This window comes from Candidatus Fukatsuia symbiotica, from assembly GCF_003122425.1.
GTDB classification, from domain to species: Bacteria; Pseudomonadota; Gammaproteobacteria; order Enterobacterales; family Enterobacteriaceae; genus Fukatsuia; species Fukatsuia symbiotica.
Map to the genome: position 1 here is coordinate 1 of NZ_CP021661.1, position 53,199 is coordinate 53,199.

Annotated in this window: 76 protein-coding genes and 3 pseudogenes (1 of these 79 only partly in view); 17 read left to right on the plus strand and 62 right to left on the minus strand. The window is 45.2% G+C overall.

All coding sequences use genetic code 11. The annotated features are described in order from the left end of the window. From CCS41_RS14500 to repA (CCS41_RS14510), 5 genes are all read left to right on the plus strand, one after another. Window positions 1–1,046: hypothetical protein (locus CCS41_RS14500; RefSeq protein ID WP_119797894.1), on the plus strand; the 1,046-nt coding region annotated here is incomplete at its 5' end. 1 nt (window position 1,047) lies between these two features. Next, window positions 1,048–1,173, plus strand: coding sequence for a hypothetical protein (locus CCS41_RS17330; protein WP_275887700.1), 126 nt, complete (start codon window positions 1,048–1,050; stop codon window positions 1,171–1,173). Next, complete coding sequence (locus CCS41_RS15800; protein ID WP_162860125.1) at window positions 1,148–1,324, plus strand: hypothetical protein; 177 nt, start codon at window positions 1,148–1,150, stop codon at window positions 1,322–1,324. The genes CCS41_RS17330 and CCS41_RS15800 overlap by 26 nt, the downstream gene beginning before the upstream one ends. Before the next feature lie 44 nt (window positions 1,325–1,368). Then, a complete protein-coding gene (locus tag CCS41_RS14505; RefSeq protein WP_119797895.1) occupies window positions 1,369–1,602 on the plus strand; it encodes a RepB family protein in 234 nt (77 codons plus the stop codon). A gap of 257 nt (window positions 1,603–1,859) precedes the next feature. Continuing rightward, window positions 1,860–2,717, plus strand: coding sequence for a plasmid replication initiator RepA (repA, locus tag CCS41_RS14510; protein WP_119797896.1), 858 nt, complete (start codon window positions 1,860–1,862; stop codon window positions 2,715–2,717). A 348-nt stretch (window positions 2,718–3,065) separates the two neighbouring features. On the opposite strand, the gene CCS41_RS14515 is transcribed toward repA (CCS41_RS14510), so the two are convergent. The 4 genes from CCS41_RS14515 to CCS41_RS14530 all read right to left on the minus strand — a co-directional run bounded on the left by CCS41_RS14515 (window position 3,066) and on the right by CCS41_RS14530 (window position 5,446). Then, entirely contained in the window at window positions 3,066–4,169 is a 1,104-nt protein-coding gene (locus CCS41_RS14515; RefSeq protein WP_119797760.1) for an ISAs1 family transposase, read from the minus strand. A 116-nt stretch (window positions 4,170–4,285) separates the two neighbouring features. After that, on the minus strand, window positions 4,286–4,843 hold the full coding sequence (locus CCS41_RS14520; protein ID WP_119797897.1) for a recombinase family protein: 558 nt from the start codon (window positions 4,841–4,843) through the stop codon (window positions 4,286–4,288). Between the two features lies 1 nt (window position 4,844). Next, window positions 4,845–5,219: a DUF5615 family PIN-like protein gene (locus CCS41_RS14525; RefSeq protein ID WP_119797898.1), complete on the minus strand. Its 375-nt coding sequence runs from the start codon at window positions 5,217–5,219 to the stop codon at window positions 4,845–4,847. After that, window positions 5,216–5,446 (minus strand): DUF433 domain-containing protein, encoded by a 231-nt coding sequence (locus tag CCS41_RS14530; RefSeq protein WP_119797899.1) that lies wholly within the window; start codon window positions 5,444–5,446, stop codon window positions 5,216–5,218. Before CCS41_RS14530 ends, CCS41_RS14525 begins: the two co-directional genes overlap by 4 nt. Before the next feature lie 255 nt (window positions 5,447–5,701). Between CCS41_RS14530 and CCS41_RS14535 the strand changes: the two genes are divergently transcribed. Beyond that, window positions 5,702–6,805, plus strand: coding sequence for an ISAs1 family transposase (locus tag CCS41_RS14535; RefSeq protein WP_119797760.1), 1,104 nt, complete (start codon window positions 5,702–5,704; stop codon window positions 6,803–6,805). 348 nt (window positions 6,806–7,153) lie between these two features. Here the strand turns inward: CCS41_RS14535 and repA (CCS41_RS14540) are convergent, their stop codons facing one another. From repA (CCS41_RS14540) to CCS41_RS14555, 6 genes are all read right to left on the minus strand, one after another. After that, window positions 7,154–8,011, minus strand: a complete 858-nt coding sequence (gene repA, locus CCS41_RS14540; RefSeq protein WP_119797896.1) for a plasmid replication initiator RepA — start codon at window positions 8,009–8,011, stop codon at window positions 7,154–7,156. Window positions 8,012–8,268: 257 nt separating this feature from the next. Next, entirely contained in the window at window positions 8,269–8,502 is a 234-nt protein-coding gene (locus CCS41_RS14545; RefSeq protein WP_119797895.1) for a RepB family protein, read from the minus strand. A gap of 44 nt (window positions 8,503–8,546) precedes the next feature. After that, the gene (locus CCS41_RS15805; protein ID WP_162860125.1) at window positions 8,547–8,723 is read right to left on the minus strand and encodes a hypothetical protein; all 177 of its coding nucleotides are present in this window, start codon (window positions 8,721–8,723) and stop codon (window positions 8,547–8,549) included. Further along, on the minus strand, window positions 8,698–8,823 hold the full coding sequence (locus tag CCS41_RS17335; RefSeq protein ID WP_275887700.1) for a hypothetical protein: 126 nt from the start codon (window positions 8,821–8,823) through the stop codon (window positions 8,698–8,700). The genes CCS41_RS15805 and CCS41_RS17335 overlap by 26 nt, the downstream gene beginning before the upstream one ends. 1 nt (window position 8,824) lies before the next feature. Further along, window positions 8,825–10,183 carry a hypothetical protein gene (locus tag CCS41_RS14550; protein ID WP_119797900.1) on the minus strand — a complete coding sequence of 453 codons (1,359 nt, stop codon included), beginning with the start codon at window positions 10,181–10,183 and terminating at the stop codon, window positions 8,825–8,827. A gap of 48 nt (window positions 10,184–10,231) precedes the next feature. Continuing rightward, on the minus strand, window positions 10,232–10,504 hold the full coding sequence (locus tag CCS41_RS14555; RefSeq protein WP_119797975.1) for an arylsulfatase regulator: 273 nt from the start codon (window positions 10,502–10,504) through the stop codon (window positions 10,232–10,234). A 266-nt stretch (window positions 10,505–10,770) separates the two neighbouring features. Between CCS41_RS14555 and CCS41_RS14560 the strand changes: the two genes are divergently transcribed. Then, complete coding sequence (locus CCS41_RS14560; RefSeq protein WP_119797901.1) at window positions 10,771–11,793, plus strand: IS630 family transposase; 1,023 nt, start codon at window positions 10,771–10,773, stop codon at window positions 11,791–11,793. Between the two features lie 2 nt (window positions 11,794–11,795). On the opposite strand, the gene CCS41_RS14565 is transcribed toward CCS41_RS14560, so the two are convergent. The 4 genes from CCS41_RS14565 to CCS41_RS14580 all read right to left on the minus strand — a co-directional run bounded on the left by CCS41_RS14565 (window position 11,796) and on the right by CCS41_RS14580 (window position 15,415). Next, on the minus strand, window positions 11,796–11,960 hold the full coding sequence (locus CCS41_RS14565; protein ID WP_323586515.1) for a hypothetical protein: 165 nt from the start codon (window positions 11,958–11,960) through the stop codon (window positions 11,796–11,798). Next, window positions 11,960–12,160: a DUF5397 family protein gene (locus CCS41_RS14570; RefSeq protein WP_119797902.1), complete on the minus strand. Its 201-nt coding sequence runs from the start codon at window positions 12,158–12,160 to the stop codon at window positions 11,960–11,962. Before CCS41_RS14570 ends, CCS41_RS14565 begins: the two co-directional genes overlap by 1 nt. A gap of 98 nt (window positions 12,161–12,258) precedes the next feature. Then, entirely contained in the window at window positions 12,259–15,075 is a 2,817-nt protein-coding gene (locus CCS41_RS17860) for an LPD7 domain-containing protein (RefSeq protein ID WP_162860126.1), read from the minus strand. Continuing rightward, window positions 15,065–15,415, minus strand: coding sequence for a plasmid mobilization protein (locus CCS41_RS14580; RefSeq protein WP_119797903.1), 351 nt, complete (start codon window positions 15,413–15,415; stop codon window positions 15,065–15,067). The genes CCS41_RS17860 and CCS41_RS14580 overlap by 11 nt, the downstream gene beginning before the upstream one ends. Window positions 15,416–15,720: 305 nt before the next feature. Here CCS41_RS14580 and CCS41_RS14585 point away from each other — a divergent pair, with 305 nt between their 5' ends. The 3 genes from CCS41_RS14585 to CCS41_RS14595 are packed head-to-tail and all read left to right on the plus strand — an operon-like array spanning window position 15,721 to window position 17,449. After that, a complete protein-coding gene (locus CCS41_RS14585) occupies window positions 15,721–16,134 on the plus strand; it encodes a hypothetical protein (protein WP_119797904.1) in 414 nt (137 codons plus the stop codon). Window position 16,135: 1 nt separating this feature from the next. Then, entirely contained in the window at window positions 16,136–16,843 is a 708-nt protein-coding gene (stbB, locus tag CCS41_RS14590; RefSeq protein WP_119797905.1) for a StbB family protein, read from the plus strand. Window positions 16,844–16,852: 9 nt separating this feature from the next. Next, window positions 16,853–17,449: a hypothetical protein gene (locus CCS41_RS14595; RefSeq protein ID WP_119797906.1), complete on the plus strand. Its 597-nt coding sequence runs from the start codon at window positions 16,853–16,855 to the stop codon at window positions 17,447–17,449. Window positions 17,450–17,540: 91 nt separating this feature from the next. Here CCS41_RS14595 and CCS41_RS14600 read toward each other — a convergent pair whose 3' ends face one another. The 4 genes from CCS41_RS14600 to CCS41_RS14615 all read right to left on the minus strand — a co-directional run bounded on the left by CCS41_RS14600 (window position 17,541) and on the right by CCS41_RS14615 (window position 21,021). Beyond that, window positions 17,541–17,846, minus strand: a complete 306-nt coding sequence (locus CCS41_RS14600) for a hypothetical protein (RefSeq protein ID WP_119797907.1) — start codon at window positions 17,844–17,846, stop codon at window positions 17,541–17,543. A gap of 45 nt (window positions 17,847–17,891) precedes the next feature. Continuing rightward, entirely contained in the window at window positions 17,892–18,557 is a 666-nt protein-coding gene (locus tag CCS41_RS14605) for a division plane positioning ATPase MipZ (protein WP_240313941.1), read from the minus strand. A 117-nt stretch (window positions 18,558–18,674) separates the two neighbouring features. Then, on the minus strand, window positions 18,675–18,920 hold the full coding sequence (locus tag CCS41_RS14610; protein WP_119797909.1) for a hypothetical protein: 246 nt from the start codon (window positions 18,918–18,920) through the stop codon (window positions 18,675–18,677). After that, window positions 18,886–21,021 (minus strand): type IA DNA topoisomerase, encoded by a 2,136-nt coding sequence (locus CCS41_RS14615; protein ID WP_119797910.1) that lies wholly within the window; start codon window positions 21,019–21,021, stop codon window positions 18,886–18,888. Before CCS41_RS14615 ends, CCS41_RS14610 begins: the two co-directional genes overlap by 35 nt. 57 nt (window positions 21,022–21,078) lie before the next feature. On the opposite strand from CCS41_RS14615, the gene CCS41_RS14620 reads away from it, so the two are divergent. Beyond that, complete coding sequence (locus CCS41_RS14620; protein WP_119797911.1) at window positions 21,079–21,459, plus strand: type II toxin-antitoxin system RelE/ParE family toxin; 381 nt, start codon at window positions 21,079–21,081, stop codon at window positions 21,457–21,459. Beyond that, on the plus strand, window positions 21,440–21,775 hold the full coding sequence (locus tag CCS41_RS14625; protein ID WP_119797912.1) for a helix-turn-helix domain-containing protein: 336 nt from the start codon (window positions 21,440–21,442) through the stop codon (window positions 21,773–21,775). The genes CCS41_RS14620 and CCS41_RS14625 overlap by 20 nt, the downstream gene beginning before the upstream one ends. Window positions 21,776–21,826: 51 nt before the next feature. Here CCS41_RS14625 and CCS41_RS14630 read toward each other — a convergent pair whose 3' ends face one another. From CCS41_RS14630 to CCS41_RS14685, 13 genes and pseudogenes are all read right to left on the minus strand, one after another. Then, entirely contained in the window at window positions 21,827–22,333 is a 507-nt protein-coding gene (locus tag CCS41_RS14630) for a lytic transglycosylase domain-containing protein (RefSeq protein ID WP_119797913.1), read from the minus strand. 15 nt (window positions 22,334–22,348) lie between these two features. Further along, on the minus strand, window positions 22,349–22,975 hold the full coding sequence (locus CCS41_RS14635) for a prepilin peptidase (RefSeq protein WP_119797914.1): 627 nt from the start codon (window positions 22,973–22,975) through the stop codon (window positions 22,349–22,351). Beyond that, on the minus strand, window positions 22,972–23,403 hold the full coding sequence (gene pilM / locus CCS41_RS14640) for a type IV pilus biogenesis protein PilM (protein WP_119797915.1): 432 nt from the start codon (window positions 23,401–23,403) through the stop codon (window positions 22,972–22,974). Before pilM ends, CCS41_RS14635 begins: the two co-directional genes overlap by 4 nt. A gap of 39 nt (window positions 23,404–23,442) precedes the next feature. Then, window positions 23,443–24,714, minus strand: a complete 1,272-nt coding sequence (gene pilV / locus CCS41_RS14645; protein WP_119797916.1) for a shufflon system plasmid conjugative transfer pilus tip adhesin PilV — start codon at window positions 24,712–24,714, stop codon at window positions 23,443–23,445. 15 nt (window positions 24,715–24,729) lie between these two features. Beyond that, a complete protein-coding gene (locus CCS41_RS14650) occupies window positions 24,730–25,689 on the minus strand; it encodes an ATPase, T2SS/T4P/T4SS family (protein ID WP_119797917.1) in 960 nt (319 codons plus the stop codon). Window positions 25,690–25,698: 9 nt separating this feature from the next. Then, window positions 25,699–26,211 (minus strand): type 4 pilus major pilin, encoded by a 513-nt coding sequence (locus CCS41_RS14655; RefSeq protein ID WP_119797976.1) that lies wholly within the window; start codon window positions 26,209–26,211, stop codon window positions 25,699–25,701. Window positions 26,212–26,249: 38 nt separating this feature from the next. After that, window positions 26,250–26,759: a type 4 pilus major pilin gene (locus CCS41_RS14660; RefSeq protein ID WP_119797918.1), complete on the minus strand. Its 510-nt coding sequence runs from the start codon at window positions 26,757–26,759 to the stop codon at window positions 26,250–26,252. Between the two features lie 12 nt (window positions 26,760–26,771). Continuing rightward, window positions 26,772–27,110 carry a hypothetical protein gene (locus CCS41_RS16910; protein WP_338025036.1) on the minus strand — a complete coding sequence of 113 codons (339 nt, stop codon included), beginning with the start codon at window positions 27,108–27,110 and terminating at the stop codon, window positions 26,772–26,774. A 17-nt stretch (window positions 27,111–27,127) separates the two neighbouring features. Beyond that, window positions 27,128–27,835 carry a type II secretion system F family protein gene (locus tag CCS41_RS14665; protein WP_240313943.1) on the minus strand — a complete coding sequence of 236 codons (708 nt, stop codon included), beginning with the start codon at window positions 27,833–27,835 and terminating at the stop codon, window positions 27,128–27,130. Further along, window positions 27,828–29,369, minus strand: coding sequence for a GspE/PulE family protein (locus CCS41_RS14670; RefSeq protein ID WP_119797919.1), 1,542 nt, complete (start codon window positions 29,367–29,369; stop codon window positions 27,828–27,830). The genes CCS41_RS14665 and CCS41_RS14670 overlap by 8 nt, the downstream gene beginning before the upstream one ends. Further along, a complete protein-coding gene (pilP, locus tag CCS41_RS14675) occupies window positions 29,366–29,809 on the minus strand; it encodes a type IV pilus biogenesis protein PilP (protein WP_119797920.1) in 444 nt (147 codons plus the stop codon). The genes CCS41_RS14670 and pilP overlap by 4 nt, the downstream gene beginning before the upstream one ends. Next, window positions 29,796–31,114 (minus strand): annotated as a pseudogene (gene pilO2 / locus CCS41_RS14680) (type 4b pilus protein PilO2). Before pilO2 ends, pilP begins: the two are co-directional and overlap by 14 nt. Continuing rightward, complete coding sequence (locus tag CCS41_RS14685) at window positions 31,104–31,319, minus strand: Arc family DNA-binding protein (protein ID WP_240313946.1); 216 nt, start codon at window positions 31,317–31,319, stop codon at window positions 31,104–31,106. The pseudogene pilO2 and the gene CCS41_RS14685 overlap by 11 nt, the downstream one beginning before the upstream one ends. 59 nt (window positions 31,320–31,378) lie before the next feature. Here CCS41_RS14685 and CCS41_RS14690 point away from each other — a divergent pair, with 59 nt between their 5' ends. Further along, on the plus strand, window positions 31,379–31,657 hold the full coding sequence (locus CCS41_RS14690) for a BrnT family toxin (protein ID WP_119797921.1): 279 nt from the start codon (window positions 31,379–31,381) through the stop codon (window positions 31,655–31,657). Beyond that, window positions 31,632–31,919 (plus strand): BrnA antitoxin family protein, encoded by a 288-nt coding sequence (locus CCS41_RS14695; RefSeq protein ID WP_119797922.1) that lies wholly within the window; start codon window positions 31,632–31,634, stop codon window positions 31,917–31,919. Before CCS41_RS14690 ends, CCS41_RS14695 begins: the two co-directional genes overlap by 26 nt. Before the next feature lie 9 nt (window positions 31,920–31,928). Here CCS41_RS14695 and CCS41_RS14700 read toward each other — a convergent pair whose 3' ends face one another. Continuing rightward, on the minus strand, window positions 31,929–32,147 hold the full coding sequence (locus tag CCS41_RS14700) for a hypothetical protein (RefSeq protein ID WP_119797923.1): 219 nt from the start codon (window positions 32,145–32,147) through the stop codon (window positions 31,929–31,931). A 188-nt stretch (window positions 32,148–32,335) separates the two neighbouring features. Between CCS41_RS14700 and CCS41_RS14705 the strand changes: the two genes are divergently transcribed. Beyond that, the gene (locus CCS41_RS14705) at window positions 32,336–32,623 is read left to right on the plus strand and encodes a CopG family ribbon-helix-helix protein (protein WP_119797924.1); all 288 of its coding nucleotides are present in this window, start codon (window positions 32,336–32,338) and stop codon (window positions 32,621–32,623) included. Beyond that, window positions 32,624–32,923 carry a type II toxin-antitoxin system RelE/ParE family toxin gene (locus CCS41_RS14710; protein WP_119797925.1) on the plus strand — a complete coding sequence of 100 codons (300 nt, stop codon included), beginning with the start codon at window positions 32,624–32,626 and terminating at the stop codon, window positions 32,921–32,923. On the opposite strand, the gene CCS41_RS16920 is transcribed toward CCS41_RS14710, so the two are convergent. From CCS41_RS16920 to CCS41_RS14745, 8 genes and pseudogenes are all read right to left on the minus strand, one after another. Next, on the minus strand, window positions 32,920–33,840 hold the full coding sequence (locus CCS41_RS16920; protein ID WP_240313947.1) for a hypothetical protein: 921 nt from the start codon (window positions 33,838–33,840) through the stop codon (window positions 32,920–32,922). The two genes, CCS41_RS14710 and CCS41_RS16920, sit on opposite strands and share 4 nt — an antisense overlap. After that, window positions 33,789–34,619 (minus strand): hypothetical protein, encoded by an 831-nt coding sequence (locus CCS41_RS16925; protein ID WP_240313948.1) that lies wholly within the window; start codon window positions 34,617–34,619, stop codon window positions 33,789–33,791. The genes CCS41_RS16920 and CCS41_RS16925 overlap by 52 nt, the downstream gene beginning before the upstream one ends. 1 nt (window position 34,620) lies before the next feature. Beyond that, window positions 34,621–35,325 (minus strand): toxin co-regulated pilus biosynthesis Q family protein, encoded by a 705-nt coding sequence (locus CCS41_RS14720; RefSeq protein WP_119797926.1) that lies wholly within the window; start codon window positions 35,323–35,325, stop codon window positions 34,621–34,623. Between the two features lie 89 nt (window positions 35,326–35,414). After that, a complete protein-coding gene (locus CCS41_RS14725; protein WP_119797927.1) occupies window positions 35,415–35,729 on the minus strand; it encodes a TrbM/KikA/MpfK family conjugal transfer protein in 315 nt (104 codons plus the stop codon). A 23-nt stretch (window positions 35,730–35,752) separates the two neighbouring features. Next, window positions 35,753–37,360 carry a type IV secretory system conjugative DNA transfer family protein gene (locus CCS41_RS14730; RefSeq protein ID WP_323586511.1) on the minus strand — a complete coding sequence of 536 codons (1,608 nt, stop codon included), beginning with the start codon at window positions 37,358–37,360 and terminating at the stop codon, window positions 35,753–35,755. Next, window positions 37,357–37,695: a hypothetical protein gene (locus tag CCS41_RS14735; protein WP_240313949.1), complete on the minus strand. Its 339-nt coding sequence runs from the start codon at window positions 37,693–37,695 to the stop codon at window positions 37,357–37,359. The genes CCS41_RS14730 and CCS41_RS14735 overlap by 4 nt, the downstream gene beginning before the upstream one ends. Then, window positions 37,685–38,736 (minus strand): annotated as a pseudogene (gene virB11, locus CCS41_RS14740) (P-type DNA transfer ATPase VirB11). Before virB11 ends, CCS41_RS14735 begins: the two are co-directional and overlap by 11 nt. 4 nt (window positions 38,737–38,740) lie before the next feature. After that, window positions 38,741–39,373 (minus strand): annotated as a pseudogene (locus CCS41_RS14745) (TrbI/VirB10 family protein); the annotation flags it as partial. 227 nt (window positions 39,374–39,600) lie between these two features. Between CCS41_RS14745 and CCS41_RS15810 the strand changes: the two are divergent. Then, complete coding sequence (locus CCS41_RS15810; RefSeq protein WP_162860127.1) at window positions 39,601–39,885, plus strand: hypothetical protein; 285 nt, start codon at window positions 39,601–39,603, stop codon at window positions 39,883–39,885. Window positions 39,886–39,980: 95 nt separating this feature from the next. Here the strand turns inward: CCS41_RS15810 and CCS41_RS14760 are convergent, their stop codons facing one another. From CCS41_RS14760 to CCS41_RS14860, 22 genes are all read right to left on the minus strand, one after another. Continuing rightward, window positions 39,981–40,784 (minus strand): TrbG/VirB9 family P-type conjugative transfer protein, encoded by an 804-nt coding sequence (locus CCS41_RS14760; RefSeq protein ID WP_119797931.1) that lies wholly within the window; start codon window positions 40,782–40,784, stop codon window positions 39,981–39,983. A gap of 4 nt (window positions 40,785–40,788) precedes the next feature. Next, window positions 40,789–41,589, minus strand: a complete 801-nt coding sequence (locus CCS41_RS14765) for a VirB8 family type IV secretion system protein (RefSeq protein ID WP_119797932.1) — start codon at window positions 41,587–41,589, stop codon at window positions 40,789–40,791. A 212-nt stretch (window positions 41,590–41,801) separates the two neighbouring features. Then, window positions 41,802–42,752 carry a TrbL/VirB6 family protein gene (locus tag CCS41_RS14770; RefSeq protein ID WP_119797933.1) on the minus strand — a complete coding sequence of 317 codons (951 nt, stop codon included), beginning with the start codon at window positions 42,750–42,752 and terminating at the stop codon, window positions 41,802–41,804. A gap of 23 nt (window positions 42,753–42,775) precedes the next feature. Then, on the minus strand, window positions 42,776–43,174 hold the full coding sequence (locus CCS41_RS14775) for a hypothetical protein (RefSeq protein ID WP_006705275.1): 399 nt from the start codon (window positions 43,172–43,174) through the stop codon (window positions 42,776–42,778). Then, a complete protein-coding gene (locus CCS41_RS14780) occupies window positions 43,158–43,535 on the minus strand; it encodes a helix-turn-helix domain-containing protein (protein ID WP_119797934.1) in 378 nt (125 codons plus the stop codon). The genes CCS41_RS14775 and CCS41_RS14780 overlap by 17 nt, the downstream gene beginning before the upstream one ends. Further along, window positions 43,529–43,924: a type II toxin-antitoxin system VapC family toxin gene (locus CCS41_RS14785; protein ID WP_119797935.1), complete on the minus strand. Its 396-nt coding sequence runs from the start codon at window positions 43,922–43,924 to the stop codon at window positions 43,529–43,531. The genes CCS41_RS14780 and CCS41_RS14785 overlap by 7 nt, the downstream gene beginning before the upstream one ends. Continuing rightward, window positions 43,921–44,157 carry a type II toxin-antitoxin system Phd/YefM family antitoxin gene (locus CCS41_RS14790; RefSeq protein WP_006705272.1) on the minus strand — a complete coding sequence of 79 codons (237 nt, stop codon included), beginning with the start codon at window positions 44,155–44,157 and terminating at the stop codon, window positions 43,921–43,923. Before CCS41_RS14790 ends, CCS41_RS14785 begins: the two co-directional genes overlap by 4 nt. 81 nt (window positions 44,158–44,238) lie before the next feature. Next, window positions 44,239–44,496 (minus strand): hypothetical protein, encoded by a 258-nt coding sequence (locus CCS41_RS14795; protein ID WP_119797936.1) that lies wholly within the window; start codon window positions 44,494–44,496, stop codon window positions 44,239–44,241. Between the two features lie 40 nt (window positions 44,497–44,536). Then, entirely contained in the window at window positions 44,537–44,947 is a 411-nt protein-coding gene (locus tag CCS41_RS14800; protein WP_119797937.1) for a helix-turn-helix domain-containing protein, read from the minus strand. Next, on the minus strand, window positions 44,944–45,255 hold the full coding sequence (locus tag CCS41_RS14805; RefSeq protein ID WP_119797938.1) for a type II toxin-antitoxin system HigB family toxin: 312 nt from the start codon (window positions 45,253–45,255) through the stop codon (window positions 44,944–44,946). The genes CCS41_RS14800 and CCS41_RS14805 overlap by 4 nt, the downstream gene beginning before the upstream one ends. 77 nt (window positions 45,256–45,332) lie before the next feature. Then, window positions 45,333–45,566, minus strand: coding sequence for a type II toxin-antitoxin system VapB family antitoxin (vapB, locus tag CCS41_RS14810; RefSeq protein ID WP_119797939.1), 234 nt, complete (start codon window positions 45,564–45,566; stop codon window positions 45,333–45,335). A 64-nt stretch (window positions 45,567–45,630) separates the two neighbouring features. Further along, complete coding sequence (locus CCS41_RS14815) at window positions 45,631–46,323, minus strand: type IV secretion system protein (RefSeq protein ID WP_119797940.1); 693 nt, start codon at window positions 46,321–46,323, stop codon at window positions 45,631–45,633. Then, a complete protein-coding gene (locus tag CCS41_RS14820; protein WP_119797941.1) occupies window positions 46,320–48,716 on the minus strand; it encodes a VirB4 family type IV secretion system protein in 2,397 nt (798 codons plus the stop codon). Before CCS41_RS14820 ends, CCS41_RS14815 begins: the two co-directional genes overlap by 4 nt. Then, the gene (locus CCS41_RS14825) at window positions 48,673–48,972 is read right to left on the minus strand and encodes a type IV secretion protein (protein WP_240313951.1); all 300 of its coding nucleotides are present in this window, start codon (window positions 48,970–48,972) and stop codon (window positions 48,673–48,675) included. The genes CCS41_RS14820 and CCS41_RS14825 overlap by 44 nt, the downstream gene beginning before the upstream one ends. Before the next feature lie 67 nt (window positions 48,973–49,039). Then, window positions 49,040–49,384 carry a hypothetical protein gene (locus CCS41_RS14830; protein WP_119797942.1) on the minus strand — a complete coding sequence of 115 codons (345 nt, stop codon included), beginning with the start codon at window positions 49,382–49,384 and terminating at the stop codon, window positions 49,040–49,042. Continuing rightward, window positions 49,338–50,030 (minus strand): lytic transglycosylase domain-containing protein, encoded by a 693-nt coding sequence (locus CCS41_RS14835; RefSeq protein ID WP_205411523.1) that lies wholly within the window; start codon window positions 50,028–50,030, stop codon window positions 49,338–49,340. Before CCS41_RS14835 ends, CCS41_RS14830 begins: the two co-directional genes overlap by 47 nt. A gap of 43 nt (window positions 50,031–50,073) precedes the next feature. Further along, window positions 50,074–50,298, minus strand: a complete 225-nt coding sequence (locus CCS41_RS14840) for a hypothetical protein (RefSeq protein WP_119797943.1) — start codon at window positions 50,296–50,298, stop codon at window positions 50,074–50,076. A 47-nt stretch (window positions 50,299–50,345) separates the two neighbouring features. Further along, window positions 50,346–50,645, minus strand: a complete 300-nt coding sequence (locus CCS41_RS14845; protein WP_119797944.1) for a hypothetical protein — start codon at window positions 50,643–50,645, stop codon at window positions 50,346–50,348. Window positions 50,646–50,976: 331 nt separating this feature from the next. Beyond that, window positions 50,977–51,234 carry a hypothetical protein gene (locus CCS41_RS16195; protein ID WP_205411524.1) on the minus strand — a complete coding sequence of 86 codons (258 nt, stop codon included), beginning with the start codon at window positions 51,232–51,234 and terminating at the stop codon, window positions 50,977–50,979. 199 nt (window positions 51,235–51,433) lie between these two features. Further along, complete coding sequence (repA, locus tag CCS41_RS14850; RefSeq protein WP_119797945.1) at window positions 51,434–52,291, minus strand: plasmid replication initiator RepA; 858 nt, start codon at window positions 52,289–52,291, stop codon at window positions 51,434–51,436. A 517-nt stretch (window positions 52,292–52,808) separates the two neighbouring features. After that, window positions 52,809–53,102: a helix-turn-helix transcriptional regulator gene (locus CCS41_RS14855; protein ID WP_205411525.1), complete on the minus strand. Its 294-nt coding sequence runs from the start codon at window positions 53,100–53,102 to the stop codon at window positions 52,809–52,811. Between the two features lie 45 nt (window positions 53,103–53,147). Further along, window positions 53,148–53,199: the final stretch of a helix-turn-helix transcriptional regulator gene (locus CCS41_RS14860; RefSeq protein ID WP_119797947.1), read on the minus strand. Its footprint extends 587 nt past the window's final position; 52 of the gene's 639 nt are visible here — the last part of the coding sequence; its start codon lies beyond the right edge, outside the window; its stop codon occupies window positions 53,148–53,150.

Consider the following 53,199-nt stretch of genomic DNA (forward strand, 5'->3'; position numbering starts at 1 on the left):
ATGCTTTAGCAAAAAGTGAAGTTAGACTATGGGAAGTGGTTACTGTCAATGTGGGGCAGTGGGCTGAAGTACGCCCTTTTGGCACAACCTCTACAGTGCTCCGTGTCTATGAGCGTTCCGGTACTCAAAACTTAAAGCGCTGGGATTGTATTGCAACTAGCGTCATTTTATTGGATGGAAAACCCACTTTCGGTGGCGGTATTTTGCCCTTTTCTCAAGAGCAAGCACAAGACTTTCCGGTTTTTCTAGAGTATGCACATCGTCGGGTAATTGAAGAACTTAAAGAAATTCGCGCTGATGATCAACAATGCTCATGGTCAGACGAAGAGATTAATCTTATGGCTTCCTCTGAGGAGAGTGACCCACTTTCCGAGTTACTCTTTTCGTTCTGGATTTGCGAAACTTATTTAGCACTGACAAAACCCATGCCAACGTTGGTTAATCGTGATGGTCATCTTTTGCAATGGAGCAAAGTTAGGTTTCCGGTTGCACCTGAAAATCAAGATGAGATTGAAAGACGGTTGCATACGGCTCCTCATCTTGATTTTGATAGCAACACGAAAGAATGGCTCTGGTTCGATGGTGAAAAAGATAAAGTTAGGGATTTTGGGACAACCATATTGGGCCAGTTGTCTCTCGTCGACGATTCTTTGATCGCCACTGTCAACTCGGTAGAGCGAGCCGAAACGGTAAAAGCGTATCTCAATGATTTGCTGGGTAAGTTAATTGGTAACCCCCTCTCTGTGCACGAAAATGTTCAATCCATGATGGAAAATTATTCGACAAAAAATTTACCGCCTGCTGAGCCTCTCGATGTTCCTGAATTGATAACCGCGTCATTGGATCAACATTACCGTAAAATACTGGACGAACCGATTCCTGCACTCAATAATCTGACGCCAAGGGAATGTGTTCAAAAGAGTGACCAACAGGTCAACCTGATTCAATGGCTCAAGAGCCTAGAAAATAATACCGCTCGAGCACCCCATATGGCGCATTATGATTTTACATGGATGTGGCAAGAACTGGGCATAGAGGAGGTCTGAGGTGAGTAGACCCCATTTAGCAAAAGTAGGTAACACGTTTAATACCGCCGCTTTTATCCGTCAACTGGCACAGCAGGCACCACCACATTTATCGGGAGGGGATGATGACTATTGCAGAACAGCTTGAAGCAAAAGGGTTTCAGAAAGGCCGCCAGGAAGGTATATTGAAGGGAGAAAAAAAGGCTTCTTTCAAGATTGCTCAACACATGCTGAGCAGTGGTATAGCACGAGATGCTGTAAAGCAATTTACCGGGCTATCCGATGCGATGCGGATTTAAATGAATTATCTTACTTAATACACTGATTTTTCTGGATTCATGTAATGACAGAGCCAAATGAAAAAAAGAAGCGTGAATACAGGTTAGGGAATCCGCTAACTCAGTCGGAGTATAATAAAAGATTTGAAGAAAGAAAAACTAAAGAAAATAAGTCGATAAGGATGTTTGTTCCTTATGAGCTGGCTGAAGATTTTAAGCGATATTGCAAAGGGAATGGACTTACTATGCAAGACACTGTTACCGAATTACTTCGTGAGTTTATGTCTGACAAGAAATGACTTACATTAGGATCTTGACACGTTTGTAACCAAGTGCTAGATTCTTACTCAATATTGGTCGGGTGCTGCCGAAAAGCACCACAGGAAGGGTGAAAACCCAAAAGAAAACCCCGAAATCTGTTTCAACTTTAGCGGGTTAGACACAGAATATCGGGGCGTCAACTAGAACTGCTGGATGAGCTTTTGTTCTAGCAGGGAGTATAGAATGATGTTCAAAAATATTCAACCCCTTGTGCCCGCCATAAGTGTAGGGTGGGGTGACTAGAACAGGTTACATTTCCAATCTCTACCCGGTTTTCACACCGCCTCCGAGTGATAAGCAGCGTCCGGCCTTCATCCGTTATTGTATGCAACGTGCGGCTGAAAAGGATGTGGCGCGCAGCGAACTGCTATACATCGTACAGCCTACTGATCCCAAAACAGGAGACCTCCGGCCTCGTTTCCGTCGTCTTAATGAACATCGAGCGCGTGCCCTGCGGGCGATGGTTCTTGCCATGCTTCATCATTTTAATATTGCTTCCGGCTTAGTGATGGCTTCGGTCGAACAACTGGCGGACGAATGTGGGCTGTCTACCCTGTCGGAAGCGGGTAATAAATCAATTACCCGTGCCTCACGTTTGATCACCGACTTTATGGAGCCGATGGGCTTGGTGATGTGCGAAAAGGTGTGGGATAAACTGATGGCCAGTTATATCCCGAAACTGATTACGCTCACCCCATTGTTCTTTATGTTATTTGAGGTGTCGGCAGAAAAGCTAGCCAGTGCTCAAAATCAGCAAATGGGTTGGATTAACAAAGGGCTGCTAGAGAAAGGGGAGCCTTCTATCACGCTAACGGAAGCCAGCCGGCGGGCGAAAGAGCAGCACATTAAACGGGCGTTTGAGCACCGAAAATCCCGGTACGCTATCAATAAACAGCGCAAGCTTGCCAAAAGTCTGGCTAAACTGGACGAGCAGACGGCCAAACAGGACATTCTTCATAAGCTTGTTAAGCGTTATTCCCTGCTTGAACTCACCGGTATGGGACAAGAAGGTTTGAAAAAGCAAGTCGACATTGAGTATTACCGACTGCGTAAGATTGCCAGTACGCCTCCACCGGACATCCCTGTGCACTAAAGCACGCTTGTCTCCTCAAAAAAATTGCTTACGCCCCTCGCGTAGGTTTCCTCACGTTCCTATCCTGCCATTTCCTTTGATCATCCTTGTTTATGACTGTTCATCCTGTGTGAAAGTGGCGTCATAACCCCATCAAAAGATAAAAAATCGTCGGTGTCCTATCGAAAATGAAGATTATCCACATATAAATGCAAGTCAATTTTGAGATAGATGCTTCTTATGCGATAGATGCAAAATTACTTTTAACTTCTTTAAAAAAAAAAGAAATTAAACGTTAAAAAAACAGTGGATAACATTAACTTCAAAGTAAACACCTTAACCCCAGGGCTTACGCATCAAAATCACCCTCTATTTTTTATCGTTCCTGAATAACAAATGCTCCATATATTCATCATCCCAGCCAGCGCATTTACGTCGTCCACGTAAGCTGGCTTTGTTGGCAGTATCCTTTCGCACGATGTTTAATGCCATTTTGCGCAATAATGCAAAGGTTCGGGTGGCCACTTTGTCACGAACCCGTGAATCATCCTCTCTAAAGGTGACATCAAGCACCCAATGCAGGCTGTTTTCAATGGCCCAGTGTTTTCTAATTGCCGCGATTTGTATTTCTGCTGCATCATTACAGCTACTCAGATAGTAATGCAGCTCGCACGTTGTTTTATGACGGTGATTGATAGAGCGAATATTTTCAATCAGAATAATATTCCGCAGCTCAGGCCAAGCCTGCAATTCCGCCAGCTTATCCACACAGGGTAAAACCCAACCTCGCCGACGAACCCGCCGCCCGTGACTGTCATCAAAGGCATCATAATCAGGTTTGATGGCTGCTGGAACCGCTATACAGGTTGTGTGACAATAATCTACCACCGCTTTATGGCACTTTTTTTGATTACCTTTCAGCGCCAGAATATAGTCGGCCTGTTGAGCAATAATCTTCTGCGCTATGACCCGCTGACAACCCATAGCGTCTAGAGTCACAATGTTCCCTTTAACTGACAGGCTATCTAATAAAACGGGAAGGGCCGCGATTTCATTGGATTTATTTTCCACCGCCCGCTGACCCAGGCTGATACCTTGCTCTGTAGCAAATGCACTGACCATATGAAGGGGTCCTTGCTGTGCTGCTCTATCAAACGAACCGCGGACGGTTTTACCATCGATGGCCACGACTTCTCTATCAATCGGTAAAAAACAATCCTTAACCCACAGAGAAAAGCGTTGTTCGAAGAGGACTGGGTCAATGATACTAAATACTCTGCGGAAAGTATCATGCGAAGGAAGCCCTCCTTCCAAGGTAAGAAATGTGCTCAGCCAGTCTTTTTTCGAGCGACCGTAAAGGGCTATATCAATCCAGGTTTCTGCTCCAGCTATAACAGCACAAACTGCAATAACCAGTACATCAATAAAACGATGCGCTGTCCGTCCTGCGCAACGCGGATCTGGAAATTCCATGAACGATTCAAATAGCTTATTTAACACAATATTATCCAACAAAGGCAATCAATGGATAAATATCAACTAAAACATATTAATTCGCTAGCTTAACTTTTGATGCGTAAGCCCTGGACTTAAGGGTGAGTTGATGCAGGGAGCCAGCGATAAAGCGTGGGAACCGACACGCCAAGATTCTTAGCCACGTCACGAGGGGGTATGCCATTAGCCAGCAATTTTTTTGCAGATTCGATTTTGCTATCAGTCATCTGGCGCTTTCTCCCCCCTTTGCGTCCTAACTGCCTAGCGACTTCCAGTCCTGCGCGAGTTCGCTCAACGGTCAGCTCTCGCTCCATCTCTGCTAAACTGGCCATAACGTGAAAAAAGAACCGACCAGAAGCTGTTCCTGTATCGATGGCATCAGTAAGGCTTTTAAACTGGATGTTTTGTTTATGCAATTCACCCACTAAATCAACCAAATTTTTAACACTACGACCCAGCCTATCCAGTTTCCATACAACGAGCGTGTCACCTTCACGTAGTATTTCTAGTGCTTTGACAAGACCAGGCCGCTCAGCTCGGCTACCACTAATCTTATCGTCGAAGATTTTTTTGCAACCTGCTTTGGTTAACGCTTCAATCTGAAGAGCAAGATTTTGATCTTGGGTTGATACGCGAGCGTAGCCAACTAACATATTAGTGTTTTTGTTGCAATGGCAGTACACGCAAGCGTGTCCGGTTTGTGTCTACAGTGAGCAATGCGCCTGCTTCCAATTCTGAGGCCATCTGGTTTAGAGCAGCGACAATCTGCTTACCAATTACATCAGGGCTGATATCAAAGGTACGGATTTGGACAACGCTAGGTTTTTCACCGTGGGTCGCTGCAAGGATGGCACTAAAATCCAAATCGTGGGTGAGTACTATGTAATCATTCGTTCCGGCGTAGGCCATGATTTCTAAATCCGATGCATTATTCTCCCCTAGCGTTGACCAGTGAACAGCTTCAATACCTGCAGCGGCCAACACGTTGCTCCAGCGTGGAGATAAGTTCATATCTATCAGTAATTTCATGCGTTTGCTAACATCACTTCACGTTCTTCAGACAACCATGCTGCATAGCGAAGCGCCTGCATAATGTCTTCACGTTCGAGATAAGGGTAATCGGCGAGAATTTCATCAATATTGTGTCCAGCACCAATTTGCCCCACGACCATACCTACCGTCACACGCATGCCACGAATACAGGCTTTGCCACCCATTACATTAGGCTCCTGGGTAATGCGATTGAGTTGTCCCACGCTCTTCTCCTTATTATCGAAACTCATTGTCATGGTAGGTATTTAAGAATACTATTTCAAGAACTATTTATGAGAACGGTAACGTATTGATTTTACATACCACGCGAGTGATGTGATAAGACTTATCAAAAACCTCCGTTTGCAGGGCTTACGCATCAAAAGTTAAGCTAGCGAATTAATATGTTTTAGTTGATATTTATCCATTGATTGCCTTTGTTGGATAATATTGTGTTAAATAAGCTATTTGAATCGTTCATGGAATTTCCAGATCCGCGTTGCGCAGGACGGACAGCGCATCGTTTTATTGATGTACTGGTTATTGCAGTTTGTGCTGTTATAGCTGGAGCAGAAACCTGGATTGATATAGCCCTTTACGGTCGCTCGAAAAAAGACTGGCTGAGCACATTTCTTACCTTGGAAGGAGGGCTTCCTTCGCATGATACTTTCCGCAGAGTATTTAGTATCATTGACCCAGTCCTCTTCGAACAACGCTTTTCTCTGTGGGTTAAGGATTGTTTTTTACCGATTGATAGAGAAGTCGTGGCCATCGATGGTAAAACCGTCCGCGGTTCGTTTGATAGAGCAGCACAGCAAGGACCCCTTCATATGGTCAGTGCATTTGCTACAGAGCAAGGTATCAGCCTGGGTCAGCGGGCGGTGGAAAATAAATCCAATGAAATCGCGGCCCTTCCCGTTTTATTAGATAGCCTGTCAGTTAAAGGGAACATTGTGACTCTAGACGCTATGGGTTGTCAGCGGGTCATAGCGCAGAAGATTATTGCTCAACAGGCCGACTATATTCTGGCGCTGAAAGGTAATCAAAAAAAGTGCCATAAAGCGGTGGTAGATTATTGTCACACAACCTGTATAGCGGTTCCAGCAGCCATCAAACCTGATTATGATGCCTTTGATGACAGTCACGGGCGGCGGGTTCGTCGGCGAGGTTGGGTTTTACCCTGTGTGGATAAGCTGGCGGAATTGCAGGCTTGGCCTGAGCTGCGGAATATTATTCTGATTGAAAATATTCGCTCTATCAATCACCGTCATAAAACAACGTGCGAGCTGCATTACTATCTGAGTAGCTGTAATGATGCAGCAGAAATACAAATCGCGGCAATTAGAAAACACTGGGCCATTGAAAACAGCCTGCATTGGGTGCTTGATGTCACCTTTAGAGAGGATGATTCACGGGTTCGTGACAAAGTGGCCACCCGAACCTTTGCATTATTGCGCAAAATGGCATTAAACATCGTGCGAAAGGATACTGCCAACAAAGCCAGCTTACGTGGACGACGTAAATGCGCTGGCTGGGATGATGAATATATGGAGCATTTGTTATTCAGGAACGATAAAAAATAGAGGGTGATTTTGATGCGTAAGCCCTGGGGTTAAGGTGTTTACTTTGAAGTTAATGTTATCCACTGTTTTTTTAACGTTTAATTTCTTTTTTTTTTAAAGAAGTTAAAAGTAATTTTGCATCTATCGCATAAGAAGCATCTATCTCAAAATTGACTTGCATTTATATGTGGATAATCTTCATTTTCGATAGGACACCGACGATTTTTTATCTTTTGATGGGGTTATGACGCCACTTTCACACAGGATGAACAGTCATAAACAAGGATGATCAAAGGAAATGGCAGGATAGGAACGTGAGGAAACCTACGCGAGGGGCGTAAGCAATTTTTTTGAGGAGACAAGCGTGCTTTAGTGCACAGGGATGTCCGGTGGAGGCGTACTGGCAATCTTACGCAGTCGGTAATACTCAATGTCGACTTGCTTTTTCAAACCTTCTTGTCCCATACCGGTGAGTTCAAGCAGGGAATAACGCTTAACAAGCTTATGAAGAATGTCCTGTTTGGCCGTCTGCTCGTCCAGTTTAGCCAGACTTTTGGCAAGCTTGCGCTGTTTATTGATAGCGTACCGGGATTTTCGGTGCTCAAACGCCCGTTTAATGTGCTGCTCTTTCGCCCGCCGGCTGGCTTCCGTTAGCGTGATAGAAGGCTCCCCTTTCTCTAGCAGCCCTTTGTTAATCCAACCCATTTGCTGATTTTGAGCACTGGCTAGCTTTTCTGCCGACACCTCAAATAACATAAAGAACAATGGGGTGAGCGTAATCAGTTTCGGGATATAACTGGCCATCAGTTTATCCCACACCTTTTCGCACATCACCAAGCCCATCGGCTCCATAAAGTCGGTGATCAAACGTGAGGCACGGGTAATTGATTTATTACCCGCTTCCGACAGGGTAGACAGCCCACATTCGTCCGCCAGTTGTTCGACCGAAGCCATCACTAAGCCGGAAGCAATATTAAAATGATGAAGCATGGCAAGAACCATCGCCCGCAGGGCACGCGCTCGATGTTCATTAAGACGACGGAAACGAGGCCGGAGGTCTCCTGTTTTGGGATCAGTAGGCTGTACGATGTATAGCAGTTCGCTGCGCGCCACATCCTTTTCAGCCGCACGTTGCATACAATAACGGATGAAGGCCGGACGCTGCTTATCACTCGGAGGCGGTGTGAAAACCGGGTAGAGATTGGAAATGTAACCTGTTCTAGTCACCCCACCCTACACTTATGGCGGGCACAAGGGGTTGAATATTTTTGAACATCATTCTATACTCCCTGCTAGAACAAAAGCTCATCCAGCAGTTCTAGTTGACGCCCCGATATTCTGTGTCTAACCCGCTAAAGTTGAAACAGATTTCGGGGTTTTCTTTTGGGTTTTCACCCTTCCTGTGGTGCTTTTCGGCAGCACCCGACCAATATTGAGTAAGAATCTAGCACTTGGTTACAAACGTGTCAAGATCCTAATGTAAGTCATTTCTTGTCAGACATAAACTCACGAAGTAATTCGGTAACAGTGTCTTGCATAGTAAGTCCATTCCCTTTGCAATATCGCTTAAAATCTTCAGCCAGCTCATAAGGAACAAACATCCTTATCGACTTATTTTCTTTAGTTTTTCTTTCTTCAAATCTTTTATTATACTCCGACTGAGTTAGCGGATTCCCTAACCTGTATTCACGCTTCTTTTTTTCATTTGGCTCTGTCATTACATGAATCCAGAAAAATCAGTGTATTAAGTAAGATAATTCATTTAAATCCGCATCGCATCGGATAGCCCGGTAAATTGCTTTACAGCATCTCGTGCTATACCACTGCTCAGCATGTGTTGAGCAATCTTGAAAGAAGCCTTTTTTTCTCCCTTCAATATACCTTCCTGGCGGCCTTTCTGAAACCCTTTTGCTTCAAGCTGTTCTGCAATAGTCATCATCCCCTCCCGATAAATGTGGTGGTGCCTGCTGTGCCAGTTGACGGATAAAAGCGGCGGTATTAAACGTGTTACCTACTTTTGCTAAATGGGGTCTACTCACCTCAGACCTCCTCTATGCCCAGTTCTTGCCACATCCATGTAAAATCATAATGCGCCATATGGGGTGCTCGAGCGGTATTATTTTCTAGGCTCTTGAGCCATTGAATCAGGTTGACCTGTTGGTCACTCTTTTGAACACATTCCCTTGGCGTCAGATTATTGAGTGCAGGAATCGGTTCGTCCAGTATTTTACGGTAATGTTGATCCAATGACGCGGTTATCAATTCAGGAACATCGAGAGGCTCAGCAGGCGGTAAATTTTTTGTCGAATAATTTTCCATCATGGATTGAACATTTTCGTGCACAGAGAGGGGGTTACCAATTAACTTACCCAGCAAATCATTGAGATACGCTTTTACCGTTTCGGCTCGCTCTACCGAGTTGACAGTGGCGATCAAAGAATCGTCGACGAGAGACAACTGGCCCAATATGGTTGTCCCAAAATCCCTAACTTTATCTTTTTCACCATCGAACCAGAGCCATTCTTTCGTGTTGCTATCAAAATCAAGATGAGGAGCCGTATGCAACCGTCTTTCAATCTCATCTTGATTTTCAGGTGCAACCGGAAACCTAACTTTGCTCCATTGCAAAAGATGACCATCACGATTAACCAACGTTGGCATGGGTTTTGTCAGTGCTAAATAAGTTTCGCAAATCCAGAACGAAAAGAGTAACTCGGAAAGTGGGTCACTCTCCTCAGAGGAAGCCATAAGATTAATCTCTTCGTCTGACCATGAGCATTGTTGATCATCAGCGCGAATTTCTTTAAGTTCTTCAATTACCCGACGATGTGCATACTCTAGAAAAACCGGAAAGTCTTGTGCTTGCTCTTGAGAAAAGGGCAAAATACCGCCACCGAAAGTGGGTTTTCCATCCAATAAAATGACGCTAGTTGCAATACAATCCCAGCGCTTTAAGTTTTGAGTACCGGAACGCTCATAGACACGGAGCACTGTAGAGGTTGTGCCAAAAGGGCGTACTTCAGCCCACTGCCCCACATTGACAGTAACCACTTCCCATAGTCTAACTTCACTTTTTGCTAAAGCATTGAGATAACGCGTTGCGTAAGGTGTTTCTCTCCAGCCACGACGTTTGACATAGTCCTCTATCATGCAGAACTTTTCATTATTCCAACAACTCGTTGCAAACAACTCGAAGAGATAACTAAAGGCCATCCCCAAATAGCCCTCTCCTAATGTTTCAATCAATTCACTGACAGAAATATCAACACCGTTAGCTGCATCCATCAATATATCATCAAAAAATTGTTTTTTTCTCTCTGACCACAGTGCTTCTTCAGCGTATTTCATCAAGTGAACGATGGCTTTATCGAGCTCTTTTTGTTGTTTACGTGTACTCATATGAAAATAGAATTACCTGTATCTATTACTAAGGAGGGCATTTTGGTTTTAGTGATCTTTGGGAACCTCAATCACCTCATCAGCAAGGCCTTGAGCTAACATCTCCATCAATTTGGCAAATCGATAAAACCCATCGTATTGCTGGCATATATAATCCATTTGTCGTTTTGACGTGCTGTCTAGAATACGCTTGAAGGCACCCATATAGTCATAGCAGGTACTTAGTAGTTGCTCATCACCCACTTCCGATAGAGGAAACTTCGCAGCATAATCGTCGATAAGCTTAATCATGTGTCGTTGTTCTGCACTTAAATCTATCACTGACATTTTTTCACTATTATTTTATTATTGAGCGCACTCAGAGGCAGGTGCCAACAGTTATAGAGTTAGGAAGAAAAAACCATTAAGTCCAGCTCGTGGGCATTCTACTAAAAGTTTTAGTGGAAACGCGGACAGAACCAACCTGCATTATGACTCCTTAACTAAAGAAGTGAAATCTGACCATTGTTCAACGCGGAATGAACGTATATACCCGTGATCAATGAAGATGCTTGATTTTGAAGTCGATAAGGATCATGCTCATAGCCATGAAAATAGAGCTGACTGCTGACCAGAAAATTACCCTCGAAGCCCAACATCGTCAAAGCCATGACCGCCGTGTCTGTGACAGGATCCGGTGTGTTTTGTTGTCCGCAGACGGCTGGACTCCCCCTATGATTGCTCACTCACAGCTCATTAATGAAACCACGGTGCGGCGCCACCTTACAGACTATCATAAACTCAACAAGCTCAAGCCTGAAAATGGCGGCTCCGATGGCTATCTCAATGCGGAACAGACCACGTCGCTGGTTGAACATCTCACCCAGCAGCTCTACCACCACAATCACCAAATTGTGGCCTATATCGCTGGACGCTGGAACATCACCTTTACCGTATCAGGTCTGTATAAAGGGTTGAAGCAACATGGCTTTAGCTATAAAAAGCCGAAAGGTGTTCCGCATAAATTTGACGTTGAGAAACAGCAGCAATTTATAAAGACCTACAGCGAATTGAAAGACGCCGCGGGTAATGACCCCATACTGTTTATTGATGCCGTTCATCCGACACAAGCCACCCAAATAAGCTACGGCTGGATACGAAAAGGCCAGGATAAAACGATAGAGACCACCGGGAGCAGAACGCGGTTGAATATCATGGGAGCCTTGAACATCCAGAATGTGGCTAACCTCATAATCCGTGATGATGAGACGATTAACAGCGAAAATGTGGTTCACTTCCTGTCTGCCATTCGCGCGCATTATCCCATCACGACAACGGCACATGTGATCCTCGATGGTGCAGGCTATCACCGTTCACAGCTTGTGCAAGACGCCGCGCTTACGTTGAATATCCAGCTTCATTACCTTCCGCCGTATAGCCCGAATCTAAACCCGATAGAGCGATTGTGGAAGGTGATGAATGAGCAAACACGAAACAATAGATATTACCCATCTAAACAGAGTTTTAAGAACGATATCTTAAACTTCTTTGAGGTGAAGCTACCACAAATGGCAAGTTCTCTGGTATCTCGCTTAACCGATAATTTCCAGGCGCTAAATCCTGCATCTTGATTTCACTTGGGTATATCCCGTACCGAGGGAGGAAACCAAGCCAGTTTTTTCAATGCGTCAATGGTTCGAAACAGATTAGCCATGTCTTCATTATCAGTCACGTACAAGCTACCTTGAACACGGTTAAACCCGTAAATGTGAAGAAGGGCACCGATGATAGCAAACATCAGTGCACCACCGGATCTTGTTCGGCACGAGAAAAACGGTACTCGACCTTTTCACCCGTTTCCGCAATTTGAATAAGTAGCAACCAGTCATTGTCGCCGACAGGACGAAGGGGGATCACAATCTTATAAGCAGGCCCCAGTTGACCAAATTGACGGTATTGACCGAGCATTTCAGGTAACGGAAAAGGTTCTGTGCGCATAGTGCCTCCGGGAAATTATAACAACTCACGATACAGTAAGTAATTGATAATTTAATTTCAAGAAATGTTTTTCAATTATATACTGAGCATCAGCTCCTTTAAGCCACATCTGGGCCATCATAATGGTAATCGTCGGTGGGGTGTTGTGGTGCAACAGGCTTTCCCGGATGTTGTTCACGCTCCCCGTCAAGTGATGAGCCTTCCCAAATGCGGCGCTGAGTGGATTTCTCTACGGTAGAGCCCTCTTTCAACATTTCTGTCCATCGCACCTCCTCAACACCCTTATCCTCGAATTTTACCCGCTCGCCCTGTTTTAGACCGCTAACCGCATCTTGCAGACCAACACCCCACAGAGTGCGGATTTTGCCATCTTCTGTCTTGAGCTTCACAAAGTAGCTGTCATCCCGCTCATCTGCCGGCTTGTTCATATCAGGCTTGAATTTATACGGGGCAGAACCATACTCAAGCAATACACCTTCATGCACTTTAGCCATAAAGGTAAACGGTTTGGATTCAGCCTGGCGGGTTAGCGCCGGTGTCGATTTATCCTTTGCTTCACTACCTTTCTCATCAGGATGGATATCTGGCAATTTGTCAGGGGTGGCTGATGCCGGCATACCTGACTGTTCAATGCGCTGCCCTTCCTGCGCTATCGCCAGTTCTGCCTTGCGTTCCTCAAACTGCTGGTTCAGCATCTTATCGGTAAAGTGCACGTCTAGGTTATTCCTAACCGCCACCTCAATCACCTGTTTCCTGAATTCATCACTACCTTTGATTGTGAGTGTACTGCCAAATTTCTCTTTCGCCAGTGCTAGGGCAACGGCCACCGCAGAATCGGTCATCCCCCCTTTGCGCACCGCAATGGCATTACCGGTATCAACAAACAACGTACGGTCTGTCTTTTTATCCAAGTAATGCACATTTTTGCTGAGTTTAGCACGCTTGGTATAAAGATCACGGGTTGAAATGATCCGCTGACGATCACGGATACGCTTTTCAGCTAAGTGTTCGCTCAAGTTTTTAATCAGTCGTGCGAAACGCTCCCTGGCCGGGGGAATCGCTTTTTCTTCTGGCGACGCATTACTGATGGAGTTATTAGGGATCCGCTTTTCTTTCATCAGCTGGCGAATATCAGCACTGCCCATGGCTGGACTCTCCTGTTTAAAGGGAATAGCAGGCTGTTTGATAGCGTGGTGTGCTTTCAAACGCTCGAACGTTAATATGGATATATATTGCGTCTTTTCATGACGGGTTAATCGGTCGTCACCTAGGATAGCGCGACGGGCAATAAAGAACTGCGTGTCAACGGTGCGTATCTCTCGCCGGTGTTCAGGTAATAGCTGATGCTGCTCATGCTGACGCAGAAAATAAGCCGCCACGAAAGAGGCGTTTTTATCCCGCTTTGGCATCACGCGATGAAGGGGATTCACCGTATTGGATTTTAAGGGTCTATCAGAGGAGCCAAAAAGTCGCTGCCCTCGCTGCTGTATCTGTTCCAGCGTAGCTACCCGTTGTGGATTACGGGCATAAGGCGGAAGGTTCAACGTTCCGGCGTATCCTTCTCCCATTCCATCCCTGATTCGGTAACCGCGTCGTCGGATGACGTCTTCGACAGTTGGGACGCCAGGAAGGGCGGTAAACCGGTCGAAGTGGTGTTTCCCAGGGTTTCCTCTTCTTTCTCCGGCTGGTAAATGATGTCGCAATCCAGCACTTCTTCCTGATTCTGGCTGTCCCAGGTGAAAATATGCATCACCCGGCAAAAACACCGTATTTTGGGCGTGTTCACTGCTCCGGTCAGTTGCCACATCGCAGCCGGACACACTTTGCACGCCATCGGTAATCTCGGTAATTCCTCTTCTTTCAGTTTCAACAGCACTTCGCTGATTATCTCTTTGCCATTCGGCAGGGTGTAACTCATAGCGCCCCCTGTATTTGTCATAAAAGTCCGCCTGGCGTTGCGCCAGTAAGTTTATTTTTTCATCCTGTGTTGCTGACTTATAAAGAGTCCTGAAGCTTTTCCCTGCTTTGCTCACATACTTAATTTCTTTAGCTCGCTGAGGCCACTGACTAAGACGCTCCCGAATAAGATTTTTATCCAGCGGTAGTTTCTTAATTTCACGGCGAACAACAAATTCGTCCTGAAATATTGTTTCTTTCAGGTTTGTAAACTTCGCATCACCAGGGAGTTTAACCGCAATATATTCATTTTCTTTACCTTCATTACGAATTCGACTTTCACCAAACGTCGCTACATGTGAATAAAATCCCTCGCGAGTATAAATACCCTTATCAATCACATCTGCAACCAGCTGTTTTTTGAACTCTCTATTCTTGCTACGGAAGTCATCACCTTTATAACGAGAAAGGACATCAGCAACATTAGTCGGGTCAACCCGAATATGTTCTCTGGGGGATTCAAGTTTATACTTCTGATTAATGTACTCCTGGAACGCTTCAAAGTATTTTACGTTTGAGTCATACATCCCGCGTGGATTCATTTCCCTATCAGACAACAAGTTTTTTCGTGGAATGAAAACATGAATATGTGGCTTCCTTGCCATCATTACACCTGTCTTTTTATCCTTTATTTCTTTTAACTTCGTAAGGTGAGCTTCCGCATAGAAATTATATTCATCATCTTTATAGGCATACATCAAAAATTGCTTAAATTCTTTTGTTATTGAGAATAAATCATCATTAGACACTTCATCTTCTCTAAAAGAGATGACAAAAGTAGTATAACGCTCCTGCCCTTTATCTGGTATCTGCTGATAAATCATCTGAGTTAAGTCAAGGTCACCGTCAATAATAACTCTCTCGTCTAACTCTTCACGCGTATAAGCACGGCTGTTTTTCTGTCCTTCCTCCAGATACTCTTTACCACCATCATTATAGCCATCCGGCCTAATCAGCATCTTTTACCCCCGAAAGCAAAAGCTCTCTGATATCGATCAGCGCATTAGCGACGGATTTATAAAGTCGCTCCGAAACTTTTTCAGATAAATGAGCACTATTTAATTGGTATGCAATCTGGTTAATGTTATTACTGGATTTGTTATAATAGAATATTAGCTGCTTCAAGTTTTTGGTAGGAGAGGATTTTACGGTTAAATTAACATTTGAGTTTAAAAAAATCTCGCGGAAGAATTCCGACCTTTTCATATTTGAAGAGGCTAGTTTCTCTTCAAACTGCGCAAAGTCTTCTTGGGAAAGACGAAAGGCAACAACTTTATCCTTATTCTTTTTTTCTGTCATATGACACCTCCAATGACAACCAACTACGACACCGCTAGGTCACGCCGAGCGCCAGTGGGGTTTCAAAGGGGGCACCCCTTTGGCACGGACGATTTTACAAGCGGCTACGCCCCTTGTAAAATCGTCCGTGCCTAATAAAAATAATTACTAATTTTATCATCACACATTAATCATACAAAAATCACCATAAAATAGTAAAAAAATACATATTTCATACACTTTATATACATATATAAGATTTTAAACTTGACAATCATACATTTTTCAGACATTATTCATACAAACACCATAGAAAGAAGCTAGGAATGAATGATTCGATAAAAAACCAGATAAAAGAGCTAATATCTCTGCTTAATGATCCTCATATAAAAAGCAAACAAGCTGCATTCAATGCCTGCTTTGAGCAGCTTACGCGAGCTAAGGAATTGGCTTCATGGGAAACTATCGCAGCGATAATAAATACCGAGACAGGAATTGTATTTGATGCAAAAACCGCATCAAATATGTATGGACGCACAAAGAAAAAATATTCAAATGAAAAAGTATCCATAAAATCCAAAATTGTTAACCTTATAAATAAAAATAACGATTTTGAATCTACTAAAATAGACAACAACGAAACGTATCAAAATCAAAAAAGACAGGTTTCAAACCCTGATGAGCTACGAAAAATTCGATCACGCACTATTGATTTAGATGAATTAAAAAACGGAGATTAATATGAAAATTGCAGTCTTAAATTATACCGGTACTGTAGGAAAAACAACCATTGCGGCTCATTTGTTGTCACCACGTATGAATAATTCACCCATCTTTGCTATTGAGTCAATTAATGAAACAGCAGAAGGATTAGGCGTCGATGTTGAAAAAATGAAAGGTAACAAATTTAGAGATCTATTTAAAAAAATAATGTTAGAAGACAATGCCATCATTGATATTGGCGCTTCAAATATTGAAGATTTTATGAATAACATGATTAAGTTTGATAACTCACATGAAGAAATTGACTTTTTCGTTGTGCCAGTAACTGGCGGAACAAAAGAACAAAAAGAGTCTATATCCATGTTAGATTCTTTAGCAGCAATAGGTATACCTCCTAATAAAATTAGAGTTATTTTCAACCGTGTTGATAGCGATGTTATTGAAGAGTTTCCTTTTATAATGGGTTTCTACAAAAAAGAAAAATCATTCATTGCTGATCCTAAGTGTGCAATTTGGGAAAACGAGCTATTCGATGCATTATCTGTGAAAGGACTTACTGTTGATGCTTTAATGAAAGATCAAACTGACTATAAATCGTTATTAAAATCAAAAAAAGAAGCGTCAGAAAAAGATCGTAACCATTGGGCTGATATGTTTGGGCTAAAAGCATTGTCAAAAAGCGTCAAACGAAATCTTGATGATGTGTATTTAGAATTATTCAAATAAGGTTAAGTTATGAATAAAGAAAGTATCTCTCCAAGAACCGCTCGTGATGCGCTTATTATTGAGCTTTTGGGCGATGTAGGTAGTATCCATGACGAAATCAAAGAACTACCAAATGTACTTAAAGCGTCTCTTTCCGAATCATTAAAAATAATAGCTACTGCCGTAGAAGATGCTGAGAAAACTGCTGAAAAACTGAAAGAAGAAACAAAAACAGCCTTAGCCTCCTTATCCCGGTCTGAGTTAAATCAAGCACAGGAGAAGATTGGCGATCTGGTTAAAAGTAGTGTGGATGAAGCGGTAAAAAAATCATTATCAGGCGCTCAAGCAGAAATTCAGATGCTTGAAGAAAGCGTTCACTCTGTCACAGTCAGCACCAGAAAACATAATCCTGCAATTATGAACTACGTTTTAGCCATGGTAATGACGGTAATGATTGTGACTATGCTTTTTTCGACTATTTATCTGTGGGGCGAGGTGCAGGAAGCCAGAAATGTAGCAAGACACACCGAGCGTACTTTAGATATGGCTGGTAGCGCTATGGATAAACTACCTGAAAAATACAAACAGCAAATCAGAGATGAAATAGAAAAAATCAGATCTAAATAAAACACAGACAGTGAAACCGCATTTCCCACCCCACCACAAGCCAACCGTGGTGATGTGATTAATTAATATTAGTGTATAACATTACACATTGTTATTTTTTAACTGAGGGACGTCCCGGTTTGGGACTGGCGATCTCTGCTTGCCGTATCAGCTGATTTCTGCTGTCTTCATCCAACCTTTCAAGAGCTGCAAGACTGGCACGGAGAACACTCACGCGCCGGGAACTTGCCTCATCTGAGAACCGGTCAAAAAGCGCGATATCATCATCGGTGAGTGGAAAATTTACCCTTGTGATAATCGTGCCAGATACTGGCCTCATGCTGGCTTCGCTAACAAAAGATTTTAGCGTTTTGCTAGTATTAATATTGTTCAGCTTAGGGCTTTTCTTCAGTTTCATTTTAACCCCAAAAATAGTATATAACATTACACACTATATGTTTATTTATATAATACCCAGCTCTGCAAGCAACAAATCCAGCTCACCACGGGCTTTATTACTCAGCTTGTCGTTGTATTCATAAACTGACAGCGCGTTATTGTAAGCCCGCTTGTGTGCCGTTCTCTGGTAGATCCGTTGGTGGGCTACCCGCAGCCAGTCCTTGTCGTCATTCATCATCTTATAGAAGGTGCTAGCATCCCGGTCGCGAGGATCGGTTGGGCATCGATTCATGACAATGAATGCTTTCAGCCCTAAATTGATAGACGATTGAACCCATTTTACATCAACAACCATTTCACCAAGAGTGTTAACTTCAATTTGTGCGGTAGGGTCTACCAGTGAAATAAACAGGTCGGCTACAGACAGACACTTTCGAAATTCAGGTGATTTACGCCCTGGGGCATCTATTAGCACGATATTATTTTTTTTTGCCAGTCGCAGGGCTGTTTCCCGAATGTTGGTGTAGCACTCGTGATAATCGAAATCCGGCGGTATCTTTTTTTCCCGTCGTTCATCGATCCACATCTTTATACTGCGCTGATCATCGCACTCAAGCAATACAACCTTCTTGCCTTTCAGCAATAAACACATCAGCACATTGATGAATTGTGTTGATTTCCCTACACCACCTTTATGACTGCCAATCAGAATAATCATGACGCCCAACATTAATATATAATATTACACACTGTATTTTAATATAGTGAATTCTGCACATTTCTTCCTACAAAAATAACCTCATATAAAATAAAAAAAACAGAAAAAAATAAAATATAGTATGTAATATTATACACTATTAATAAGTGTTAACCAATTTACGTATTCCTGAAGAATAAGCGTCGGTATTGGATTTTCTGTTTTTGGATAAATATCAACATTAATGACCGCTAACGCGCCTTCGGCTTGTTGAATGCCTGTTTTTTTCTGAACAAGTTCAGAAAAAAACAGGCATTTCCGTTTCTTTTGATGAAAATGATGAGTTTTATTTTCTCCATTGTCACTTAAAAGAAAATTCCACTTTTCCTTCACCATTCAACCGTAGCAGGGCATCAAAGGATTTACCCGCTTTGCTCCTAAAGCCTTTAATAACACCCGTTTTCCCCTTCATCAACAGGGCTTCAATCTGTGTCGCCGTTAGCGTCTTTCCGGCTATCTTCGGAAAAAGACGGAATGGACAGGCTTTACAACCCATAACCTTGGATGAGGTGAACAAAGGCTTTCCGCACATCGGACAATATGCTTTTGTATCTGTATTATCGGCAGAGACTGACTGAACGGTGCCAAGATCAACGTTATTGACTTGAGCCGCGATAAAATGCTCTAACTCGTTCAGGAATGCATCAACGGTTAACTCACCGGACTCGATCATCTTTTGCTGCTCATGCCACAACGCAGTCATATCCGGCGTGGAAGCAATCGATGGTAGCGCCGCAATCAATCCCAGTCCCAACGGAGTAGGCATAAGCTTTTTCTTTTCCACGGTGTAGAAACCCCGTTTTTGCAACGTTGCTAGCATCGAAGCGCGAGTGGCCGGTGTACCGATACCCCCATGCTCTCCTGCCTTTCCCTCATCTCGTGCCAAGAGCAGTTGCTTGATACGCGGATCGCTGACATATTTAGCCACCCTTTGCAGATCCTTCAGCAAGGTGGCTTCACTATAAAGCGGCAGCGGTTTGGTTTTTTCTTTGCTAATATTAACTGCCTCACACCGGCCAGTATCACCGACATGTAATGTCGCCAAGATAGAAAAAGTGCCACCCACCTCTTCTGTGTTATCTCCGTCATTGTCCTGACTGGCCGAAATTAATGTTGTCCAACCCGCTAGGGTGAGTTTTGTAGCGCGTGCGATAAACCCCCTGCCCTCAACATCAAACATCACTTGAGCTGCCTGATAGCATTTTTCTGGTAGGAATTGCGCCAGATATTGCTTCACAATTGCCAGATACACCACTCTCTCATCAGCGGTCATGCTGTTAACATCAACCCGTTCTGCGGTGGGAATGATGGCTGTGTGGGCGGAAACCTTGCTGTCGTCGAATGCCCGGCTTTTGCGTTGGGTATCAGACTGACCGAATGCATCAGCTAGCTCCGGCAGTAATGAAGAAAGAGCCGCCAGTGTCTCCGACGCTTCAGCATATTGCTCACTGGACAAATAGTTGCAATCAGAACGATTGTAGGTGATCGCCTTGTGTTTTTCACGCAAGGATTGTGTGACCGCCAGCGCTTTTTCGGCATCAATACCGTGCTGCCGGCTCATTTGCACCTGTAAATCCAACAGAGAGAAGGGCAGGGGAGCAGGAGTTTGTTTATCTTCAACGCTCGCCTGCGTTACCGTGGCAACCTTTCCCTGACAAGCATTCGCCACATTGAGCGACCATTGCTCATCGATGATCCGACCTTTGTTATCAACCGGTGCATCCTCCGGCACAACCAGTTTTGCCAAAACCGTACCGGCATCTAGCATCATCTGCGCGGAAACATTGAAGTAGCTAGCGGCAGCGTGGTTTTTGAATGCCAGATAGCGGTTGACAATCAGCCCCAGAATCGGGGTTTGCACGCGCCCTACAGACAACACGCTTTTCAGTCCTTTATTTTGGCTGGCCAACGTGTAAGCACGGGTCATGTTAAAACCATAGAGTTGATCGCCAATGCTTCTCGCCAACGCCTTTTGTGACAAGCCGTAGAATTCCTGGTTATCACGCAGATTTGCCAATGCTTTGCGGGCGGCATTGACATTAAGATCGTTAATCAGCACCCGTTTCACTGGGCATGTATTGTTGAAGAACCACAACACTTCATCGACTAATAATTGACCTTCGTCATCCGGATCACCCGCATGAACAATTTCATCAGCCTGCTTGATGAGTTCGCCTATCGTATCGAGTTGATCTTGGGTAGCAGGCTTCGCCACATACTGCGGCGGGCGAAGTTTCAGCGGCAAATCTGTGGCTGTCCATTTGGCATAGCGGGGGTGGTGTGCCTCTGGTGGGGCAAGTTCCAGCAGATGCCCAACACACCAGGTCACGATGTTCTGTCCGCATTCTATATAGCCGTTTTTACGGCGCGGGTGTCCCAAGGCATCGGCAATAACCTGGCCGAGTTGCGGTTTTTCGGCGATATAAAGTGTTTTCAATTTTGCTCATCCTTATAAAATTTTTGCTAGTTATACCATTTCAGATATAATTGATTCATGATTACACAAGAAAAACAGCTCATCTGGATTGGAAGCAGCAAAAAAGACTTGATGGCGCTCCCTACCAACGTGCGAAAATTCTTCGGTCATGCCCTGGATTTCGCCCAACGCGGCGATCAGCACGACACGGCGAAAGTAATGAAAGGGTTCGGTGGGGCAGGTGTTTTAGAAATCATTGAAAAGGATCTCGGTGGCACTTATCGCGCTGTCTACACTGTGAAGTTTGAAGAAGCGGTGTTCGTTCTGCATTGCTTCCAAAAAAAGAGCAAAAGTGGGATTGCTACGCCAAAAGAGGACATGAATATCATTCACGCCCGCCTTAAGGTAGCAGCAGCGTTTGCAAAGAGGTTACTAAATAATGACAAAACAAATAATTGAAGGCATTGAGGTCGAAATCTGTTCCAGCAACATTTTTGCCGATATGGGTTTGCCAAATGCGAGCAAGTTAAAGATCAAGTCTGGTCTGGTAGTTGAAATCACCAAAGCTATACGTAAGCTGGATCTTACTCAACAGGAGGCAGCGAGCCGTATGGGTATTACGCAGTCAAAAGTTTCCGGCATGTTGAGGGGAGATTTCTCCAACCTCTCTGAGCGCAAGCTAATGAACTGCTTGAATCGGCTTGGTTACGATATTGAAATAAAAGTGAAACCGGCGGCAGCATCTCTTGGGCATGTAATCCTTGCTGTCGCTTAATGCGTGTCTCCCGTACATACCGCAAGACAAAGGGGGGACATTCCCTTATTTTTATATACACTCACCTCGGCTTGCCCTTTCAATAATTACCTCTCTATTACCACTTAACAAATCACGGTATTTGCGATACACCTTTTTGGCGTACTTCAGTCTGTTTTTTTCATTTCCCTGTTTAAAACCAGCGTTATAAGCGCCGACAGACGTCCAGTTAACGCCATGACGGGAGAGGTTTTTTGCGAGAATATAGGCACCGACATACAAATTTTGGCAGGCGTTGTTGAGCAGTGTTTTTCTTGTGATACCAAAAGAGTGGCTTAATTGGGGCAACCAAGAAGAATTAATTTGCATCAGGCCAATATCTTCTGTTTTTACCACGCCGTTCTTTTTGTTAAGTCCGATAGCCTTGGGATTCATGCTACTTTCTACCTCCGCTATCGCTATCAGTAATAGCGGATCGATTTGATACATTTTTCCTGCTGCTAAAAAACAAAAAGCTTTGCCGCTAAAGGGAGTAAATAAAATCATAATTAGCAATAAAAGAGAGAAGGGGAGTTTCATGTGCTTACCAAAGAATTAAATCACGCCGCAGATTAAGAATGAAAAAAGCATAAAGGGAATAAAGGGTAAATTTTTTTTACCCAAGACTGACCCATACAATAATGCCAGTAAAATGGAAGCGCCTGCGACCACGACAACGGAGGCGTTATCCAACCATAACCCCATTGATAGCGCGATATAGATATCACCGGCGGCAAAGACAAAAACGCCACATTTTATCCAACTGGCACCGTTAATTAATATAAAGGGAATAACAAAAAATAACGCTGAAATGATCGCATCCTCTGGCGATTCTCCCAGCCGCCCTGATGCGGCACAATAGACGCTGTACCCACTTAACAAAAAAAGTAAACTGTCCGGTACCCAACGCCGGACGATATCGATATAGCTGGCTATCGCCAGCAAAAAAATAAAAAGGGATAACTCAATTTCTTCTGAGTGAAAAAAATAAAACAACGGGGCAACATTAAGCAACAGGATTGCAGCCCTAAAATTAACCGGGGTGGTTGTTTCTGCTGCTGTTTTGATTTCTTTATGTTGTGCCAGGATATTTCGTTCAACCCGAGCGACAATGTTTGGCAGATAAACCGCCATCATCAAGGCGCTTAGCGACGACAATAAAAATAACAGGAAAATATTCATCTTAAATACACGATGTAATCTTTGGGAATAAATGACGGTTTACTGATTGCCTCCGTCGGCGTGATTAACTGGCGGGCATTGGTCACTCCCAGTCGGGACGAGTTTTCCGTTGCCATCATTAACGATTGATAGAGACTGGGTTTGCTGGGCATATAAACATAACCGATTCCATGATGGATAGACGTCTTTATCTCAGGATTTTTCGCTAACCAACGGGGTAAGGGCAGTTGAGTCGTTACTGCGCCAGTATACAAGGGATGATTTTTTTTGAATGTCGCCAAACTGTCTGCGTAAAGTATAAAGGTCGTGGTTAACAGATTGTCCGCTACCTGTGATGTCACCTCAGCGTCTTTTTCCTTTATAACATTCAATAAATGCGACCCCAGAAAAATAAAAAAAACCACTAACACGCTATTGAGATTAAGCACAATATTTCCCCATTATCCAACAAGGTCTCGAATAACACGTTAATTACACGCGGTGGCAGACCAGGTTTGCGAGTAAACCATGTGGCATTTCTCCCAATTCACACAGCTCTCGCAGGAAGGGTGAGTGACCCCCGCCCAGCCCGTCTGTAAGTGACAATAGTTACCATGATTACTACCGCCTGCCTGAGTCCAGTAGCGTGCTATCGGGATTTTATTTGCCGGACAAGCGGGGTTGGTGCCATGAACAATGTCCATTTTTCCACTCGCGCCCCATACACCGGATTGACAAGACAAGGCGGCTCCCGTTTTATCCCGGCTCAGTAAACCATTCTCGTTACATTTGGCTCCCGCCACCGAGATGTTATCGAGTTTCACATAGCCGCCCCGCACAATGCCCTCGGTGTAAATCGATTTGCCATTAAAGGCTTTGATCCAGATTTTATCGTTCATATGCCAGCCCCCTTCCCCTTTTTCAGAATACCAGCCTTTATCCCCCTTGGTGATTAACCAGCCGTCCGTTGTGATATCGCCTTTAGCTAAAAGGGTTTTGGCGGTGGTGATAGCACCGTCAGCATGGAGGTTGCCATTAATGTGAGCCGCCCTGGTGGCATGCAATGTTTTGGTTTTTACTGTGTTGGCATTGAGGGCATTAACTTCATCAACGTTATTCCTGCCCATATTGAGTGCTGTTCTCATGGTATTTAATTCGCCTTGACCCGGCACCGCGTGGCGATACAAATAATCGTTTTTTCCTGCGCCCTGTGAAAAAAAACCGGCAATCACCACCTTGCCATCACCGGGGTTATAGCCGCCGAAGGTGGAAAGATTTTCCGTCCAGCCGCCCATCACGCCTTTTGCGACGGTGCCTTCAACGTAACCGCCGCTGCCACCAATCCGGGTCGCTATTTTTCGAGCTGCACTGAGACTGAGCGGGGCACCATCGGCCAGAAAAATCATATGATGAAATTTCAAGGCGCTAGGTTGATAAATTCGCGTGTGATAACGACTGGAAAAATTATTGGCCGCGGAAAAACCCGCTGGTAAATAACCCGCCTTAATCAGCATCGGCACATCGAGGATATAGGGGGAGGTCGCGGTAGCATGTTTTCCGATCATCAAAGCGTTGTCAGTAATGTATTTGTTAGTGGCTTTTTCTACTCGCCGGGCATGGCTGGCCGCGGTGCTGTATTGCTGATCTTTGTTAAACGCATACACCAGGGGTGCCACGATAAGCGCAAAGCAAAGCAGTCCGACACCCAAGCCGGTGGAAGCATCGGAGATGTGCCAGATGCCTTTTTTTAAATATTTCATTATGTTGTCTCTATTTTATCGTGCCGGTTGTCTCAATCTCTGCTGATCAATGCTGTTAAAATCATCAATGAGTGAACCAAAGTTGCCGTCTTTAATTTTTGCCTTAATGGCTGCCACAGATTGAATGTGATAGCCCTCCAGGCTGACATGATGCGCGACTACCTGGCCGTCTCGATTGACGGCTTTTAGCCGCTGATGGGTCACCATAAACAGCGATTTGGCAATAATCGGATTGGCATGCTGATGCATTTCATTGCAGAGCATGGAATAGCGCTCGATGGCATCCATTACTGAAGCTGCGTGTAAGGTAGCCACGACAAAGGCGCCATTCAATGAGGCTTTCAACGCTTCATGGGCAGTAATCGCATCGCGAATTTCACCGATAAACAGGATGTTGGCACCCATCCTCATTGATCGTTTCAACGCCAACGAATAGTCCTCATTTTCCGAGACCTCAAGCTGAATACAGCGTCCCGTGCCATGTAGGCCACAGAGCAGGGTTTCAATCGGATCTTCGATAGCCACGCCCAATAATCCACTCTTTTTAATTTTTTCACTGACGATGGCAGCAGCCGTCGTCGTTTTTCCTGTACCCATTGCGCCTGATACCAATATCAAACCAGTTTTCTTTTCCTCACTGATCAGCGTAATTAGCTCCGACGTTAACCCCACTTCATTGATAGCGCGGATGCGATCAGGCGTTTGCCGAATAACAAAGGCCAGCTGTTTATACGCATCGCGGGTGACGGTGACACGGTATAATCGCTCATCAAATAGGAGTGAAAATTCATTTCTGTTTTCAGCTTGATGACAGTGCAGGCAGGCGGATTTCAAGCGGGCAATATCATCAGCGAGGCAGGCAGGGGCGGGGGCAAGGCGACTGCTTTCCCCTATCATGCCTTTGATATCGCAGTAATCATGACCGAGATACAAATCGACAAATCCCGCGTCTTTAAGGCGCGATTCAGTAGCCATTGTGCCGCCTTAACTATCAAGGGTGAAAGTGACAGTGTTACTTTTTCCGACAACACAGGCAGCAGACGCCTGATCCAGTGAGATTTTGCCCACCATCGCCGCCGCACTGTTGATGCGAGTGGAGCCACTATTGACATTGTCCGCTATCATGGCGAGTCGCCAACAATATTTCTGATCAATGCCGGTAGTCGAGACAATAAAACCCGTGTCATTGCCCGTTACGGTGATAGCACCGCCCGTAGCGTTAAAAAAAAGGGTGTTGTCGACAACGGAGAGGTCTTTAGGCAAGGCACCTGAGCGAATTAACGCCGGGACTAAATCACCCGTACCGTAACCGGTTGCTGTACGCAGCGATTGGGTTTGATTAAACAACTGCTTCAAGGTGGTGGTCATCGCGGAGGTGGAGCACATGCTGACATACACGGCCACACTCATCGCTATCATTGCCAGCCCAACAAAGGCCATGCTCCAAACAGTGCTGGCATCAATGAGGTTTAAAAAACCTTTTTTAAACGATTTCATTTTTTTATCCCCATTTTTATAAAAAGGTGACAATGTCATTACATATTGGTGGTGAACGTAACGGTGTTGTTTTTTCCAGCAACACAGGCGGCAGACGCCTGAGCCGGTGAGATTTCACCCACCATCGCCGCCGCACTGTTAATGCGAGTGGAGGCAATATCGCCGTTTCCTAAGGTGGTGACGAGTTTCATGCAATCTTTTTCATTAATGCCGGCGGTCGAGACAACAAATCCTATGCCACGGCCGGTGACGGTGATGGCACCCCCCGCCGAATTAAAAAGTGTATCGCCTATTATTGAGATGCCTTTGGGCACAGCGCCTGAGCGAATTAACGCGGGCACTAAATTAGCGGTGCCATAACCGGTTGACATCCGCAATGATTTAGTCTCATTGAGCAAGGTGTTAATGGAGGTCAGCGCAGAGGTGGAATTGACTTTGATATATAATCCGACGCCTGCCGCTACCACTATCGCTAGACCCACCAAGGTCATGCCCCACCCCGTGCTGACATCAGTAATACTAAAAATACCTTTTTTTAATGATTTCATATTCTTTATCCTTTAAAAGTTGATGGCGATTTCAATTAAGCTGTACATAATGCCAACGATACCGACGGTGGCCGCCGCACCGCTAAACATACTGACGACTTTAATCACATTGCCTTGTCGTTCGACATTGAGTAAGGTTTTTTCTAACAGACGATCACCAAAGCGTTCTAATGACCCTTCCTGATTCGTGGTTTCGAATAAACTTTGCATTTTGATAATGGCGTCTTCACTCGGGAACTCATACCCCGCGGTATCTAACGCCGATCCCAGATTTTCTTCCCCGTCGGCTAAGCGCGCTAACGCCCCGTTAATTTTTTCGATTAACCAAGCAGATTGAGACATCTCGCGCATTTTAATCAGCGCATTTTTTAACGGAATATTCGATGACAGTAAGGCATCAATACTGGTAATAAAGGTGGCGCCTTGCCGTTGTTTGTAAAAGGAATAAGGGGGAATTGATCGGCATAAAATCGTTTTTTCCCGACCCAACGCGGCATTGTATAGGCGATGATGGAACAAAAAATAATGAAGCCGATAATTAACAGCCAGCCATAAGAAACGATAAAAATATAAAAATAGTACACGCCTTTTTGCGCTAAGCTCCATCTGACCAAAGGCACCGATTCCAGCAAAAACGGCACCAACATCACACAGGCCATCGCCAAGATAATAAAAGACAATGAAAAAAGATAAGCACTGGTTAACATCGCCCCCCGGATGGCTTTTTTCAATCGGTCGGTTGATGTGGCGATTTTCATCGCCTTTTTAAAGCCGTCCCAAGGCCGCCCCGCGATATTACAGGCATCAATTACGCTGAGCTCTTGTTCAGGAAACCAGTCTTTTAATGCTTCGCCCAGCGAATGGCCTTCTTTAAGATGGGCAGCGCATTCGGTTAATATCTGGGCGATTTCATTGTTGGGTTTCTTGCCACGGCGGGTGTAATTGACAATCATCTTGTCAAAGGTTTTTTCCAGACTCTGACCATCCAATAAATAGTGGCGAAAATTGTCATAAATAGCTTCGCGATCATCTGAGTTCAAGGTGAGTTTACAGAGCCAACGCTGGAATTTATTCATGGCGGCTTTCCCGGTGTCGTTTTGCGGTTTCTCTGACCACATCAGTAAAAACAAGACAGTCTCTATCCAGATTACAGATATTTTTATGGCTGGAGACCGGATCAATGATGCCCGCATTAATTAAGCGCAAGGTGTTTTCACATAAGGTGGAACCGCCGTTTTCGTACCAGTAGTTATAGGCGCTGGTTTTGCCGCAGGTGTGATACAGGTGCATAAATTGCGCATCGATCTCAATAACCTCAAAAATACCGGTACGTCCCTTGACGCCTTTGCCATTGCACTGCTCACAGCCTGAGGCATTTTTCAGGTAAACCTGTTCTGGCCGGCAAAACTGCTCAATTAATCCGTTGAAAATCGGCTGCACTTCCTTTTTATGTGCGGTGTATTTCTTTTTACACTGTGGACAGAGTTTCGGTGCCAGACTCTGTCCCACCAAACAGGTGATGAGCGAGGCATCTGACAGTAAGTCACTGTCGACATTAAGCCCTTTCAGTCGTGTGAGGGTATCAATGGGATGGCTGGTATGCAGGGTGGTTAAGACAAAATGCCCCGTTTGCGCTGCCTGTATGGCCGCGAGGGCGGAAAGCGAATCACGCACTTCTCCCATCACGATCCAGTCAATATCGAGCCGCATCAGGCTTTTTATCGCTTGCCACCAGGCTTCTTTCGCCCCCAGTGCGGTTTGCACCGCCCCTTTGATCGGCGATTCTATCGGATCCTCAACCGTCATCAAATTAATGCCGGGGTCTCTGGCGGTGATAAGTTCACTGATCACTTGAACCAGGGTGCTTTTTCCTGATCCAGTGTTACCGGTGAAAAAAATCATGCCCGACGGTTTAGAAATCGCCCTTTCCAGTGTGTCTTCCTGTTGCGCGGTGAGCCCCAATTCTCGCATCGCCAAGGCTTTATCGCGCCGGGCGATTAAACGGATCGCCACCGCCAATCCCTCCCCACTGGCGCGACTACCAAAACGCCCGCCGGTGAGTCCCAGTGCTTGCACATATTCTTCCCTCACTTTGGCATCGGAGGATTCAGAATAAGAGACGGAAGCATGACTTTGGTTAATGCACATGGTGTTGTAGAGACAATTGATATACCGACTGCCTTCAGCCGCCGCATATTCACCGTAATAAGCCAACTTTCCGTCAATCCGGAAATACACTTTGCAGAAGATTTTTTCCAAACGGATATGCACATCGGAGGCTCTTTTTTCTACCGCGTCACTGAGGATTTTGATGATTCTTTTTTGTATGGTTTTTGTCGATTTATCCTCCTCATTCTCCCCGTCCGACTCAGCCGATTTTTTCAACTCGACAATGTCCGATAATGCACAGGACATTAACGTGAATTGAACATTATTGGCTTTTAACCGGCGCTCATAATCCATCACCTCAAGACAATCAATAAAGGGCAGGGCGACTTTTAATGTCAAAGCGCCGTCATCGCCTTTCACTAAACAGATCGCATCATTTAATTTTGGCGGTAAACGGTAATCCGGTACCGCATGGCTACCGGATAAACTGATCACTTTCATGGAGCGACCTCACTTAACAGTATTTTATTTCCCGCCGCGTTGGTGATAATTACCTCATCCAAGGAAACCTGACTGAGGGTAAAACCACCGGGAATAAGATCGCCTTTTTTTCGGGTCATTTCGGTGCCATCGGCAAAACGCAAGCGCACATCAATCGTTTTGCCATTGCCAATGATTTTGCTAATGTGAGGAAGTGGATCACGATGACGCGCATTGGCAGGCGTTTCTACTAACCTACCTGTCTGATGCGGTGTGATTAATCCCACCTCCTCTTTGGCTTTGTTTCGTGCCGCCAAAGCCTTGTAATAGGTGGTTTGACTTTGCAAGGCATCCAATTCACCGACGGTTTTTATTTCAGGATTAGCGCGAAGTAATAAGGGGAAAAAGGAAAATAAAAAGAGAAAGATTTTGATCACGTTTACCCTATTACGGTTTGCCATAAATAACCCCTTGAACTTTATATTTTATGTCGGCACTGTCTTGATTAATCACAAAGGTGATTGCTGTTATTCTCATGCCACGCATCGCTTCATTTTTAAAAATAAGACGGGGTGTTACCCTGCTGTCATAGCTGAAATTCATTTCACGCCAATGCGGTAGAGGATGTTCGAAGCCTGGCTCATCCGTTTTCTTTTCCGGCGGCGGGACGTCCGTTAACGTAAAGATCACATTGTGGCGTTGCAGTAACGTAATCAGTTTGTCTAACTGATGTGACAGTGGCAGTAACGGGTCATCGCCTTCCGGTACCGGCTTGATAGGAACAAAGAACACCGCGGCATCGGGTTGTTTAACATTAAAAGCAGGGGTAACCGAAAAGTGTTTTTCTACACCGGATTTGAAATCACTTGCACCGACGGCAGAGCCCTCCAACCGGGCAAAAAGCATTTCCGCCTTATCATGAAAACAATCGATCTGCGTCGGTATCCATCCCCCAATGACAGCGGGATTTGCTGTAGGGTTTGATCACAACGTTGGATAAAATGTTGGATAGAGGGTTTATCTACCCAAGGGTGTTTTAAGCTAAGGAGCGCCGCTTTATAACGTGCTTCTTTATTGATATCGTCGGCTAACTTTTGTTTTTCTATCGCCAATAAACGGGCTTTATGTTCTTTATTCTGTTGATAGCGGTTAAAAAAAGAGAACGCTATCAGCAGAAAAACAAGAAAAACCGCCCAGGAAACCCTTTCTTTTTTGGTGAGTCCCCAGGTTAAGGGTTTAAGCTTAAATTCTTTTTTAAGGTTTTTAACCGTTAACAACGCTGTAAGTGAAAGGTCATCCGTCACCCATAAAAACCGCTTATCACCAAAAACCTTAAACTCTCCCTCACCTTTGGCTAAACGCGAGGTAATATCGACAACCTCTTGCTCTAATACTGCTGGCGAAACGATTTTGTCCGTCCAGGGCATCACCAGCCCGCCGGTAGACGCCATCACAATGTAATCCGTATTCAGGTCGTCTTTGTTTAACGGGATCACGGCCAGCCATTTACCCGGGATCAATGACACCAGCGACACCGCCAGCGAATATTTTCCTTTTAGCGGAACGGTAAATTTAGGGGCAAAGCCCGCCTGGATGGAGTCATTTTGCCGGATGGCAACCACATCCAAATTTTCTCTTTTCCCAATGGCTTTCACCTCTTTCATATAATGCAGGCCGCCTTTAATGGCGCGCCATTCCAGCCCCACCACAAAGACTTTGTTGTTGTAGGTGACGAGACGTATTGGTTTTTTTTCATTAGAAGTCATTGATTCTTTTCCTATAGTCCTCCTTCACAAGGCGTAATAAAATTTCAGCATTAACCGAGCGCATGTTTTCTTTCGCCGCTTGTTTCAATTCTTTCAGTAATTCATCAGGAATGCGCAGTTTGAACTGCGCCATTTCTCTTGCACCTTTCACCATACTCTCTCCCGATAAGCAGCCCTGACAAACGAGCAATATTGGCTTAAGCATCCATTTTTTCCTTTAAAAATGTGTTGAAAAATTATTTAATTGTATGTACAATTTGATGTATGAAAATTGAGTACGATACATTGAAAAACCAACGTAATATTGCGGAACGGAGTATTGATTTTAATAGCGTTAAGGATTTCGACTTTGCTACTGCATTCTTCTTTATTGATAAACGTAAAAGTTATCCAGAAATTCGTTATATTGCGGTCGGCTATTTAAAAAAACGTTTACACGTGCTGTGTTTTTCTAAAATTAATAACGGCATCAGAGTCATTAGTTTTCGTAAAGCAAATGCCAGAGAAGGAGTTAAATATGAAAAATTACTTACCCTTGATTGATGAACAAGGTGAGGTACGTGAACTCACAGAGAAAGACTTTGCTCTAATGCTACCTGCTGAAGAAGTATTACCCCTTTCTCTTTTGAAAACGCTGCGCATTCGAGGTCGTCAAAAAGCACCCACCAAAACAAAAATTACTATTCGTCTTTCACCCGAGGTGGTAGAACAATTTCGGGCAACAGGCAAACACTGGCAATCCCGTATGGATGCCGCCATGAAAAACTGGTTAATAGACCATTCACCGAGTGATTTGAGGCTTTGACATTCTCTATTACAGCTGTTTATCAACATAATTTATCGCCTGCTGCCACCAGGCTGAATCGAGGGCAGGCACATGACCGTGATCTTGCGCCATCCTCAAGCAATCCAACAGAATCTCCAGGTGAAGCGCAAAGGTATCCTGTCCATTATTGAGAATAAACACCGCCGGGCTGTCACAACTGCTATAGCCCACATTTTTATTTATTGAATTAATACAATGATTTTTCATAGTTTTTCACTCATACGGGGTTAAAGGAAACGCATTTAATTGCGCGCCATTCCGCCTCCCACAACAAAGACTTTGTTGTAAGTGACGATCTGTATTAGTTTTTTCCTATAGTCCCCACACTCTTGCAAAATAGGGATTGATGTAGCACAATTGAGCTACATTAAATTTAATGTAAATAGGAAGGCGTTATGTCCACAACAACCATTCGCTTAACGGATGAACTGAAAGCGAGAGTGGCGGCGGCGGCAGAGCATGCCGATACCACCCCACATAATTTTATCCTTCAAGCTATCGCGGAAAAAACGCTACAGGAAGAATTACGCAACGATTTCAATGAGGAAGCAGAGAAACGATACGCCAAAATTATTGCAACAGGAGAAACCATCCCTTGGCATGAAATGCGTCGCTATCTGGAAAGCCACCTTACAGCGGGTTCGCATCAAACCAGACCTGTTGCCAGAAAATTGGGATGTTAAATGTCAAAAATTGAGTTGGCACCTGAAGTCGGTGATGATATTGATCGTATTATCGAGCACCTGACTCAGTATAAAGTGATCGATATGACATCACGTATTCAGGAAATCATTCAGGCAATAGCGGTGCTAGAGCATAACCCCCTCATTGGCAGACCCGTCAGCGGCGATAAAAGAGAATTGGTGATCGGCCATCGTTCTCGAGGTTATATGGCTCTTTACCGTTATCTTTCAGATATCGATACCGTTTTTGTTCTGGCATTGCGTAGCCAAAAGGAACTCGGATACGCATCCCGCCCCTAACGCAACAAGGGCGTAATGGTGATCACAAAAGACTCTTTCTTACTCTTACCCGACATACCGCCGCCGAATAAGAAATTGCCCGGGGAACCCACCCCTTGCTGGCTGCCCTCCTGAATATTCTGTTCAAAACCACTCATGATCACGGTCTCGCCCGGCTTAAGCCACACACGTTGTGGGATCGAGCGTGAGTCGGTATCAGGCGCTTCGATACTTTCGGTTTTATTTTTGTTCTCAATTTTCCTCAATTTATTGAGCGACGAAATGTCCATCATCATCGTGAGCATCATTTTTTCATTGTCTGCTAATATTTTCGGCATGATATGAATATTAGTGCCGGTGGTAATTTCTCCCGGCTCGAGTGATTGAACCGGCTCCGATCCGGTGGTTGCATTGCCCGTGGTCACCGACGTTTTACGCAGATAAGTCGTCTGCTTCCCAATTTGCATCCCCGCCGTGGCTAAGTTGGTGGTCATGATGGACAGCGTTTTCACGTCCGAGACCGTGACTTGCTCAGACAGCGCCTGCAATAAAAATTTCGAACCAGCAAATTGTGATGCTCTGCCCGTGGCGGTTTGCAAAATTTCAAAGCCACCCTGGGATAAATCAGACCCGGCATTAAAAGCATTAGCCAAATGAATGCCGTATTTTCCTGACAAGGATTGGAAGACGATATCCCAGTCAATGCCTAACTTGTCCGAGATATCGGTATGCACCGTGTAAACCACCACTTTCAGCAACACCTGTTTTGACAATTTGGTGTTTTCATCCCGCAGGTAGTCACCAATACTTCTTACCACTTCGGGCACATCCGTTACTACCACCACGCCCGAGGTTTGATTCATCGTCACTCGTCCCACGCCGGGCGTTAACATACTTTCTGCCGTTTTTTGGATATCACCATACAGATCATTCGCCATTTCAGTTTGTTGCGAGGTGCTGGAACCACTATTACCGGACATCCCCGCCCCGAACTACCACTACTGCTACCACTTTGGGTTGATAGCCCACTCTTTTGATTATTCTTAATCCAATATTTGGCATTGGTGGGATCAATAGTAAAGCGCTGGGTTTCCAGATAGAAAAGCGTGATAGCGCCCCTTTCATAACGCCAGGAAATCCCTAAACGGGCGGTCACTAAATCCAGCAAACGTGAGACATGCCCCGAATAAGCCACATCGGTAATGGTATTACTTGCCGGCGCTGAGGCTGAAGATGGGCGACCCATCGGGGCTCCCATCGCTTGCAGCGGCATCATGCCGTTGCTATCAACCGAAGGCAGGGGCGCAGGAACCTGATCCATCTGCTGAGTTTGACCGCTCCCGCCACGGTCAGAAGCGCCTCTGCTGAGCATCGCGGCAGCATCAGGCGAAATTTTTACGCGAATACCGCATTGCTGCGTCACATCCTGACTAAACTGGTAAATCGTTTGCGGTTTAGCCGGCTTGTAGGTGATATGGCAGCGCACCATTTCAGGCGGCAGCACCGCAGTGACCGATTTAATGGGGACAGGATTAACCCATTGCGCTTCATGAAATTGAACCGCGGGGCGCGCCGTTGAGGCCGCTTGAAGCATCGAACTGACTTTATCGGAATCCGTTTGAGCGCCCTCCATCAGCGTATTCACGCGGCGATTCACCGCACAGCCCGAAAGAGAAAGGGCAACGCCAATGCAAATAACTAAAAATTGAATCTTCATGTTAGCGTCCTTTCTTTTGGTCTTTATCGGGATCATTAATAATGATTAAGCACTGTGCTTTATAACCATCAACGTACAGAGGGGTATTCGCATGGCGATACAGCGAGAATAATTTCTGCGTCATAGCTTCAAATGAGCCAGTGAACGTCAACGGCGAATCAATCAGATAATCCGTTTGTGTATTCCAGCGAACAGACCAGCGCTTCGTGGCATGACATTTTTCATCATCCGCCCATTTCATGAACACGTGTTTTAAGGTACGTCCTGGCTTAACCCTCCAGATACGAGGAGGCGGAACGGGTTTGACTATCGGTATGATCCCCGCCTTAATCGGTGCTCCCGTCGCTGAAAAAGGATTTTTACCCACTGAAACAGGCGAAGGCGGGGGCAGGGTTACCGGTTTTACAACGCTTTTAAGCATTTCGGTTTTTTGTGGCCTGGAAATACTATTACTCGCCGGTTTTACTACAGGCTGAGATATTTTGTCTGTCACCGTCTTACCGGTATCAACGCCCACCGACCTAATTTTTGAGTTTGTTTTATTGGTCTGTAATATTTTTGATTTATTTGTCGCCGATAAATAAGACGGCATTTCAGGATTAGCCGGGATAAAAACCCCTTTCGGCTCAGGCAATGTCGGGGGACTGCTGCACGCGGATAACAGGCAAGCAAGTAGTGACATGCCGATAACAGGCTCAATTCGCATAATACATTCTCTTTTTTATCATGAACCCGGTGGCCGTCTGGAAATTCTTTCCGGGCGGATACCGGGTTGGACAAGCCGCTAGCGGCGCGTCAGCCACGGAGTCGGCCAAATTTACTGAGGATTTTGCGCACATAGTCCGGATCAGCACTGGCACAGTTCCCCAAGAATTGTTTGCGCATATCTAACGTTTTTAAGGGATTAAAACGGTGTTTTTTCTTAAAGGCATTGATGCTGAAAAATTTCCCCACAGTGCCTGAACATTCAGCAGGGTTGGCTCCCTGAACTTTCCCCGCCATGCATAAAAAAACAGCACAGGCATCGTTTGAATCTACTTCTTGCGCGGAAAAAACAGCAGGGCTGGCGGCCAGACACAACAGTGCCGCCGCAATAACGGTTTTTTTCATGGTGATACCTTTGGATAAGTGAATTACGGAAGATCGTTTTCGGTGATTTCTACATAATCCGGATCGTTAATTGACTTGTCTTCGGTTGACATACGCCGCCGTTGCTGCTCTTCATTCATACCTAAATCATGGGGCGGGGCAAGGGTGACGTTAGCCATCGGTTTGTTGATATTCATGGGGACAACCAGCGCCGCTATGGCATTCACATCGCCCACAGGAACAGCAGGAAGGGGCAAATTTACGCGCGCCTGAAAAACCGCTTCCTGATACCAGACTATTTTTCTTGCCAAAATTTTCAGCGCCGGGGTTTTATCGGTGGCCTGAACAAAAATTAACGCCTTGTCGTAAGGAAGCTCGTTCACTTCCTGCGGTAGCATCAGTGGCCTGGCCTGATCACTGTAGCTTTTCGAACGGGTTTTCTTTTCCCCGTAATTTTCCGAAAAATTCGCCACCTTCACCGTGGTATTGCCCAAACGTTTACTGTATTCAGTAGCCGCATCAATATTGCCGGGCGCATACACCACTTCAATATGCACCGCATCCATGATGCTGTTCGCCCCTTGAACACCATAGAGTTCATCGGCGCGGAGTTGTGCCTTACCTTGGAAGATGATGAGATAGCGAAGCCCTGCACCACGCGTTAGCGCAAGGGCGGTTTTCATTTTTTCAATGACCCCCATCACAGCAAACTCATCCATCAAGAAAAGCACTTGGTATTGGTAGATCAGCGTCCCATCTGGATTATTCCCACCGTATTCTGGCAAAATTTTACTGTTGGCCGCGATGGCCTGGCTGTAAAACAGGTTCATCAGTGCGCCGAATTTCAGTAAAGCGCCTTCCGTCACGCAAAAGTAAACGGTCATCTTTTTCCTGCGGAGATCGTCGAACTTGATATCATCACCCGATACCGCCCAGGCCACGGTTTTTTCACCGTACAGAGATAGCCTTTTGTTCAGGATATCTTGTGTGATCGGCCAGCCCGTTTTGCTCTGAGAAGACGAAACAAGGCGATTCATCTCACGCAGACATTCTGACGACAGCGGCGTATTGCCATTAGAACGGGCGTCCAGTTCCTTTTTTGCCCACTCTCCCAGCGCCATTCCCTGCGCCGCTATTTCATAAATTTGCGGCAGCGTAAACGGCAATGACGGGGTTTCCATCAGATACAACACCAACGCCGTGAAAATATCCGCAGACGCACCAAAAAAACTCGCATTTTTGGGGTTGTCTGGCACAAACAGTACACTGGCCATGGCTTTAATTTCACCGAGGCGAAACAGGGGATCGCGGTTTAAACGCGATAACGGATTCCAGCGGTGGGTTTCCAGCATTTCCGGCGAGAAACGGTATACCGCCTGGCCACAGGAGGCACGAAAACCCGCGGTCAAATGCCAGTTTTCGAATTTTGGATCATTGATCACCATCGAGTCCGGGTAAGTGAGCGCATTGGGGATAACCATCCCCACCCCTTTACCCGTACCGGGCGCTGCCGCTAACATCACAAACGTTTGACCATACGAGGCCAGAAAATCATCATCAGTAGGATGTTTTCCTATCAAGATAGGCGGAAACATCTCTATTCGTTTTTGCGGGTTTGTCGCATTATAGGGCGATCTGGCTTGTTTCCTCACTGATAGTTCCCTCGGTATTTAAACGCCTTAAGCTCTTTTGGCGTGGCAAATCTGGCGTCACCGTGCAACGTTGTTTTTTTGTTCTTCCCCAGCAAAAGAGCAAACAAGGTCAACCCCAACGGAAGAAAGGTTAACGCCACGGTCACACACCACGCCCAAGGCAAAAATATTTTCTGACGATGGAACAGTGAAAACGCCCCGGCCTCCATCAGTGTCCTGAGCGTAGCCTGGCGGAAATTGCCGCCAATGAGCGCCAAATACACCCCCCGCCGACAAATAAACCGATCACAAAAAACACCATCATCAGCACAATGAGAGTTATCGCTATTTTCCACATAGAAGTGACCTTTCGTGAAGGGAAGAGGACAACGAACCGCCGTTAAGCAAAGCCTGTTTGATCTCAGGCTCATAGGCCACCTCAAGAATATGCGTGCCTTCCATATACATCACCGCATCAAACGAGGTACGTACCCGCCGCTCGATATAGGCATAATCCAGTCCAAGCCCAATCGGGGCTTGCTTGATCAGGCCACAAACACGTGCATACCCCGACAAGCTATCATTGGCATGGGCGGTGGTGATCGTGCCGGGATGCCCGGTATTAAGCAGCTCCATGAAGTCCCAGGCTTCATCCCCGGTTAACTCCGCCAGGAAAATATGATCGCCTTTCATTCTCATGCAGCAAGAAACCAATTCTTTCGGTGAAACCGTGTCACCGTATAGCAAATGGACATGGTTAGGGTGATACGGTAGTTTTAATTCGTTCAACTCTTCAATGGTCAACATTCGCCGGTCGTGAGGAAAAAGATCAACCACCGCTTTGGCAAAAGTGGTTTTACCGGAACCCGTCCCGCCGAAAATAATGATATTGAGTTTGTGCTGCACCGCCTTTTTGAAAAAGGCCACACAGTCGTGCTCAGCAAGAAGTTGCTTTAATTCGACTTCAAAAGGCTGAAGGGCGTGTTGGCAACGACGGCGCTTTTGCATTTTTTCAAAACGTCCACTGCTGGCGTAGTCTTCTAGCCTAAAGCGCTCCAAGGAGGGCTTGCGAAAGGTCATTGAGATAGTTCCGGCTTCACAGGCCGGGGGATGACAATCTGCCCGCGCTCACCATCGGGCAATTCCACCGTTTTTATCGGTGACTGAATCGACAAAAACCGATGGTTATAGGTCGAAAGGCTGTTTGCCAGTTTCCAACACAAATCATAATCCAGTGCGGGGAGGGATTCTTGCACCCAGCCCACGGCCGATTCTGTCCAAATTTCAAACGGGCGGTTAATGGCCACCTCAGTGACACCGTCACGGTTTAACCGTTCCGACACCCCACTTTGTGCCAGAAAATCCCGTGCCAGCAGCGAGTTAAAATTATCTGCCATGGTGTTACCTCAGGGTGAAGACAGATGAAAAATCAATATCACGCGCAACAATGACGGTCATCACGGTGCCGGGCAAAATATACGCGGTAGGAGGAATGTTGATACTGTTATCCAGTGCCTTGTTCGCCATACTTTCGACGTTCTGTTCACTGTTATTGACGGTGTAACCGTGGTTGCCTTGCTGAGTCGCATTAGCCGCTGAGCGCAGCGCATCCTGAATAAATGACAACATGACTGCGCCGCCAAATCGCTGCCGGTAATGATTGTCTATCCAGGCCGCCGTTCCGCTCGCGCCCATCGCCCCTGCCCCTAGGCTATCGAGCTTCGCCCGGACGCCGCTGGCCGTTTCCAATTCAGTCCATGAAGTGAATACCCGCGTTTGCCCCGCCCGGACTTCCACTTTTTGTTCACCGGTCAATTTGTCTCCTGCTTCAGCAATCACCACAGAGCCATCAGACGAGTACAGCGGTTCGGTCAGACGACATTCTATTAAACCGGGTTGGTCAGTAATGATGGCGGTATAGAGCGCACACCGGGTATAGGTATTATGGGTGACCAGAAATTGACGTGACGGCATCACCTGTGCTTTGTTGGGCGCAAATCCCGTCCCTGAAAGGGTCGATAAACTTCCTCGGCGTGCCTCTCCGATAACAACGCCCTCCCTTTCATAACTACGGCCAAATTCAGCGGGCGGCGCGTTAGCAAAGGCGTTAATTTGCGCAATATCGGCATCTTCATGCGGTGCAATTTGCCTCTCACCGTGCCCCCGACAGCGCCCACACTTAATCCCTTCGACTGAAAACGCGGAACAGTGGGGAAAATACCCCCATCCTGTACGATCTGAACAGTAGGTGGACTGTCTGTATGGCCGGTATCGGGGGCGTGTTTTTCGACGCCGTGGAAACCGTCACGTCTGATGGTTCTGTCGGCGGCGGAACAACGACCTTGATTTCTTCTTTTTCCTTATTGGTCATGAAGTTCTTCATCGCTTCGTCTTTGCTCACCGTGCGTTGCAGGGCAACATCAGCTTTCACCCTCGATTCATCAATCGGGTTATTTTTACTCATGTGGCTGGAGGCCGTCATGATGATGACCGTCACCGCAATCAGCAGCCCCAGGCCGATCCCCCGACGATTAGAAGGGTGGTAAGGTTCATCTTCCTTTTTTTGCGTTGGGGTCTGGCATCAAAATCGCCCCTCGCATAGACCGCCGCACAGGAAGAGCGGTTTTGCGTATTTTCTATATCACTCTTTACCGGCATTCTTCACCTCCCTAACCTTACCTGTGGTGGTACCGTTATCGTTGTACCAACCGGTATTGTTTTGTTCGGTACGCAGTTCAAGCACCAGACGATTTAGACGTAACCTAAACCGCTGACTGACACCATGAACTACCATGATGTCGTTAACTGAACGTAGGTTCGCCAGTGTTTCCGTGCCGTCAGGCAGCACTTGATAGATGACGGGGCGCGGTGCATTGGTTGGGAAGCGCAAGCAAGTGAAAGTGCCGTTATCCCAAATTTCATAGGGCGACAACGACATATCCCCTCGTTTTTGATAATTACGGTTGATTCTCCCTTCGCAGGGATTTTTATTCCGTTGACGGCCTTTAAAAGGCGATTCTTCGGGTTTTGGCGGCACAGGATAATTAAAACGCAGCAAGTAAGTCATGGCCGCCGGATTGTCGGTTAGTTTCAACTCAACAATATAGGTATGTTTGTTGGTGTTAATAATGACATTGGTGTTGGCGTCAGTGGCGTTAATGTCCGGCTTGACGACAACCATATTGCCATCTTGATTAGCCCCAATCACCCAGGCACCGGGATTGCCCGTGGCAATCAACCCACTCCCTCGATTTACCGTTTCTCCCGGGGGAAATTGAATCGTTGATGTCCGGTTCTTCATGGTGTTTAGCCGGTAAACATTATCAGGGCTGTAAAGCGCGGTTCGAATACGTTTATCCAGTGAAGCGCCCTTTCCCACTGTTTCAGCGTCTACACCAGAAGAAAAAACAGCGCAAATCAACGTGGCTGCCATCCATTTTTTCATTTCGTTATCCCCCTTTAACTTCCTGCGTTTTTGAGTAAGCATGAACGCCGAATTCCATGGGATTAAGCCACCGGTCTTCCTGCGTCACCGAGGGATTGTTGTAATCAAAAGAGACGGTTGCCAACCAGTGTGTGATTTGGCTTTGCGGATCAGGATTCCCATTGCGATCAAGAATGGTTTTAGTGAAACGTACCTGATAAGTTTTAATGTTTTTATCTGCCTGCAACTCCGCGCCGCGTGCCGCACGCAGGGGCACAACGTTGTTGATTTTCGTCCTGATTTGCAGATTTTTACCCAGTACTTCGGTATAACCTTTACTGGAAAGCTGGAAGTTTTTGTATTCCGTAAACGGTTCGCTATGAGACAGGAGTTTAATCAGCGCATAATTTGAAGTTTGCGAACTCCAGTTGTAGGACTCATAGGTGCGAACGTAGGTTGCCAGCCAATATTCATCCTGCACCTGCTCCGGTTTTTTCCCCGCCGTCAGGGGAGCGACAATATCGGTATAACCCGAATTGTTATCCACCCGAACCAAATACGGCGCGACGGTTTTAAGGGGAGTCAGCCCCAGCACGGCACCCATAGACATAAACGCCAGCACACCAAAGAAAATCGACAAATACCGACTGTTACGGGCTTGACGGCGATACCCCTCCGCCACGTTTTTTTCGAACCATTTTGCGGCGTGCGTATACGCCTGGACAGCCTGACCGATCTCCTTTTCTTTGCCGGAGAGCTCTTCATCGCCATAAATGATTTTCTTTTCCTGAGTAATAACCTGTTTTTTATCTTTGCGGCTCAGCATGCTCACCCCCTGGATAAGTAACAAATGAAGCCCGTTGATTGACATCCTGCCATTGACCGGAGGGCTCAGAGGAGGGAGATAATGAACGGCACCCTGAAAGCAGCGCAGCGCAAACAAGCCCACTCAATAAGAGTTTGCAATTCATAATAAAGACCTAGAAATGAATGTTGTTTTGACAGTGAAAAAGAGGATGGAGCAAGTGACAGGGAGGGTTAACCAATACTATTTCTATTCCTGAATTTATTAACACCTTTCATAATACTTTTACCCGTAGCTTTACTCATATTGCCCGCCGCTCTTAATCCCGACCCTCGTCCCACTATGCCCCCGACACTACTCACACCACCAGAAGGTGCTCCCCCCATAATGGATGCAGCATAATTAGGGAGTTCGGTAGCTAACAGGGTAAATGCACTAAAATAAAGAAGTATGGAGAAACAACTTAATATATCAGTATCTATTTTCCCATTATTTATTATTACACTATTAATAAAATTAAATTCAATCGCTAATACTACCCCAAATAATATTTGCGTTAGCATAAAGCCACCGATGACTGACAGCCAACCCCAAAACCATTGACGTGTTTGATCAAATAACGAGAAAGCAATAAAAACAGGTCCAACAACAAGAATGATTGATGTGGCCGCCTTTAAGGTAATAAGGGTACCAACAACAACCATTATAAAAGGTATGCCCCCCAAGAGAAAAAACAAGAGAGCCAAAAAACCAAGCCACATCGCAGCAGCCTCGTCCCAAATACTGAACTTTATCGCCCCTATCGTGTTTTGTAAGGCGGTGAAAAAGGTTGAGATCACTGTATCAACTTGATTAGACTGCGCTAATCCCGAAGAAGAAAGTGTTTGCGCCATCCAGTTAGGCAGCCCGTTAACCACGGGTACAACCGTATCAATATACCAGCTAACATTAAAAGCAAAATAAATAATAAACGATGCTTTCCCAATGGTTAAAAGCAAATCCTGAAATGCCATATCCAAACCCTGAAAAAGCCAGTAAATACTTTTCATGGTTAAGTGAATAAGCCAGCAGGTTCCGAATATTACGCCGGTAGCGGTCATAACGTTAGCCGTACCGGTAGCAATGGTGCTTTTTAACCCTTCGTCGATAGCCTGATATAGTGTTTGTGCAATATGCACATCCATATCATCTCCTTATTCAGACAGGATTAATCTTGTTTTTTAAACTCTGCGTTATCAAAGCTAATGACACCATCATTTAGCCTCATGGTTTTCCCAAAACGATCCATCACAGTCAGAACATTGTCTGATTTTGCTGTCGCTTCTAATTTTTTTAGTTTGTAATCTGCCAACCCAAGAGCGTAATACTCATTTTTATCAATATGAAAAACACCATTATCATAGGTAATTTTCATATCCGTTGGGTGTTCATTGTTTGTTATTTCCACCCAATGCCCAACAAACGCTTTGCCTTTATCTTTGCACCCTGTCAGTAACAATGCCAGCGCGAGCAAAACCATTCTTGCCATCCCTGCTTTTCGATATTGCATAGTGAGTCCTCTTTTTGTTGTGGCCAGTCCTGAAACACCATTAAATAAATACTTCACAGCGCACGTTAAAACGCGCGGATAGAGATCTAATATGATCGATAGTTAATGAGCGCTTGCCACTCAGTATTTGACTAACCAACGACCTCGAACCTATCTCATTCTTTAAATCAGTTTGTTTTAAATTATATTGATCCATTAATACCCGTAGCGCTGTCACTCCAGTGGACATCCCTTCAAGTGCCTTATTAAATTCATAAAATTGTTCGTTATGTTCTTCATATTCCGCGATCTTGACAGCCAAAATATCAATTAGAGGATTTTCATCATCATTTTCAATAAGATAATCGACTAATTCAAGCGCCGCTTTATAATCTGATTGAGAATGACTTCCCCCCAATAGTGGAACGGCTGTCACCAAATTGTTCTTACATGAGCATAGGTACGAATTTTCTCGTCCTTGGTTACGAGTGGTACTGCCAGCTTACGTGCAGTCGCTACAATCATACGGTCTGATGGGTCTTTATGAAATTCACCAGGAAGCTCAACAGATTTTGTCGCTACCTCTGTGTCTACCGGCACAAAGCGCACCGCATCGATTTGTGAGACTGTCGCAAGCCAACTATCTACGTCCATCGACAGCAGCAATCTCTCGCGCTGGACTAACATTGCAATTTCCCAGGCCGATATGCTGGATATAATGATCTCACCTTTGGCCTGTTCTTCTTCAATTGCCGCCTTTGCTGTTACGCTTAGCATTGAATCGTCTGCTACCCACCAAACCAACACATGCGTGTCCAAAACGATCATTGAGCTGCTTCCCAATCATCCGCTGAAATAGGAGCGGTGGGGTTAACATAACTAACGACGGATCCACGTAATACCTCAAGCGGGTTGCGAACGATATTCTGGTAAGGACGTATTTCCAGCGCAGGTTTACCGTGATCAGTCACGATAAGACTTGCACCTGATGCTTCAATTTGACGGAAATACTCAAGCGCTTTCGATTTGAATTCGGATTTTGATACTTGATTGACGTTCATAATATTCCTATAGTCATATTCCTATAGTCATGATACTGACATAATGCGACGATTATTACAAATTATGTTGGAGTTTGAGGGTCAATGGAGCAAATATCTGATCAAACTAGTCATATTTGGGAAGATCAGGCCGCTTGCCAAGCATGTAATCGGTGAAATCCTGTGCTCGCTTGCGATCTCATCTAATTCAATGTCTAAAGATGATGCCTTTTTTCCTTCTTTCACTTTCACTTGAACCCAATGCCCAACAAACGCTTCGCCTTTATCTTTGCACCCTGTCAGTAACAATGCCAGCGCAAGCAAAACCATTCTTGCCATCCCTGCTTTTCGATATTGCATAGTGAGTCCTCTTTTTGTTGTGGCCAGTCCTGAAACACCATTAAATAAATACTTCACAGCGCACGTTAAAACGCGCGGATAGAGATCTAATATGATCGATAGTTAATGAGCGCTTGCCACTCAGTATTTGACTAACCAACGACCTCGAACCTATTTCATTCTTCAAATCAGTTTGTTTCAAATTATATTGATCCATTAATACCCGTAGCGCTGCCACTCCAGTGGACATCCCTTCAAGCGCTTTATTAAATTCATAAAATTGTTCGTTATGTTCTTCATATTCCGCGATCTTGACAGCCAAAATATCAATTAGAGGGTTCTCATCATCATTTTCAATAAGATAATCGACTAATTCAAGCGCCGCTTTATAATCTGATTGAGCATGACTGCCACCCAGTAGTGGAACGGCTGTCACCAGTGCCCTTGTTGCCTGGATAGCTTCGGTAATCATTTTTTATGCTCCCGATAATATTTATTCAATTTGTCATATTCAGAATGTGTCACGATATGTTTGATGTAAACACGTTTATTAATAAAATTAATATAAACGATTAATCTTAAATGATTTCCACCTATATCAATGACCCACCATTTGTCTCTATATTTGAATTTATCCAAACTGGGAAAGATGTTTTTGAGTTCCTCAGGATTTTTAAAATTATTGTCTTTCAGATATTTATACGTTGAGACTATCGCATAGGCGTCTCTCCCGTATTTTCTATGTGCAGCTTCAAAGGGTTCTTTTGATATTATGTGCATACGACACCAATGTTTACATCATGTAAACATTATAAGCATAATTCTTAAAATTTACAATATGTAAACTTAAGGTATTGTTACAGGGAAAAATGCCCTTCTTCAAGAACGGTTTCCCGATCCAGCAGAAAATCGGCATCCGCCTTTTCGCTGTTGTCTGTGAAGGTTGTCCAAGTGGGGCGAATGGGTTTTAACATCAGCGTATCGCCTTCCCGTTCAATCAGCAGTTCATTCACGCCAGCAAAATCCATCTCTACAGGCAACCTGATGGCGCGGTTTCTCCCATTTTTAAAAATGGCGACCGTTCTCTTCATATGATCCCTTCGTTGATAGACATAGGGTTAGCCTATGTCTGATTATACCGAAGTGCAACTTTGACTAATCGTATTTGGGAAGATCAGGCCGTTTGCCAAGCATGTAATCGGTGAAATCCTGTGCTCGCTTGCGATCAGCGAGTTTTTCTTTTTCTGCTGCCAGTTCCTTAATGTTCTGCAACCGGATCTGCTGAGTCTGGAGTTCCAACATTTCTTGCTGATAACGCAACGCTAAATCCTGTTTCTCCTGCGGCGTTTGCACCAGATTCAACTTCTCACGCAATTTTTTAGCATTCACCACCCGCTGGTCACTGGCACGTTTTTCATCCTCCAGCGTTCCCGCCTTCATTAAGAGTTTGTCGAACGCCTGTTGTACCTTTTGATCGTTCGAAGTTAATCCATATCGCTGGCGTAACTCCGGCAGGCGCTGGGTATCGTTGTAAATCTGCTGCCAGTCGCCCATCGGGATAAGCGCATTAACCAAAGGGTCGTTAAGAAAGTCTCCCAATTTCGAATTCCCTTCAATCAATCCTTGGTAATGCTCATACTGGCTTTTGGCCTGAGCAATCGCTTCTTTAGCCTTATTCAACTGCGCGACGGCTTCCCTGGCCTGTTGCTTGGCGTAGGCGTTTTGCTGTGCCAATCCTTCCGGGCTGATGGTCGGTACACCGGCCTGGCTCCCCGACGTAAATAGACACATTCCTGCTACCAGAATAGTCGCCATCGTCGTTTTTCTCCGTTTTGCTAAATCGGTCATGATGTTTTCTCCTGCTGATGAAGCTGTTGCATTTCGGCAAGAAAGGCAGAGACCCAAACTGCCGGATCCTCCGTATTCAGTTCACGACGAATACGTGCCGCCACCGCCAGATTTTCATCAGTTGAAGACAGCAACGGCAACCAGTACTTCAATTTTTCATCCAGGACGAATTTTACCATTACCGCCTGATGCCCCTGCTTAACCATGAATTCACGACTGGAGGGAATGAGCTCAACCACTTTGTCGAATTCTTTACCTTCAATCCCAAACGCCTTGTAGCTTTCCCGTTTTGCTTTGGTATTGGCCATCCAGATTTGTGTGATCACCTGCTGAATAACAGCGGGAGCGTAGTCTGTTGAGAGCGCATCTTCTGGCGATTGCGTATCCATCATCAAAATCTCGCCACGTGTCCGCCCAGCTTTTAAAATTTCCTTAATCGCTTCCGCAGTACTTTCAAACGAAAGGGGAACCCAATATTCGGCAATGACATTGATTAACAGACTTCCTGGCTGCGTCGCATGCATTTCGCGTTTTAAATAAAAAAAAGTATTCAGCATCACCTCCATGGCGGCTGAATGTTTACCGGCATACTCCTTGTTCAGAATAAGGGTGCAATCGAATGCCAGACGACGTAATGTTCGGGGCTCAAACAGGTTAACCGGGGCATCTAATATCCAGGCATACTGCCCCTGATGGCCGTCTACGTTACGACACCATTTCGCCAAGCGCGTGTGCAAGCAGTTTCCGCCCTTTTTGGGGATCCCTTGCAACATCAAAGACAATGAGCGATTTTCTATCACACTGTGCCGCATCACGGCTTCAATGCCATCCTGAATTTCCCTTTCCTCGTCGGGGGCGGTTTCGCCTGCACACTGCTTCACGGTATCGAACAAAAACTGACGTAAAGACGGTGAGTCTTGGAACTGGAAAGGCTGAATGCCCGTATAAACCCCTGGCGATACGGTAAAATAGTGCGCACCCAATGCGCGAAGCACGTTTTCCAATGAATGATTGTAATCAAGAGAAAAAATCATCGGGTTCCAGCGGCTAAAGTGAATCAACATACAGGCTTCTAGCGTGGTTTTACCCGCGTTGGTCATGGCCGTTACCGCAATATGACCGGCCAGCTTCTCGCCGGTATTGTTGTGCCCTAACGGGCTATCGTGCGGGTTAAGAAAATAAACCCCTTCATTCACGGTTTTCAGCGGCATCAGCGCCGTACCATCTCCGGGCGGATTGCCTGTTGCTTTCCCTGTTGGGGTCGCGTGCAATGAGAAACCGCAAGCCAGGTTTTCGGTCGATTTCGCCATCGGATACACGGCATCCGTTACGCCCGGAAATTGAGTAAACCAAGTATCAATATTCGTCAGCGTTGAGCGAATAAAGGCAGTATCGTGCGTCATGAACAGGGAATCCATTTTCGCCCCGTTGGCAATCGCTTCATCGGGCGTGTCGCCATAAACGATTAGCCCCGCGTGGTATTTGCCAAAGGCCAATGTTCCCTGTGTGATTTGCTGTACAGCCTGCTCTATCTCATCGGTTTGGTTCGATTCCCCTTCCACGGCTTTTAAGTCAGCAGTATGTTTTTTAAAGGCGGCCTTAACCTTGTTCCTATCCTCAAACAAAAAGGTCTGAACCAACGTGAAATCAAATTGTTGCTCAACCGCTTCATCCCACATACCCGGTGTTGAAATGGCCGGGTAATCACGCAGATCATAGGTGGTACAAAATCGCTGACCGCCTTTATTCGGGCGATTTTCAATAAAATCATAGCCACCAAAATGGGTGACACTGTCGATGACCGCATCCCCCAACCGCGTATCACTCACTAAAATATCTTGTTCCTGGCCGTTGAACAGCAGCGAGTAAAAACGACCAATTTGTGAAAATAAGGCACCGTGCTGATTTTCTTCCATCCCCAGCAGGGAAGCATCAAACGGCTCCAGCATCGTTTTTGAGACGGTGATCAATTCCTCTATCCGTGCTATTCCGTCCTCTAAATCCTGATACTTGAGGATCAATGCCAGACTATAACCGACCTGCCGAAACTCACCCTCACGAAACGGGGCGGTGTAAGCATCAACAAACGCCTGCAACGCGGGTAACGCCAAAGCATACTGTGTGTTGAGCCTGACTTTGTTTTTTGTGATGTAAGTTTGTAGCATCAGGTTTTTGCCTTCTTTTTTTCCTAATGCTTGAAAATAACGGTTAAGCAGGGAAAACAACCTGTTTAATGATTCGGGTTCACGGGTCTCATGGGAGATACCTTTTAATCGCACCACGCTCAGTAATCGATTGCCAGGCAAAGTGACAATGTTTTCTCCGACGTGATAGCCCATTAACGGCGCTTTAGTCTCCACCGGAAAAACGGACTTTCGCATAGCGGCGGCCATAATATTGACTCCATTTTGGATTTTGCGGGGTGACGAACAACGATTTACCAAACCTGCGATTCAGGCGAAGGCGACGTAGCATAAAATGCAAGCGGCGCAAATATTTATCGTCTTTCTCGCAAACGATCCGAAGGGCTATCCCTACCAACAAAAACGGTAATGCCAGCAAGCCACCCCACCCGCCAAAGGCGCTAAATCCACTGACACCGAATACCAGTGTGCCAACAAAACAAAGTAGCAACGGGAAGATAGGCACCCCCAGAAGAGAGGGATGCGACTCATCCCATTGTGGCTGTCAAATTCCAGGTGTTCAGCCTCTTTTTTCACAGTCCGGTTCCCCCGAAGAATTGCCAGGCCGCCGTCCCAATCAGGATAACCCCGCCCACTAACGCTACCGCACCAATTTGTTTAAAGTAGTCCATCAGTGTCGTATCCATGTCACCATTTGAGCGGGAAATCAGCCATTTGATACCCACCCAGGTTAAGGTGATCAGCGCACAGATAGCGGCAACCGCATATAACGCCACCTGAACATCTTTGCTATACGTTTGGATGGAAGATTTCCAGTCGGCCAACACCCAGGGGGAAGTCAGCAATAGCACTATTGCCAGTAGTACGTGATTAACCCACGGTTTTTTTAGCGAGGGTTCGAAGGGTTGATTCGGCATTGTTCTCTTTTTCCTCATTGACAGGTTGTGTATTGGGTTTGTTTTTGCCCGATTCCTCGCCATAGCGTGGATACTGGCGTAGCACATCCCAGGATGGGTAAATAGGCACGTTAGGCGGCGCAGAGGGGGCAAAATCAAGCGAAGGCGCTTTTATCCGCTCCGCTTTTGTGCTCGGCACGGTGTATCCCTTTTGCGGAAGGGTATAACCGATCCTTTGTACATAGCTGGTCTGCTGAAAATCGTTTTCAGCCTTCTGTCCGGTGGTAAAATTACCGGAGTAATAGCAACTGAGCGTCCGTTTTAAGGAGCCACCGCGCTGGTAGCAATCAGTGATGATTTTTTCGAAGACAGAAAGGTTGGTACAGGGAGTAAAAAGTTGTTCGGGTGTGACGCCGTAACGTTTGAAATTGGACTGGTTAATTTGCATTAGGCCAACGGAAAAATTTTTTCCTTTCGCCTTAAGCCGATTAACATGCGCCATGGCATCATTCAGATTATGAGGAAAAATCCCCTGCTTCTGCCCGACAACGCCAATAGCGTAAGGATTAAAACTACTTTCTACTCTTGCAACATCATGACTGGTATCGGGATGAATACTCGGTGCACATTGCATTGCCAACGTTAAAAATGTGGCGCTTGCGATCATAATACTCCCTCAAAAATATATTTTTCTTTGACTGATCACCGTGTTAAATATCATCAAACCGTTTTCTTTCCTCCTCCGTGCCTAAAATTTCTTTCAGTCTGTCCCGCGCCTCATCCCCTGATTTTTTGATGAGATAGCGAATAAATTCAGATACCGTGACAGGTCGTCCAACATAATGCCCAACATCAAGCACAATTTTATCCAGCTGGTCACGTAATTCCGCGCCGATATAAACCGATTTTCCACGGCGAGATATTTGGTTAAACATGCATTGATTTCCTAAAGGAAAGAGAATAAGGATTTATTTTTGTATTTTTAGGGTTTGTAAAGATACACGTCTGGTAAACAGCGGTTGGTGAAACTGGCTGTTTGAGCTGTATTGTCAGCCTTCTTCATCAAAGTAATAAACTCCACCCATACATTGATGCGGTCATCTCTTTGACGTAATTTGGGTTTTAACCCGAAAATATTGTCAATGATATTTTCGATTGAACGTGTTTCTTTTTCACGTTTTTTGATGGCGTTTAGCCTTAATTGCCTAATTTCATCGTTCCGCTGACATTTTTTACGGTAACGGATTTGGCGACGTAATCGGCACCGTTGACGTGCATTCATGCAATTTTTCCAGTAAAAATAGCTTGGGTGGTGCGTATCCATAATACGCACGCCCAACCCACAGTCCTAAAATAATGTACACCTGTGTCGGCATACGGCCTGATTGTTAAAGAGCGATATTCCATTACGTGCTGAGAGCACAAATTGAATGTTTGTAGGTACTATGATGGCTTATATTTCGATATCGGTATATCGTCTAAAAGATGATTTTGAGTTTAAAAAACAACCAATCAATACATTATTTAAAAATTTGCCAAAAATTAACGAATCCTTGCTCTAGTGGTTGTTATTTTTTTTCTTTGGGTAGGTGAGCCGTTGGAGTGTAGGCGGGTCAATGCTCGCCTTGGCGACCGCGTAGCGGCTTGGCATTGACGCGACGGAGCGACGTTACCCTTGTGGAGGGGGTTGTGAGCACGCAGTGAGCGCAACCCCTTGTTAAGCGGGTTTTTATTGGGGTTAAGGTGTTTACCTTGAAGTTAATGTTATCCCCGGTTTTTTTAACGTTTAATTTCTTTTTTCTTTTTAAAGAAGTTAAAAGTAATTTTGCATCTATCGCATAAGAAGCATCTATCTCAAAATTGACTTGCATCTATATGTGGATAATCTTCATTTTCGATAGGACACCGACGATTTTTTATCTCCTGATGGGGTTATGACGCCACTTTCACACAGGATGAACAGGCATAAATAGGGTTTAAATAAGGGTGATCAGGGGAAATGGCAGGATGGGAGCGTGAGGAAACCTACGCGAGGGGCGTAAGCGATTTTTTTGAGGAGACAGGCGTGCTTTAGTGCACAGGGATGTCCGGTGGAGGCGTACTGGCGATCTTACGCAGTCGGTAATACTCAATGTCGACCTGCTTTCTAAGACCTTCAGACCCTAAACTGCCGAGTTCAAGCAAGGAATAACGCTTAACTAGCTTATGAAGAATGTCTTGTTTGGCGGTCTGCTCGTCCAGTTTAGCTATCCGTCGTGCAAGTTTGTGCTGTTTATTGATGGCGTACCGAGATTTTCGGTGCTCAAACGCCCGCTTAATGTGCTGCTCTTTCGCCCGGCGGCGGGCTTCTATTAAGGTTATGGAAGGTTCACCTTTCTCTAGCAGACCTTTGTTAATCCAACCCATTTGCTGATTTTGGGCGCTTTCCAGTTTTTCCGGCGATACCCCAAATAACATAAAGAACAACGGCGTAAGCGTAATGAGTTTGGGAATATAACTGGCCATCAGTTTATCCCATACCTTTTCGCACACCACCAAGCCCATCGGCTCCATAAAGTCGGTGATCAAACGTGAGGCACGGGTAATGGATTTATTACCCGCTTCCGACAGTGTAGACAGCCCACATTCGTCCGCCAGTTGTTCGACCGACGCCATCACTAAACCAGAAGCAATGTTAAAATGGTAGAGCAGAGCAGGAACCATCGCCCTCAGGGCACGCGCTCGATGTTCATTAAGACGACGGAAACGAGGCCGGAGCTCTCCTGTCTTGGGATCGGTAGGCTGTATGATGTATAGCAGTTCGCTGCGCGCCACATCCTTTTCAGACGCACGTTGCATAGAATAACGGATAAAAGCAGGACGCTGCTTATCACTTGTAGGCGGTGTAAAAACCGGGTAGAGATTGGAAATGTAACTTGTTCTAATCACCCCGCCCTACACTTATAGCGGGCACAAGGGGTTGAATATTTTTGAACATCATTCTATACTCCCTGCTAGAACACATCCAGCAGTTCTAGTTGATGCCCCGATATTCTGAGTCTACCCGCTAAAGTTGAGACAGATGTCGGGGTTTTCTTTTTAAGGGTACACTACACAGCACTTGCACCCTTTCCTAGTGCTTTTCGGCAGCACCCAACCAATGTTGAGCAAGAATCTAGCACTTTTTTTTAAGATAATCAATTCAATCGATTTGCTAACAGCCCAGAGAACAATTTTACTACCCACAATCAACACCATTTTGGCTATTTTTACCCTCCTTCGTTAGCGACTCAGAGGAAAATTTGGCGAAAAGGTTAGCAAATGTTTGTAGGCACTATGATGGCTTATATTTCGATATCGGTATATCGTCTAAAAGATGATTTTGAGCTTAAAAAATAATCAATCAATACATTATTTAAAAATAAGGGCTGATTTTTCAGCCCTAGATACGGGTCGATCTCGCTCATTAACTTAATTTCAATTGTTTACGGCAATGACAAAGACATGAATTAATCAGATGTTTATTTATCAAAAAATGAAATAGTGCCCTCAACTCAGAATAATTACCTAATTCGTATTTTTTTCTTGCGTTATTTAAATGTGAGTTCACCGTACTGATGCTGAGATTTAATAACAATGAAATTTTACTACGATGCAAACCCGAACAATAAAGTGACAGTACTTTAATTTCTACTGGAGAAAGTGCAGAAAAAACTTCGTGATAAGCTGTCGTATCGTTAATATGAAATGCTTTCATCATTAGCTCCTAAAAGATAAATTAGCGTACAAATCAGCACTCCCTGCTCTAACTCCTCGCGCTAACGCTAATGACGTGGCTCCCCGTAGAAAGAAATTTT

Excerpts from the sequence above, each read along its gene's own strand:
- CCS41_RS15800 (WP_162860125.1), top strand. The coding sequence starts at position 1,148 with ATGATGACTATTGCAGAACAGCTTGAAGCAAAAGGGTTTCAGAAAGGC.
- CCS41_RS14505 (WP_119797895.1), top strand. The coding sequence starts at position 1,369 with ATGACAGAGCCAAATGAAAAAAAGAAGCGTGAATACAGGTTAGGGAAT.
- CCS41_RS14515 (WP_119797760.1), bottom strand. The coding sequence starts at position 4,169 with ATGGAATTTCCAGATCCGCGTTGCGCAGGACGGACAGCGCATCGTTTT.
- CCS41_RS14520 (WP_119797897.1), bottom strand. The coding sequence starts at position 4,843 with ATGTTAGTTGGCTACGCTCGCGTATCAACCCAAGATCAAAATCTTGCT.
- CCS41_RS14525 (WP_119797898.1), bottom strand. The coding sequence starts at position 5,219 with ATGAAATTACTGATAGATATGAACTTATCTCCACGCTGGAGCAACGTG.
- CCS41_RS14535 (WP_119797760.1), top strand. The coding sequence starts at position 5,702 with ATGGAATTTCCAGATCCGCGTTGCGCAGGACGGACAGCGCATCGTTTT.
- CCS41_RS14545 (WP_119797895.1), bottom strand. The coding sequence starts at position 8,502 with ATGACAGAGCCAAATGAAAAAAAGAAGCGTGAATACAGGTTAGGGAAT.
- CCS41_RS15805 (WP_162860125.1), bottom strand. The coding sequence starts at position 8,723 with ATGATGACTATTGCAGAACAGCTTGAAGCAAAAGGGTTTCAGAAAGGC.
- CCS41_RS14550 (WP_119797900.1), bottom strand. The coding sequence starts at position 10,183 with ATGAGTACACGTAAACAACAAAAAGAGCTCGATAAAGCCATCGTTCAC.
- CCS41_RS14560 (WP_119797901.1), top strand. The coding sequence starts at position 10,771 with ATGAAAATAGAGCTGACTGCTGACCAGAAAATTACCCTCGAAGCCCAA.
- CCS41_RS14565 (WP_323586515.1), bottom strand. The coding sequence starts at position 11,960 with ATGTTTGCTATCATCGGTGCCCTTCTTCACATTTACGGGTTTAACCGT.
- CCS41_RS14570 (WP_119797902.1), bottom strand. The coding sequence starts at position 12,160 with ATGCGCACAGAACCTTTTCCGTTACCTGAAATGCTCGGTCAATACCGT.
- CCS41_RS17860 (WP_162860126.1), bottom strand. The coding sequence starts at position 15,075 with ATGCTGATTAGGCCGGATGGCTATAATGATGGTGGTAAAGAGTATCTG.
- CCS41_RS14580 (WP_119797903.1), bottom strand. The coding sequence starts at position 15,415 with ATGACAGAAAAAAAGAATAAGGATAAAGTTGTTGCCTTTCGTCTTTCC.
- CCS41_RS14585 (WP_119797904.1), top strand. The coding sequence starts at position 15,721 with ATGAATGATTCGATAAAAAACCAGATAAAAGAGCTAATATCTCTGCTT.
- stbB (WP_119797905.1), top strand. The coding sequence starts at position 16,136 with ATGAAAATTGCAGTCTTAAATTATACCGGTACTGTAGGAAAAACAACC.
- CCS41_RS14595 (WP_119797906.1), top strand. The coding sequence starts at position 16,853 with ATGAATAAAGAAAGTATCTCTCCAAGAACCGCTCGTGATGCGCTTATT.
- CCS41_RS14600 (WP_119797907.1), bottom strand. The coding sequence starts at position 17,846 with ATGAAACTGAAGAAAAGCCCTAAGCTGAACAATATTAATACTAGCAAA.
- CCS41_RS14605 (WP_240313941.1), bottom strand. The coding sequence starts at position 18,557 with ATGTTGGGCGTCATGATTATTCTGATTGGCAGTCATAAAGGTGGTGTA.
- CCS41_RS14610 (WP_119797909.1), bottom strand. The coding sequence starts at position 18,920 with ATGGTGAAGGAAAAGTGGAATTTTCTTTTAAGTGACAATGGAGAAAAT.
- CCS41_RS14620 (WP_119797911.1), top strand. The coding sequence starts at position 21,079 with ATGATTACACAAGAAAAACAGCTCATCTGGATTGGAAGCAGCAAAAAA.
- CCS41_RS14625 (WP_119797912.1), top strand. The coding sequence starts at position 21,440 with ATGACAAAACAAATAATTGAAGGCATTGAGGTCGAAATCTGTTCCAGC.
- CCS41_RS14630 (WP_119797913.1), bottom strand. The coding sequence starts at position 22,333 with ATGAAACTCCCCTTCTCTCTTTTATTGCTAATTATGATTTTATTTACT.
- CCS41_RS14635 (WP_119797914.1), bottom strand. The coding sequence starts at position 22,975 with ATGAATATTTTCCTGTTATTTTTATTGTCGTCGCTAAGCGCCTTGATG.
- pilV (WP_119797916.1), bottom strand. The coding sequence starts at position 24,714 with ATGAAATATTTAAAAAAAGGCATCTGGCACATCTCCGATGCTTCCACC.
- CCS41_RS14650 (WP_119797917.1), bottom strand. The coding sequence starts at position 25,689 with ATGGCTACTGAATCGCGCCTTAAAGACGCGGGATTTGTCGATTTGTAT.
- CCS41_RS14655 (WP_119797976.1), bottom strand. The coding sequence starts at position 26,211 with ATGAAATCGTTTAAAAAAGGTTTTTTAAACCTCATTGATGCCAGCACT.
- CCS41_RS14660 (WP_119797918.1), bottom strand. The coding sequence starts at position 26,759 with ATGAAATCATTAAAAAAAGGTATTTTTAGTATTACTGATGTCAGCACG.
- CCS41_RS16910 (WP_338025036.1), bottom strand. The coding sequence starts at position 27,110 with ATGCGCGAGATGTCTCAATCTGCTTGGTTAATCGAAAAAATTAACGGG.
- CCS41_RS14665 (WP_240313943.1), bottom strand. The coding sequence starts at position 27,835 with ATGAATAAATTCCAGCGTTGGCTCTGTAAACTCACCTTGAACTCAGAT.
- CCS41_RS14670 (WP_119797919.1), bottom strand. The coding sequence starts at position 29,369 with ATGAAAGTGATCAGTTTATCCGGTAGCCATGCGGTACCGGATTACCGT.
- pilP (WP_119797920.1), bottom strand. The coding sequence starts at position 29,809 with ATGGCAAACCGTAATAGGGTAAACGTGATCAAAATCTTTCTCTTTTTA.
- CCS41_RS14685 (WP_240313946.1), bottom strand. The coding sequence starts at position 31,319 with ATGCTTAAGCCAATATTGCTCGTTTGTCAGGGCTGCTTATCGGGAGAG.
- CCS41_RS14690 (WP_119797921.1), top strand. The coding sequence starts at position 31,379 with ATGAAAATTGAGTACGATACATTGAAAAACCAACGTAATATTGCGGAA.
- CCS41_RS14695 (WP_119797922.1), top strand. The coding sequence starts at position 31,632 with ATGAAAAATTACTTACCCTTGATTGATGAACAAGGTGAGGTACGTGAA.
- CCS41_RS14700 (WP_119797923.1), bottom strand. The coding sequence starts at position 32,147 with ATGAAAAATCATTGTATTAATTCAATAAATAAAAATGTGGGCTATAGC.
- CCS41_RS14705 (WP_119797924.1), top strand. The coding sequence starts at position 32,336 with ATGTCCACAACAACCATTCGCTTAACGGATGAACTGAAAGCGAGAGTG.
- CCS41_RS14710 (WP_119797925.1), top strand. The coding sequence starts at position 32,624 with ATGTCAAAAATTGAGTTGGCACCTGAAGTCGGTGATGATATTGATCGT.
- CCS41_RS16920 (WP_240313947.1), bottom strand. The coding sequence starts at position 33,840 with ATGGCGAATGATCTGTATGGTGATATCCAAAAAACGGCAGAAAGTATG.
- CCS41_RS16925 (WP_240313948.1), bottom strand. The coding sequence starts at position 34,619 with ATGAAGATTCAATTTTTAGTTATTTGCATTGGCGTTGCCCTTTCTCTT.
- CCS41_RS14720 (WP_119797926.1), bottom strand. The coding sequence starts at position 35,325 with ATGCGAATTGAGCCTGTTATCGGCATGTCACTACTTGCTTGCCTGTTA.
- CCS41_RS14725 (WP_119797927.1), bottom strand. The coding sequence starts at position 35,729 with ATGAAAAAAACCGTTATTGCGGCGGCACTGTTGTGTCTGGCCGCCAGC.
- CCS41_RS15810 (WP_162860127.1), top strand. The coding sequence starts at position 39,601 with ATGGCCGGTATCGGGGGCGTGTTTTTCGACGCCGTGGAAACCGTCACG.
- CCS41_RS14760 (WP_119797931.1), bottom strand. The coding sequence starts at position 40,784 with ATGAAAAAATGGATGGCAGCCACGTTGATTTGCGCTGTTTTTTCTTCT.
- CCS41_RS14765 (WP_119797932.1), bottom strand. The coding sequence starts at position 41,589 with ATGCTGAGCCGCAAAGATAAAAAACAGGTTATTACTCAGGAAAAGAAA.
- CCS41_RS14770 (WP_119797933.1), bottom strand. The coding sequence starts at position 42,752 with ATGGATGTGCATATTGCACAAACACTATATCAGGCTATCGACGAAGGG.
- CCS41_RS14785 (WP_119797935.1), bottom strand. The coding sequence starts at position 43,924 with ATGATCGTTTTGGACACGCATGTGTTGGTTTGGTGGGTAGCAGACGAT.
- CCS41_RS14790 (WP_006705272.1), bottom strand. The coding sequence starts at position 44,157 with ATGAACGTCAATCAAGTATCAAAATCCGAATTCAAATCGAAAGCGCTT.
- CCS41_RS14795 (WP_119797936.1), bottom strand. The coding sequence starts at position 44,496 with ATGCAATATCGAAAAGCAGGGATGGCAAGAATGGTTTTGCTTGCGCTG.
- CCS41_RS14800 (WP_119797937.1), bottom strand. The coding sequence starts at position 44,947 with ATGATTACCGAAGCTATCCAGGCAACAAGGGCACTGGTGACAGCCGTT.
- CCS41_RS14805 (WP_119797938.1), bottom strand. The coding sequence starts at position 45,255 with ATGCACATAATATCAAAAGAACCCTTTGAAGCTGCACATAGAAAATAC.
- vapB (WP_119797939.1), bottom strand. The coding sequence starts at position 45,566 with ATGAAGAGAACGGTCGCCATTTTTAAAAATGGGAGAAACCGCGCCATC.
- CCS41_RS14815 (WP_119797940.1), bottom strand. The coding sequence starts at position 46,323 with ATGACCGATTTAGCAAAACGGAGAAAAACGACGATGGCGACTATTCTG.
- CCS41_RS14820 (WP_119797941.1), bottom strand. The coding sequence starts at position 48,716 with ATGGCCGCCGCTATGCGAAAGTCCGTTTTTCCGGTGGAGACTAAAGCG.
- CCS41_RS14830 (WP_119797942.1), bottom strand. The coding sequence starts at position 49,384 with ATGCCGAATCAACCCTTCGAACCCTCGCTAAAAAAACCGTGGGTTAAT.
- CCS41_RS14835 (WP_205411523.1), bottom strand. The coding sequence starts at position 50,030 with ATGATCGCAAGCGCCACATTTTTAACGTTGGCAATGCAATGTGCACCG.
- CCS41_RS14840 (WP_119797943.1), bottom strand. The coding sequence starts at position 50,298 with ATGTTTAACCAAATATCTCGCCGTGGAAAATCGGTTTATATCGGCGCG.
- CCS41_RS14845 (WP_119797944.1), bottom strand. The coding sequence starts at position 50,645 with ATGAATGCACGTCAACGGTGCCGATTACGTCGCCAAATCCGTTACCGT.
- CCS41_RS16195 (WP_205411524.1), bottom strand. The coding sequence starts at position 51,234 with ATGCAAGTCAATTTTGAGATAGATGCTTCTTATGCGATAGATGCAAAA.
- CCS41_RS14855 (WP_205411525.1), bottom strand. The coding sequence starts at position 53,102 with ATGATGAAAGCATTTCATATTAACGATACGACAGCTTATCACGAAGTT.